Origin of the sequence: Gemmiger formicilis (assembly GCF_900167555.1) — a bacterium.
Taxonomy (GTDB): Bacteria; Bacillota; Clostridia; order Oscillospirales; family Ruminococcaceae; genus Gemmiger; species Gemmiger formicilis.
In genome coordinates this window covers 115343-173013 of the sequence record NZ_FUYF01000005.1, presented here as the reverse complement: position 1 = coordinate 173013, position 57671 = coordinate 115343, and the positions used below count along the sequence as shown (strand labels likewise).

Annotated in this window: 46 protein-coding genes and 1 other annotated feature (2 of these 47 running past the window's edge); of the genes, 32 read left to right on the top strand and 14 right to left on the bottom strand. The window is 59.1% G+C overall.

Annotation, left to right across the window (positions count from 1 at the left end; all coding sequences use genetic code 11):
• The 10 genes from ymfI to rpoD form a co-directional block, all read left to right on the top strand.
• On the top strand, positions 1-93 hold the end of the coding sequence (gene ymfI, locus B5D32_RS06490; RefSeq protein WP_078784269.1) for an elongation factor P 5-aminopentanone reductase. 648 nt of this gene lie to the left of the window's left edge; 93 of the gene's 741 nt are visible here — the last part of the coding sequence; the start codon falls outside the window, past its left edge; its stop codon occupies positions 91-93.
• Positions 93-677: a pentapeptide repeat-containing protein gene (locus B5D32_RS06485; RefSeq protein ID WP_078784268.1), complete on the top strand. Its 585-nt coding sequence runs from the start codon at positions 93-95 to the stop codon at positions 675-677. Before ymfI ends, B5D32_RS06485 begins: the two co-directional genes overlap by 1 nt.
• Positions 678-822: 145 nt before the next feature.
• Positions 823-1707: a GH25 family lysozyme gene (locus B5D32_RS06480; protein WP_078784267.1), complete on the top strand. Its 885-nt coding sequence runs from the start codon at positions 823-825 to the stop codon at positions 1705-1707.
• 186 nt (positions 1708-1893) lie between these two features.
• Positions 1894-3873, top strand: coding sequence for a DNA gyrase/topoisomerase IV subunit B (locus B5D32_RS06475; RefSeq protein ID WP_078784266.1), 1980 nt, complete (start codon positions 1894-1896; stop codon positions 3871-3873).
• Between the two features lie 158 nt (positions 3874-4031).
• Positions 4032-6275 (top strand): DNA gyrase subunit A, encoded by a 2244-nt coding sequence (locus B5D32_RS06470; protein ID WP_078784265.1) that lies wholly within the window; start codon positions 4032-4034, stop codon positions 6273-6275.
• A gap of 278 nt (positions 6276-6553) precedes the next feature.
• Positions 6554-6760 (top strand): 50S ribosomal protein L31, encoded by a 207-nt coding sequence (gene rpmE, locus B5D32_RS06465; RefSeq protein WP_078784264.1) that lies wholly within the window; start codon positions 6554-6556, stop codon positions 6758-6760.
• A gap of 68 nt (positions 6761-6828) precedes the next feature.
• Positions 6829-7446 (top strand): IMPACT family protein, encoded by a 618-nt coding sequence (locus B5D32_RS06460; protein ID WP_078784263.1) that lies wholly within the window; start codon positions 6829-6831, stop codon positions 7444-7446.
• A 95-nt stretch (positions 7447-7541) separates the two neighbouring features.
• Positions 7542-8543 (top strand): deoxyguanosinetriphosphate triphosphohydrolase, encoded by a 1002-nt coding sequence (locus B5D32_RS06455; protein ID WP_078784262.1) that lies wholly within the window; start codon positions 7542-7544, stop codon positions 8541-8543.
• A gap of 224 nt (positions 8544-8767) precedes the next feature.
• A complete protein-coding gene (gene dnaG / locus B5D32_RS06450) occupies positions 8768-10552 on the top strand; it encodes a DNA primase (RefSeq protein WP_078784261.1) in 1785 nt (594 codons plus the stop codon).
• Positions 10553-10606: 54 nt separating this feature from the next.
• A complete protein-coding gene (gene rpoD, locus B5D32_RS06445; RefSeq protein WP_078784260.1) occupies positions 10607-11704 on the top strand; it encodes an RNA polymerase sigma factor RpoD in 1098 nt (365 codons plus the stop codon).
• A gap of 158 nt (positions 11705-11862) precedes the next feature.
• On the opposite strand, the gene B5D32_RS06440 is transcribed toward rpoD, so the two are convergent.
• Complete coding sequence (locus B5D32_RS06440) at positions 11863-12588, bottom strand: MerR family transcriptional regulator (RefSeq protein WP_078784259.1); 726 nt, start codon at positions 12586-12588, stop codon at positions 11863-11865.
• 159 nt (positions 12589-12747) lie between these two features.
• Here B5D32_RS06440 and B5D32_RS06435 point away from each other — a divergent pair, with 159 nt between their 5' ends.
• Entirely contained in the window at positions 12748-14130 is a 1383-nt protein-coding gene (locus tag B5D32_RS06435) for a sodium-dependent transporter (protein WP_078784258.1), read from the top strand.
• Positions 14131-14360: 230 nt separating this feature from the next.
• Here B5D32_RS06435 and B5D32_RS06430 read toward each other — a convergent pair whose 3' ends face one another.
• Positions 14361-14999 (bottom strand): YczE/YyaS/YitT family protein, encoded by a 639-nt coding sequence (locus tag B5D32_RS06430; RefSeq protein WP_078784257.1) that lies wholly within the window; start codon positions 14997-14999, stop codon positions 14361-14363.
• Positions 15000-15452: 453 nt separating this feature from the next.
• Here B5D32_RS06430 and rpoB point away from each other — a divergent pair, with 453 nt between their 5' ends.
• From rpoB to pepF, 4 genes are all read left to right on the top strand, one after another.
• Entirely contained in the window at positions 15453-19277 is a 3825-nt protein-coding gene (rpoB, locus tag B5D32_RS06425) for a DNA-directed RNA polymerase subunit beta (protein ID WP_078784256.1), read from the top strand.
• Between the two features lie 45 nt (positions 19278-19322).
• Positions 19323-22925: a DNA-directed RNA polymerase subunit beta' gene (rpoC, locus tag B5D32_RS06420; protein ID WP_078784255.1), complete on the top strand. Its 3603-nt coding sequence runs from the start codon at positions 19323-19325 to the stop codon at positions 22923-22925.
• A 131-nt stretch (positions 22926-23056) separates the two neighbouring features.
• Complete coding sequence (locus tag B5D32_RS06415; RefSeq protein ID WP_078784254.1) at positions 23057-23407, top strand: arsenate reductase family protein; 351 nt, start codon at positions 23057-23059, stop codon at positions 23405-23407.
• Between the two features lie 122 nt (positions 23408-23529).
• Positions 23530-25332 (top strand): oligoendopeptidase F, encoded by a 1803-nt coding sequence (pepF, locus tag B5D32_RS06410; RefSeq protein WP_078784253.1) that lies wholly within the window; start codon positions 23530-23532, stop codon positions 25330-25332.
• Between the two features lie 224 nt (positions 25333-25556).
• Here the strand turns inward: pepF and B5D32_RS06405 are convergent, their stop codons facing one another.
• Positions 25557-26003: a hypothetical protein gene (locus B5D32_RS06405; RefSeq protein ID WP_078784252.1), complete on the bottom strand. Its 447-nt coding sequence runs from the start codon at positions 26001-26003 to the stop codon at positions 25557-25559.
• A 483-nt stretch (positions 26004-26486) separates the two neighbouring features.
• Here B5D32_RS06405 and rpsL point away from each other — a divergent pair, with 483 nt between their 5' ends.
• The 8 genes from rpsL (at position 26487) to B5D32_RS06365 (ending at position 34811) form a co-directional block, all read left to right on the top strand.
• Complete coding sequence (gene rpsL / locus B5D32_RS06400; RefSeq protein ID WP_078784251.1) at positions 26487-26912, top strand: 30S ribosomal protein S12; 426 nt, start codon at positions 26487-26489, stop codon at positions 26910-26912.
• Positions 26913-27021: 109 nt separating this feature from the next.
• Positions 27022-27492 carry a 30S ribosomal protein S7 gene (rpsG, locus tag B5D32_RS06395; RefSeq protein ID WP_078784250.1) on the top strand — a complete coding sequence of 157 codons (471 nt, stop codon included), beginning with the start codon at positions 27022-27024 and terminating at the stop codon, positions 27490-27492.
• Positions 27493-27516: 24 nt separating this feature from the next.
• On the top strand, positions 27517-29643 hold the full coding sequence (gene fusA / locus B5D32_RS06390) for an elongation factor G (RefSeq protein WP_078784249.1): 2127 nt from the start codon (positions 27517-27519) through the stop codon (positions 29641-29643).
• A 108-nt stretch (positions 29644-29751) separates the two neighbouring features.
• Positions 29752-30957 (top strand): elongation factor Tu, encoded by a 1206-nt coding sequence (gene tuf / locus B5D32_RS06385; RefSeq protein ID WP_078784248.1) that lies wholly within the window; start codon positions 29752-29754, stop codon positions 30955-30957.
• A 703-nt stretch (positions 30958-31660) separates the two neighbouring features.
• Entirely contained in the window at positions 31661-32320 is a 660-nt protein-coding gene (locus B5D32_RS06380; RefSeq protein ID WP_078784247.1) for an amino acid ABC transporter permease, read from the top strand.
• Positions 32301-32975, top strand: a complete 675-nt coding sequence (locus B5D32_RS06375; protein WP_078784246.1) for an amino acid ABC transporter permease — start codon at positions 32301-32303, stop codon at positions 32973-32975. Before B5D32_RS06380 ends, B5D32_RS06375 begins: the two co-directional genes overlap by 20 nt.
• Positions 32976-32981: 6 nt before the next feature.
• Positions 32982-33731, top strand: a complete 750-nt coding sequence (locus tag B5D32_RS06370; protein WP_078784245.1) for an amino acid ABC transporter ATP-binding protein — start codon at positions 32982-32984, stop codon at positions 33729-33731.
• A gap of 201 nt (positions 33732-33932) precedes the next feature.
• The gene (locus B5D32_RS06365; protein ID WP_078784244.1) at positions 33933-34811 is read left to right on the top strand and encodes a transporter substrate-binding domain-containing protein; all 879 of its coding nucleotides are present in this window, start codon (positions 33933-33935) and stop codon (positions 34809-34811) included.
• A 64-nt stretch (positions 34812-34875) separates the two neighbouring features.
• Here the strand turns inward: B5D32_RS06365 and B5D32_RS06360 are convergent, their stop codons facing one another.
• The 4 genes from B5D32_RS06360 to B5D32_RS06345 are packed head-to-tail and all read right to left on the bottom strand — an operon-like array spanning position 34876 to position 39398.
• Positions 34876-35850, bottom strand: a complete 975-nt coding sequence (locus tag B5D32_RS06360) for a pectinesterase family protein (RefSeq protein ID WP_078784243.1) — start codon at positions 35848-35850, stop codon at positions 34876-34878.
• The gene (locus tag B5D32_RS06355) at positions 35847-36677 is read right to left on the bottom strand and encodes a sugar phosphate isomerase/epimerase family protein (protein WP_078784242.1); all 831 of its coding nucleotides are present in this window, start codon (positions 36675-36677) and stop codon (positions 35847-35849) included. The genes B5D32_RS06360 and B5D32_RS06355 overlap by 4 nt, the downstream gene beginning before the upstream one ends.
• A 12-nt stretch (positions 36678-36689) precedes the next feature.
• A complete protein-coding gene (locus tag B5D32_RS06350; protein WP_078784241.1) occupies positions 36690-37841 on the bottom strand; it encodes a glycoside hydrolase family 88/105 protein in 1152 nt (383 codons plus the stop codon).
• A gap of 3 nt (positions 37842-37844) precedes the next feature.
• Positions 37845-39398 (bottom strand): glycoside hydrolase family 28 protein, encoded by a 1554-nt coding sequence (locus tag B5D32_RS06345; RefSeq protein WP_078784240.1) that lies wholly within the window; start codon positions 39396-39398, stop codon positions 37845-37847.
• Between the two features lie 130 nt (positions 39399-39528).
• On the opposite strand from B5D32_RS06345, the gene B5D32_RS06340 reads away from it, so the two are divergent.
• On the top strand, positions 39529-40392 hold the full coding sequence (locus B5D32_RS06340) for an AraC family transcriptional regulator (protein ID WP_078784239.1): 864 nt from the start codon (positions 39529-39531) through the stop codon (positions 40390-40392).
• A 317-nt stretch (positions 40393-40709) separates the two neighbouring features.
• Here the strand turns inward: B5D32_RS06340 and B5D32_RS06335 are convergent, their stop codons facing one another.
• From B5D32_RS06335 to B5D32_RS06315, 5 genes are all read right to left on the bottom strand, one after another.
• Entirely contained in the window at positions 40710-41570 is an 861-nt protein-coding gene (locus tag B5D32_RS06335; RefSeq protein ID WP_078784238.1) for a carbohydrate ABC transporter permease, read from the bottom strand.
• Positions 41571-41583: 13 nt separating this feature from the next.
• On the bottom strand, positions 41584-42495 hold the full coding sequence (locus B5D32_RS06330; protein WP_078784237.1) for a carbohydrate ABC transporter permease: 912 nt from the start codon (positions 42493-42495) through the stop codon (positions 41584-41586).
• A 121-nt stretch (positions 42496-42616) separates the two neighbouring features.
• On the bottom strand, positions 42617-44011 hold the full coding sequence (locus tag B5D32_RS06325; RefSeq protein WP_078784236.1) for an ABC transporter substrate-binding protein: 1395 nt from the start codon (positions 44009-44011) through the stop codon (positions 42617-42619).
• 488 nt (positions 44012-44499) lie between these two features.
• Positions 44500-45108: a thymidine kinase gene (locus B5D32_RS06320; protein ID WP_078784235.1), complete on the bottom strand. Its 609-nt coding sequence runs from the start codon at positions 45106-45108 to the stop codon at positions 44500-44502.
• Positions 45109-45246: 138 nt separating this feature from the next.
• Positions 45247-45888 carry a redox-sensing transcriptional repressor Rex gene (locus B5D32_RS06315; protein ID WP_078784234.1) on the bottom strand — a complete coding sequence of 214 codons (642 nt, stop codon included), beginning with the start codon at positions 45886-45888 and terminating at the stop codon, positions 45247-45249.
• A 246-nt stretch (positions 45889-46134) separates the two neighbouring features.
• Between B5D32_RS06315 and B5D32_RS06310 the strand changes: the two genes are divergently transcribed.
• From B5D32_RS06310 to B5D32_RS06295, 4 genes are all read left to right on the top strand, one after another.
• Positions 46135-46854 (top strand): ClpP family protease, encoded by a 720-nt coding sequence (locus B5D32_RS06310; RefSeq protein ID WP_227594053.1) that lies wholly within the window; start codon positions 46135-46137, stop codon positions 46852-46854.
• A gap of 316 nt (positions 46855-47170) precedes the next feature.
• Positions 47171-47491: a PadR family transcriptional regulator gene (locus B5D32_RS06305; protein WP_078784233.1), complete on the top strand. Its 321-nt coding sequence runs from the start codon at positions 47171-47173 to the stop codon at positions 47489-47491.
• Positions 47488-48693 carry an HAAS signaling domain-containing protein gene (locus B5D32_RS06300; RefSeq protein ID WP_078784232.1) on the top strand — a complete coding sequence of 402 codons (1206 nt, stop codon included), beginning with the start codon at positions 47488-47490 and terminating at the stop codon, positions 48691-48693. The genes B5D32_RS06305 and B5D32_RS06300 overlap by 4 nt, the downstream gene beginning before the upstream one ends.
• A gap of 210 nt (positions 48694-48903) precedes the next feature.
• Positions 48904-50409, top strand: coding sequence for an IMP dehydrogenase (locus B5D32_RS06295; RefSeq protein ID WP_078784231.1), 1506 nt, complete (start codon positions 48904-48906; stop codon positions 50407-50409).
• A 49-nt stretch (positions 50410-50458) separates the two neighbouring features.
• Here B5D32_RS06295 and B5D32_RS06290 read toward each other — a convergent pair whose 3' ends face one another.
• Positions 50459-51598 (bottom strand): hypothetical protein, encoded by a 1140-nt coding sequence (locus tag B5D32_RS06290; RefSeq protein ID WP_078784230.1) that lies wholly within the window; start codon positions 51596-51598, stop codon positions 50459-50461.
• Between the two features lie 201 nt (positions 51599-51799).
• Positions 51800-52048, top strand: a binding site (T-box leader).
• A gap of 82 nt (positions 52049-52130) precedes the next feature.
• On the opposite strand from B5D32_RS06290, the gene B5D32_RS06285 reads away from it, so the two are divergent.
• From B5D32_RS06285 to leuB, 4 genes are all read left to right on the top strand, one after another.
• Entirely contained in the window at positions 52131-53798 is a 1668-nt protein-coding gene (locus B5D32_RS06285) for a 2-isopropylmalate synthase (protein ID WP_078784229.1), read from the top strand.
• 269 nt (positions 53799-54067) lie between these two features.
• Positions 54068-55327: a 3-isopropylmalate dehydratase large subunit gene (leuC, locus tag B5D32_RS06280; RefSeq protein ID WP_078784228.1), complete on the top strand. Its 1260-nt coding sequence runs from the start codon at positions 54068-54070 to the stop codon at positions 55325-55327.
• A gap of 3 nt (positions 55328-55330) precedes the next feature.
• Positions 55331-55810: a 3-isopropylmalate dehydratase small subunit gene (leuD, locus tag B5D32_RS06275; protein ID WP_078784227.1), complete on the top strand. Its 480-nt coding sequence runs from the start codon at positions 55331-55333 to the stop codon at positions 55808-55810.
• A 149-nt stretch (positions 55811-55959) separates the two neighbouring features.
• Positions 55960-57030, top strand: coding sequence for a 3-isopropylmalate dehydrogenase (gene leuB, locus B5D32_RS06270; RefSeq protein ID WP_078784226.1), 1071 nt, complete (start codon positions 55960-55962; stop codon positions 57028-57030).
• Between the two features lie 246 nt (positions 57031-57276).
• On the opposite strand, the gene B5D32_RS06265 is transcribed toward leuB, so the two are convergent.
• Positions 57277-57671, bottom strand: partial view of a hypothetical protein gene (locus B5D32_RS06265; RefSeq protein WP_078784225.1) — the 3' portion only. Its footprint extends 301 nt past the window's final position; 395 of the gene's 696 nt are visible here — the last part of the coding sequence; its start codon lies off the right edge, out of view — the gene reads right to left on this strand; it ends in the stop codon at positions 57277-57279.

Here is a 57671-nt window from a genome sequence, read left to right as displayed (position 1 = left end):
GAGATCGCCCGCACGATGGTCTTTCTCGCCGACGAGGCCAGCGGCTACATCACGGGACAGGTGCTCGGCGTAAACGGAGGACTGGTGATCTGATGCGCGCCGAATACCGCGAGGGCGAACGCTTTGAGCGCCTGACCTTCACCGGGGAAACGTTTTACGACTGCGACTTTTCGGACTGCGTTTTTGCCGACTGCACGTTTGAGGACTGCAAGCTCGACCACAGCGTCCTGACCGAATGTCAGTTCCTGCGCTGCACGGTCACAAATTTAAAAACAACTATGTCACGCGCAAAATTCACAGATTTTGAAAACTGTACGCTGAACAACATCGACTGGATGTCCCTGCAGGGCGACGGCGCATTTGCCGACCCCATCGAGAGCCTGCGGGACTGCCGCCTGAAATACAACACCTTCACCGAAATGAACCTGACAAAGTTCAAATTTGCGGGCAGTGTCATCCAGCGCTCGATGTTCGCCAAGTGCAATCTCGTCAGCGCGGATTTTGAGAAATGCGACCTGCTGGACACCGAGTTTTTCCAGTGCGATATGCGCAAGGCAAACTTCAAAGAGGCCAGCGGGTATAAAGTCGACATCTTCGGCTGCAAGCTGCAGGACGCAAAATTCTCCCTGCCGGAGGCAGTGTCGCTGCTGGGAGATTTGAGGATCAAATTGCTGTGAAAAATATACAGATTGAAAAGCTGTCCGATTCGTATACAATTCGGCGCCTGGTGTAAAGGCCGCCTGGCTGCCGCCCTTGCAGCGGAAACAGATATTACACACCCCGCCCCCTCTTTGCATATTATACCGCAAAGGGGGGCTTTTTATGGCGTTTTTCCAAAATGGCATTGACGTGTCGCGCTACCAGGGCAATATCAACTGGGGCAGGGTGGCGGCGGCGGGCAAGCAGTTTGCCATTATCCGCGTCGGTTCCGCCAACAGCGGCGGCCTGTACGTGGACCCGTACTTTTTGCAGAACATCAACGGGGCCAAGGCCGCGGGGCTGCGGGTAGGGGCCTACTACTATACCTACGCCCGCACCCGCGCCGCCGTTGCCAACGAGCTGACGACGTTCCTGAACGTCATGGACGGCCTGCAATTGGAGTACCCGGTCTTTGTGGACGTCGAGGACTCGAGCCTTACCAGCCTGGGCCGTGCCGCACTGACAAGTCTGGTGCAGTACGCCATGGACATTCTCTACCAGCGCAAATGGTACGCCGGGTGGTACAGCTACACAAACTATATCAACAGCTACCTGAATGCCGCCGCGCTGAGCCGGTACCCGCTGTGGGTCGCGGATTACCGCTCGGCGCTGGGGTACAACGGCAGCTATGCCATGTGGCAGTACACAGGCAGCGGCAGCGCCAGCGGAATCTCCGGCGCGTGCGACCTGGACCGCAGCTACAAGGATTTCCTGCCCGAGATCAGAGCCGGAGGCTACAATAACTATGGGGTCTCCGGCCCTTCTATGGAGACGGTCAGCGGCAAGCGTCTGGTCGTGTTCAACGCCCGGTGCGAGTATTTTCATACCGCCAACTTCAACGATGTGGTCGGCTACCTGCCGCTGGGCAATTACTGCGTGGTAAAGCAGAGCACACAGAAATATAACGGCTATGACTGGGTCATCTTCCGCTATCAGGGCACCGAATATTGGACCGCCGTCATAGGAGACCGCAACCGGGTGGAGGAATGCAACTGTGACTGCAATTAAAAACAACTTGACAACAACCGGATGTTGTATTAAACTGAGCTTATAGGGGCGGAGGCGGGCATCGACCTCTGCAGAAAGAAAATCTGACCAAATCAAATTTGACAAACCGCTGTGCCTTGTGGTTTAATAAATCTACATGTGCAAAAACTACCACTGTTTTACTATAAATTCGGAGGGACCCGCCGCATGGCAAAAAAACAACAGGAATACGGCAATGACAGCATCCGCCAGCTGAAGGGCGCGGACCGTGTGCGAAAACGCCCGGCGGTCATCTTCGGCTCTGACGGTGTCGAGGGCTGCGCTCATTCCATCTTTGAAATTATTTCCAACTCCATCGATGAGGCACGCGACGGCCACGGCAACCGCATCAATGTCACGCTGTTCCCGGACCACGTCGTCGAGGTCGAAGATTTTGGCCGCGGCATCCCCGTCGACTACAACAAGGCCGAGGAGCGCTGGAACTGGGACCTGGTCTTTTGCGAGCTGTACGCCGGCGGCAAATACGCCGAGGGCAGCGGCAACTATGATTTCAGCCTGGGCCTGAACGGTCTGGGCCTGTGCGCCACCCAGTATGCCAGTGAGTGGATGACCGCCGACATCTACCGCGACGGCTTCCACTATCACCTCGACTTCAAAAAGGGCGGGAACGTCGGCGGCCTGCAGAAGGAGCCGTTCAAGGGCAAGCGCACCGGCTCGGTCATCCGCTGGAAGCCCGACACCGAGGTTTTCACCGACATCGCCGTCCCGGCGGAATCCTTCAAGGATATGCTCCGCCGTCAGGCCGTCGTCAACGACGGCGTTACGCTGGTCTTTACCGACAAGTCCGGCAGTGACGCCGAAAAATTCGAGTACCTGTACGAGCATGGCATCACCGACTACGCCAACGAGCTGGTAGGGGACAAGGCCCTGACGCCCGTGCATTTCTGCTCCGGTGCCGCCGCGGGCCGTGACCGCGCCGACCAGCCCGACTATCAGGTCAAGATGAACGTCGCGTTCGCGTTCTCCAACACCGTGCAGTGTCTGGAATATTACCACAACTCCAGCTGGCTCGAGCACGGCGGCAGCCCGGACCGCGCCGTGCGCACGGCCTTCGTCAGCCAGATCAACGCCTGGCTGAAAAACAAGGGTCTGTACAAAAAGAACGAGAGTGCGATTACCTTTGCCGACGTGCAGGACTGCCTTGTGCTTGTCTCGTCCAGCTTCTCCACCCGCACGAGCTACGAGAACCAGACGAAAAAGGCCATCACGAACAAGTTCGTGGCCCAGGCCATGACCGAGTTCCTGAAGCATCAGCTTGAGGTCTACTTCATCGAGCACCCCGACGAGGCCGAAAAGGCCTGCAAGCAGGTGCTCATCAATAAGCAGAGCCGCGAGCACGCCGAAAAAGCGCGCATCACCATCAAAAAGACGATGACCCAGCAGATGGATCTGGCCAACCGCGTGCAGAAGTTCGTGGACTGCCGCACGAAGGATGCCTCCCGCCGCGAGCTGTACATCGTGGAGGGCGATTCCGCTATGGGCGCGGTCAAGCAGAGCCGCGACTCGGAGTTTCAGGCCATCATGCCCATCCGCGGTAAGATCCTGAACTGCCTGAAAGCCGACTACGCCCGCATTTTCAAATCCGAAATCATCACCGACCTGATCCGCGTCATGGGCTGCGGCGTCGAGCTGGGCGGCAGCCACAACAAAGACCTGGCCAGCTTCAATCTGGACAACCTGCGCTTTAATAAAGTCGTCATCTGCACCGATGCCGATGTGGACGGCTACCAGATCCGCACGCTGGTTTTGACGATGCTCTACCGTCTGACGCCGACCCTCATCAACAAGGGCTATGTCTATATCGCCGAGTCGCCGCTGTACGAGATCAACACGAAGAACAAGACCTATTTTGCGTACACCGAGCCGGAGAAGGCCGACATCCTGCGCCGTATCGACGGCGAGAAATACACGATCCAGCGCTCGAAAGGCCTGGGCGAGAACGACCCCGAGATGATGTGGCTGACGACGATGAGCCCCGACAGCCGCCGCCTGATCAAGGTGCTGCCCACCGACGCCGAGCGCACCTCCGCCGTGTTTGACCTGCTCCTGGGCGATAACCTCCAGGGCCGCAAGGAGCACATCGCCGAGCACGGCGCGGAGTATCTGGACGATCTGGACGTGAGCTGATACGCGCCCGGCGGGAGAACACCCCTACGATTGCCGCGCGTGTAGGGGCGGGGCATGCCCCGCCCGCAACCTTCCCGTAAACGCTTTGCTCCCGGTAAGTGAAGGGTCGGACATGTCCGGCCCCTACCGGGCGGCTGTGAAATATAGGATAAATCATAATGGCAAAACGTAAAGAAAAAAAACTGACCCCTGCGCGCCCGCAGCTGGGCGATAACGTCGAAATTTTATCGGCGGGCGAGGTGCTGGAATCTGCCATCACCGATACGCTGGAAACCAACTATATGCCCTACGCGATGAGCGTCATCGTCTCCCGTGCCCTGCCGGAGATCGACGGCTTCAAGCCCGCCCACCGCAAGCTGCTCTACACAATGTACGAGATGGGTCTGCTCAAGGGCAACCGCACCAAGAGCGCCAACATCGTCGGCAGCACGATGCACCTGAACCCCCACGGCGACGCCGCGATTTACGACACGATGGTCCGCATGGGCCGCTCCAACGAGAGCCTCCTTGTGCCCTTCGTGGACTCCAAGGGTAACTTCGGCAAGGCGTACAGCCGCGATATGGCCTACGCCGCCGCCCGTTACACCGAGGCTAAGCTCGAGCCGGTCTGCGACGAGCTGTTCCGCGACATCGACAAGGACACCGTCGATTTTGTGCCCAACTACGACGGCACGACGACGGAGCCGACGCTGCTGCCCGTCACTTTCCCGACGATTCTGGCCAACAACACGCTGGGCATCGCCGTCGGCATGGCGTCCAACATCTGCTCCTTCAACCTCGAGGAACTCTGCAATGCGACGATTGCCCTGATGAAGGACCCGCAGGCCGATTTGCGGGAGATCATTCCGGCCCCTGATTTCGTCGGCGGCGGCACGATTCTGTACGACGCCGCCGAGATGCAGAACGTGCTGGAAAATGGCCGCGGCAGCGTCCGCGTCCGCGCTAAGTGGAGCTACGACAAGGAAAACAACTGCATCGACGTCACGCAGATCCCGCCCACGACGACGGTAGAAGCCATCATGGACAAGATCACCGAGTTGGTCAAGCTGGGCAAAATTCGCGAAATCTCCGATATGCGCGACGAGACCGACCTGAACGGCTTAAAGCTGACGATTGATTTGAAGCGCGGCCAGGACCCCGACAAGCTGATGGCGCGCCTGTACAAGGCCACGCCGCTGGAGGACAGTTTCGCCTGCAACTTTAACGTGCTGATCGCGGGCCAGCCCAAGGTGCTGGGCGTGCGCAGCATCCTGAACGAGTGGATCGCCTTCCGCGCCGAGTGCGTGCGCCGCCGCACCTACTACGATTTGCAGGGCAAGCAAAAGCGCCTGCACCTGCTCAAGGGCCTGAAGGCAATTCTGCTCGACATTGACAAGGCCATCGAAATCGTGCGCAACACCGCGGAGGAGACTGAGGTCGTGCCGAACCTGATGATCGGCTTCGGCATTGACGAGGTGCAGGCTGAGTACGTGGCCGAGATCAAGCTGCGCCACCTGAACCGCGAGTATATTTTAAAGCGCACCGAGGAAATTGAAGAACTCGAAAACGCGATTGCGGACCTGGAGGATATTCTCAAGCGCCCGGCACGCATCAACAAGATCATCATGAAGGAGCTGGCCGACGTCGCCAAAAAGTACGGCAAGCCCCGCCGCTGCGAGATCATGTACGAGGTGCCCGCCGTTGAGGGCGAGGAGCCGGAGCAGCAGATTCCCGACTACCCCGTGCACCTGTTCTTTACGCGGGACGGCTACTTCAAGAAGATCACGCCCCAGAGCCTGCGCATGAGCGGCGAGCAGAAGCTCAAGGACGGCGATGAGGTATTGTTCACCTGCGAGAGCACGAACAGCGTCGAGCTGCTGTTCTTTACGAACCATCGTCAGGTCTACAAGTCCCACGCCTATGATTTCAACGACAGCAAGGCGAGCGTCCTCGGCGATTACGTCGCCAGCGCCCTCGGCATGGAGGAGGGCGAGGTCCCGCTGTATATGGTCGTGACCCCCGATTACAAGGGCTGGATGCTCTTCTTCTACGACAACGGCAAGTGCGCCAAGGTGCCGCTGTCCAGCTACGAGACAAAGCAGAACCGCCGCAAGCTGCTGAAAGCCTACAGCGACAAGGCTGAGCTGGCCTTCATGCGCCACCTGCCCGAGGAGACCGAGCTGGCAATTTTCACCACCAACAACCGTCTGCTGCTCGTCGGCAGCGCACTCATACCCGAAAAGACGACTCGCGACACCGCCGGTGTCAGCGTTGTGGCGCTGAAAAAGAATGCCAAAATCGCCCGCGTCACGCTGGCCGAGGGCCTTGAGCTGAACGACGCCCCGCGCTACCGCGTGCGCACCCTGCCCGCCGCCGGTGCGATTTTGAAGGACGACGACAGAGCGGAGCAGCTGACGCTGTAAGGTGATACCGCACGAAGCTCCGTAGGGGCGCATTCTATATGCGCCCGCAAGGAGTCTGCCGTCTGACGGGCGGATATAGAATCCGCCCCTACGGTGTCAAGCGAAAAAAGTGCTTGACAATCTTGATACTTTGTGCTAAAATATTTCAGCAATCGTTCAGATGGCTGCTCCGCCCGGACAGGATGCCGGGTGCTGGTAGCCGCAATTCGGAGATTGTGATGAGCACATATATTGAGTATGGCTCCTTTTATCATGATCGAGAAAGAGGTGAAATAACCATGAAGCAGGGCATCCATCCGAACTATGTGGACTGCACCATCACTTGTGCCTGCGGCAACGTGATCCACACCCGTGACACCAAGCCGGAGATCCACGTCGAAGTCTGCAGCAAGTGCCATCCCTTCTACACCGGCAAGCAGAAGCTGGTCGATACCGGTGGCCGCGTCGAGCGCTTCAAGCGCCGCTTCGCCAAGTCTGGCAAGTAATTCCGTTTTTTGTACCCCGGATGGTTTTCATCCGGGGTATTTTTTGCTATACATCGAGGTTTCCCACCATGGCCGACTACAAAACCATCCGCGGCACAGCCACCTTTGAATATGAGGAAAAGCGCAGCCGCTTTATCGCAACGGCCTCCTTTGCTGACACGGAGGAAAAGGCCCTGGCCGTGCTGAACGCTGTGCGCGCTGCCAACCGCACGGCGCGGCACAACGTCTACGCCTATGTGCTGCAAAATGGCCGCACGCGGTATTCCGACGACGGCGAACCCGCCAAGACCGCCGGTACGCCCGTGCTGGAGACCATCGGCCATGCGGGTGTGGCAGACGTGATCGTCGTGGTAACGCGGTATTTCGGCGGCATTCTGCTGGGTACCGGCGGGCTGGTGCGCGCCTACACGGCGGCAGCCTCGGGCGCTCTGCAAAGTGCAGAGCTCGTCAGCATGCGGCTGGTCGTCGACTGCAAGGTCCGTGTGAGCTACGCCCAGTTCGAGCAGGCCCAGCGCATCATTGCGGCGGCGGAAACGCGGCTTGACGAGCCGATTTTTGACGATGCCGTGACGCTCTGCTGGCGTATGCCGGCAGGGCGGGAGGAAACGCTCCGCACGGCTCTCAACGAGCTGACCCGCGGCGGGGCTGAGGTGGAAATTTCTGCCCCGCAGTATGCGGCGTTTTAAATTTCTGTAAAAAATCAAAATTTTTCCAACAAAAAAAGAGTGTTTCCCGCACTTTTGTCGTATTTATAAGCAGAGAGCAGAAAAGGGGGCACACTATGACGATCCGTGAAGAGACCGAGGCTATCGAACGGCAGACCCTGAGCCGCTACGCGACTTTAAGCGAAAACAGCCTGGGCCGCCGTGTGCCGCTGGAGCCGGACCCTATCCGGCCCTGCTTCCAGCGGGACCGGGACCGCATTCTGCACTGCAAGGCGTTCCGCCGCTTAAAGCAGAAAACGCAGGTCTTTCTGTCCCCGGAGGGCGACCACTACCGCACTCGCCTGACTCATACGCTGGAGGTCTCTCAGATCGCACGCACAATTTCCCGCGCACTGCGCCTGAATGAGGACCTGACCGAGGCCATCGCGCTCGGCCACGATTTGGGCCATACGCCGTTCGGCCACGCGGGGGAGAGAGCGCTCAACCGGCTCTGTCCGGGCGGGTTCTCCCACTACCGCCAGAGCCTGCGCGTGGTGGATTACTTAGAGCGCGACGGCCAGGGCCTTGACCTGACTTGGGAGGTGCGCAACGGCATTGTGACCCACACGTCCGGCGCGTGGGCCCGCACGCCCGAGGGCTGCGTTGTGCGCCGTGCCGACCACATTGCGTTTCTGAACCACGACATTGAGGACGCCATCACCGCCGGTGTGCTCGACGCGCGCCAGCTGCCGCCCGAGGCCGTCGCCGTGCTGGGACATACCAAATCCGAGCGTATCACGACGATGATCACCGACCTGGTCGCACACAGCGGCAACGGGAAAATCAATTTTTCCCCCGAGGTCGAGGCCGCCTACGCTGTGCTGAAGGACTTCATGTACGCGACAGTCTACGTCGACAAGGAGGCCAAGCGCGAGGAAAAGAAGGTGGACAAGCTCATCAGCGAGCTGTACGCCCGCCTGTGCGACGAACCGGCCCTGATGCCGAACTTTTACATGCAGATCGCCTACAATGAGGGTGTGGACCGTGCCGTGACCGACTACATCAGCGGCATGAGCGACGAGTTCGCCACGCGCCTTTTTGAGGAACTGTTCGTTCCGCAGAAGTGGAAGGTTTTGTGAGCAAATAATAAATAAGAAATAATAAATAATAAAGATTGTGGAGCGCGTCGCTGTGCGCCGCTCAAAAAACGTAGGGGCGCATTCTATATGCGCCCGCGGAGGTCTGCGCAGCCGCGAACGGGCACGGGCGGATATGGAATCCGCCCCTACGCTTTTGTTTTCGACCAAAGGGAGAAAACGCCACCACATTTATTATTTTGAGAAACGGAGGTGCAGCCTATCCCATGATACCCCAGGAATATATACAGGAAGTCGTGCGGCGCAACGACATTGAAGAAGTCATCGGCCAGTATGTCCAGCTGCGCCGCCGCGGACGCACGGCCACGGGCCTGTGTCCGTTCCACAATGAAAAAACGCCGTCCTTCGTCGTTTACCCGGATACCCAGAGCTTTTACTGCTTCGGCTGCGGTGCGGCGGGCGATGTCATCAACTTTGTGCGCAAGTACAACAATCTCGGCTATGTCGAGGCTGTCAAGCAGCTGGCGGGCCGCGCCGGTATGCCGCTGCCCGAGGAGGATGACCGCGAGTCCCGTGCGCGCCAGCGCCTGTTGGAGATCAACCGCTGCGCCGCGCGCTACTTCTACGAGAACCTCAACGCCAAAACGCCGGAGGCCGCCATGGCCCGCCGCTACTGGAAGGAAAAGCGCGGCCTGTCCGACGCTGCCATCCGCCGGTTCGGCCTTGGCTACGCGCCGGAGGACTTCGGCGGCCTGCTGCACTACCTCAAGCGGCGCGGCTTCAGTGAGGAGGAGCTGGAAACCTCCGGCCTCGTCAAGCGCAGCGCCAAGGGCAACCTCTATGACATCTTCCGCCACCGCGTCATGGTGCCCATCATTGATGTGCGCGGGGCCATCATTGCCTTCGGCGGGCGCGTGCTGGACGACTCCAAGCCCAAGTACATCAACAGCCCCGAGACGATGGTCTACCACAAATCCCGCACGCTTTTTGCACTGAATATCGCCAAAAAGTCAAAAAACAGGCGCTACATCCTCTGTGAGGGCTACATGGACGTCATCTCGATGCATGAGGCCGGGTTTGACACGGCGGTCTGTGCCTGCGGCACGGCCCTGACACCCGAGCAGGCCAAGCTGCTGAGCGAGTACGCCGACGAGGTCGTTTTGAGTTACGACTCCGACGAGGCGGGCCAGAAGGCCACCGAGCGCAGCCTTGGCATTCTGGGCAGCACGACGCTCAAAGTTAGCGTGCTGAGCTACCAGGGCGCGAAGGACCCGGACGAGTTCATCAAAAAATATGGCCGCGAGCGGTTCGAGATGCTCTTGAACGGCACGGCCAACCCGACAGAATTCCAGTTAAAAAAGAGCAAGGCCAAGTATGACCTGCGTAGCGACGACGGGCGGCTGAGCTATATCCGGGAGGCCATCGAGATTCTGACCGAGCGCGGCGTCAGCCCGACGGCGCGGGACGTCTACGCCGGGCGGTTGGCCGACGAGACCGGCGTCTCAAAACAGGCCATCCTTTCCCAACTCAACGGGGCGCTTCAGGCCGCCGCGCGCCGCAGCTACCGCAAGGAGCAGCGCGACCTTTCCAAGGAGGGCATCGCGTCGGACATCCGCGTGCCCTACACCAGCAGCGGGGAATCCGCCCTCGGCGCGGCCAACGCGGCGCGCCAGCTGGCCGTGGCCATGCTGCAGGACCCCGAGCAGGTGCCCTACGTCCGTGCGCGGCTGGATATGTCCACCGTGCTGGTGCCCGAGATGCAGCGCGCGCTGGAGGCAATTTTCCGCTGTGTGGACGAGCACTTGCCGCTGAACCAGACGTCATTACAGCAAATGCTGGATGAGGCCGCGTTCCGGCAACTGGCCCACGGGCAGGCGTACAACCACGACATCCGTCTGCAAAGGCAGGATATTGATATGTATCTGGACCGCTTGCAGACCGCCAAGCCGATCAGTGAGCAGGTCAAGGATATGAGCGACGGCCAGCTGGAAAGCTACTTTGCAAACCTCGGCAAAAAGAAGGGCGCCCGCCCCGCCGAGACAGACGAATAACGACATTCCGACATACTTTGTCAAACAATAGAAAACCAAAAGGAGAACGTACTTATGGCAGAAAAGAAAGATCCGATCCGCAGCCTGATCGACACGGGCCGCCGCGCCGGCAAGCTGACCAGCAGTGAGATCAGCGACGCAATGGAGGAGAATGGCAACGTTCTTGACGTAGAAGCGATGGAAAAGCTCTACGAAGAGCTGGAAAGCAACGGCATCGAGATCGTCGACGACACGCCCGTTGACGTCAGCAGCGCCCTGCCTAGCTCCGAGGAGGGCGCGGACGACTACGAGGACGGCCTGACTGCCGACGGCATCACGATTGACGACCCGGTCAAGGTCTACCTGAAGGAAATTGGCCGCGTGCCGCTGCTGTCCCCCGAGGAGGAAACCGAGCTGGCACTGAAAATTCAGGCCGGCGGCCCCGATGGCGAGAAGGCCAAGCAGCGCCTGAGCGAGGCCAACCTGCGTCTGGTCGTCTCCATCGCCAAGCGCTATGTGGGCCGCGGCATGCAGTTTTTGGATCTGATCCAGGAAGGCAACCTGGGCCTGATCAAGGCTGTCGAAAAGTTTGACCATACCAAGGGCTTCAAGTTCTCCACCTACGCAACGTGGTGGATCCGTCAGGCCATCACCCGCGCCATCGCCGACCAGGCCCGCACCATCCGCATCCCCGTGCACATGGTCGAGACGATCAACAAGGTCAAGAAGGTGTCCAGCCAGCTGCTGCATGAGTACGGCCACGACCCCAGCGCCGAGGAGATCGCCGAGCGCCTTGACATGCCCGTGGATAAGGTCCGCGAGATCATGCGCGTCGCACAGGAACCCGTCAGTCTGGAGACGCCCATCGGTGAGGAGGAGGATAGCCATCTGGGCGACTTCATCCCCGACGATGACGCCCCCGTGCCCGCCGAGGCCGCCAGCCAGACCCTGCTGAAGGAGCAGCTGGCCGACGTGCTCAAGACCCTGACCCCGCGTGAGGAAAAGGTCCTGCGCCTGCGCTTCGGCCTGGAGGATGGCCGCCCCCGCACACTGGAGGAGGTCGGCAAGGAGTTCAACGTCACCCGTGAACGCATCCGCCAGATCGAAGCCAAGGCCCTGCGCAAGCTCCGCCACCCCAGCCGCAGCAAGAAACTGCGGGATTTCCTGGATTGATTTGATACGTAAATAAAAGTACCCCGCCCCGCTTGTGAAAATAAGCAGGGCGGGGCTTTGGTTTGTGTGGGTGTTATGGCCGCTCTGTAGGGGCGACTGCAATGTTCCACGGGCAAGCAATGCTCACCCCCTACAAAGCGTCCAACAAAATTTATGCCTTATTCCTTGCAATACGCCGCAATCGCCTTTGCGGCGAACTCGGCAGTGCCGGGGCCGCCTGCGGCGTTGATGTTGGCGGTGAACTCTCCGCCTGCGCCGTACATTTGGCCGAGCTGGGCGAAAATCGCCTTTGTGCAGGTGTAGTAGTGCTCGGTGATGAAAGCTTGCAGCTTGGCGGCCTGCGCCTGCACGGCGGGGTCGTCGATGGGCAGGTTTTGCAGTGCGCCGAACCCGGCGGTCAACGCCATCAGCTGATTGTTTATATCGCTGCTCTCCTGCACCGTGCGTTCGGCGGCGTTCTGCTCAAACTCGCGGTAGGCGGGGGTATCGCCCCAAGATTCCTTGGCGCGGCGGGTGTACTCGTCAATGCGGGATGTATCAAATTCTTTGAATTGCATAGTGTGTCCTCCTGCGGCTTGCAAAGTCCGCGCCAGCCGTATCAAATCTTCCAAGTGCTGCTTTTTCAGCGTGAGAAGCTCAATTTGCTGGCGCAGAGCCTTGCGGCGGTCAAAATTCGGGTTGTCCAAAATGGTGCGGATGTCCCGCAAGGGAAACTCCAGCTCCCGAAACAGCAAAATCTGCTGCAAACGTTCCAGCGCTGCATCGTCATACAGCCTGTAGCCGCTCTCGGTGCGCATGGCGGGTAGCAGACCCAGCTTGTCATAGTATTGCAGCGTGCGTATGCTTATGCCTGTCAGTCGGCTGACTTCTTTTACGGTCATCATGATAAAACCCTCGTTTCCTTTGCGGTACTGCCATCATACACCCTAACGTTGCGTCAGAGTCAAGCGTTTCTTGAAAAAAAGTATAATTGAAAACTTTCCGCGTCTGTGCTACACTTGCCCTTGTGCGAAATATAAAAACACGGAGGAAACAGGAGAATCATGGAACAAAAACAAAACAGAAGTTCGTTTTCCGGCAAGCTCGGCTTTGTGCTGTCGGCTGCCGGTGCGTCGGTGGGGCTGGGCAATATCTGGCGGTTCCCGTATCTGGCGGCTAAGTACGGCGGCGGTATTTTTCTGCTGATCTATATTGTGCTGGCGCTGACGTTCGGCTACACGATGATCATGGCCGAGACTGCCCTGGGCCGCATGACCCACAAAAGCCCGGTCAGCGCCTACGGTGCGTTTGCAAAGCCGGGACGCAAAAACGGGTTTCTCGGCTTTGGCGGCTGGATCAACGCCGTTATCCCGGTGCTGATCGTGCCGTACTACTCGGTCATCGGCGGCTGGGTCATCAAATATCTGTTTGAATATCTGCGCGGCAACGCCCAGGGGCTTGCGGAGGACGGCTATTTCAGCGCGTTCATTGCAGATGGCGCGTCCGCCGAGGTCTGCTTCCTGCTGTTTGCGTTCTTTACGCTGGGCATCATCTTTGCGGGCGTGCGCAACGGCGTGGAGCGCGTCTCCAGGCTCATGATGCCGGTGCTGGTCGTGCTGTCGGTCATCATTGCGGTCTACTCGGTTACGCGGCCCGGCGCACTGGCGGGTGTTGCCTATTTCCTGGTGCCCAACCCGGCCAACTTCTCGTGGATGACCGTCGTCACGGCCATGGGGCAGATGTTCTACTCGCTGTCCATCGCTATGGGCATTCTTGTCACGTTCGGCTCCTACATGAAGAAAGATGTCTCGATTGAGGAATCCACCGAGCACGTTGAGATTTTCGACACGCTCATCGCCGTCATGGCGGGCCTGATGATCATTCCGGCGGTGTTTGCTTTCTCCGGCGGTGACCCCGACACGCTGCAGGCCGGTCCCGCGCTGATGTTCATTACGATCCCGAAAGTCTTTGCCAGCATGGGGCTGGGCACGGTGGTGGGTGTGCTGTTCTTTGTGCTTGTGCTGTTTGCAGCGGTCACCAGCTCGATTGCCCTGACCGAGAGCGCCGTCTCAACGTTTGAGGATGAGTTGGGCTGGGGCCGCAAAAAGGCCACGGTGCTCGTCGGCGTCATCATGGTGGCGCTGGGCACGCTGTCCAGCCTGGGCTACGGCCCGCTGGCGGGGGTCACGGTCATCGGGATGCAGTTCCTCGACTTCTTCGACTTCCTGACGAACTCGGTCATGATGCCGATTGCGGCCATTGCGACCTGTCTGCTCGTCTCCCGCGTCATCGGCGTGGACAAGATCGAGCAGGAGGTTGAGCTGGACGGCCAGCCCTTCCGCCGCAAGAGGATTTTCCGTTTCATGATCCGCTGGCTCTGCCCGGTCTTTGCCGCCGTCATTCTGGCAAGCTCGGTGGCCAATGCGTTTGGAATCATTAAAATGTGACAGAAAAGGACCGTTTCCGGGTGTGGAGACGGTCCTTTTTTGTTTTATTAGAGATGCAGGGCAAGGCTCCGTGGGCGGATATAGAATCCGCCCCTACGGCCTCCGAGGCCGCAGGCACCCGCAGCCTGTCGAAAAAGTGCATCGTAGGGGCGAGCACTGCTCGCCCGCAGAAGCGTTGCGGCAGCCGGAACGCTGCCGGGCCGTCGGGGGCACCCCGCCCTACGATGCTTCTATTTCTTCTCCGGCTTGTACCGCAGCACCTTCTCCGAAAAATGCCTTGTAAAGAACTGCACGAACGGTCCTAACCCGAAGGCGCAGATCAGGGTGCCCAGCCCGATCAGTCCGCCCAACAGGAAGGCAAGCACCGCACACAGCGCATCGGTGAACACGCGGCAGCCGAAGTAGGGGACAGGCAGCCGGTCTGCCAGCATCAGCGAGAGCGCGTCATACGGCGCGACGCCTAAATCCGCCGTCTGGTACAGCGAGCACCCCAGCGCGATGACCAACACCGCCACAGCGACCCAAAGCAGCTGCACCGGCAGCGTGTCTGCAGAGCCAAAGACGGCGGTCATCGCGTCGCCGGTAAACGTGACGATGAACCCGATGCAGAAGCTGTTGATGATGGTGCCAAGCCCGATGTACCGCCGCCCCCAAAGCAGCTGCGGCACGAAAAGGCAGAGATTCATCAGCACATTCTCGATGCTGAACGGCAGGCCGACCAGCTCCGCCAACCGCAGGTTCAGCGCACTGATGGAGTCGTTGCCCAAGCGCGAGAACTTGAACACCGCAATGCCGATGCCGATGATGACGACGCCCGCAATCATGCCAAGGATGCGCCGCAGGGTGATTTTCTGGCCGAGAAGATTCATGTGCAAAACGCCTTTCCAATTTTAATAAGAATTCTGTATAGTACTATCCCGTAAAACCACCCCGCCTGTCAAGAGACAACCTGTTTAAAATATCATACCCAACCTTGTGGAAACTGCCAAAAACCGCACCCTGTAACCGCTGTACCGAATTTGTCAAGCGGAGGAAAACGGTGCAAAATCAGCAAATTGCCGAAATTTTGTTACACCCGTCCGGGCGTTCGATGAAACGGAAAAACTTCATAAAAAAGCCGAAAAACCCTTGACAGCAAGCCATTTACCCTGTATACTAAAACAGTATCACAAAAATGGAATAGAGCGCCCTAAAGGAATTTTGCAAAATCTGTAAAATCAAAAAGTTTGTGAAAAACGACGAATATGCCGCAGTTTCACAGCCGCCTTTCGGGTCGCTTTCGCCAACTTTGTCAATCTATGGAATAGGAGTGGTCGCGTTTTATGGTAAAGGTCAAGCCCGTACAAAACGGCAGAACGACCCGCATGAGCTTTTCCCACATCAACGAAGTGATTGGTATGCCCAATCTGATCGAGATCCAGAAAAACTCTTACAACTGGTTCCTGGAGGAGGGCCTGCATGAGGTCTTCCACGACATTGCCGCGATCGAGGACTACACCGGCAACCTCGTGCTGGAGTTCGTCGATTACCGGCTGGACAAGAACCCCAAGTATTCTATTAAAGAATGCAAAGAGCGGGATGCCACGTATGCGGCACCCCTGTACGTCACGGCCCGTCTGTTCAACAAGCAGACCGGCGAGGTGAAGGAGCAGGAGATCTTCATGGGCGACTTCCCGCTCATGACCGACGCCGGTACCTTCATCTCCAACGGTGCCGAGCGTGCCATCGTCTCCCAGTTGGTCCGTTCTCCCGGCGTTTTCTACGGCTCCAGCAAGGACCGTACCGGCAAGGACCTGTTCACCGCCACCATGAACCCCAACCGCGGCGCCTGGCTGGAGTATGAGACGGACTCCTCTGACGTTTACTACGTCCGTATCGATAAGAACCGCAAGCTGCCCGTTACCACGCTGCTGCGTGCCCTGGGCCTGTCCACCGATGAGCAGATCAAGCAGTTCTTCGGCGATTCCGAGCCGAAGATCAACGCCTCTCTCGAGAAGGATATCACCCACAACACCGAGGAGGGCCTGCTCGAGGTCTACCGCAAGCTGCGCCCCGGTGAGCCCCCGACGGTGGAAAACTCCCGCGCGCACCTGAACAACCTGTTCTTTGACCCGCGCCGTTACGACCTGGCTCGTTTTGGCCGCTATAAGATGAACAACAAGCTCAGCCTGACCCGCCGCATTGCCGGTTATAAGGCTGCCGAGGACATCATCGCCCCGCTGACCGGCGAGCTGCTGGCCGCCAAGGGCGAGAAGATCAACATGGCCAAGGCCGAGGAGATCGATAACGCCGGTGTTACCCGCGTTACCATCCTCGTTGAGAAGAAGGGCGAGGAGCCCCGCCCGTTCATTGTCATCTCCAACGGCTGCGTCAACGCCCAGAACTTCTTCAGCTTCGACGTCGAGGCCGAGGCCGGTGTCAATGAGCGTGCCAACTTTGCCGAGATCCGCAAGATCCTCGACACCACCTCCGATGTGGAGGAGCAGAAGGAGCTGCTGCGCCAGAACCACGATGTTCTGATCAGCCGCACCGTCACCGTCGATGACATCTTTGCCTCCGTCAACTACCTGCTGGGCCTTGACCACGGCATCGGCACCACCGATGAGATCGACCATCTGGGCAACCGCCGCGTCCGCAGCGTCGGTGAGCTGCTGCAGAACCAGTTCCGCATCGGCTTCTCCCGCATGGAGCGCGTCATCCGTGAGCGCATGACCCTGCAGAATCAGGAAAACGGCGAGATCACCCCGCAGAGCCTCGTCAACATCCGCCCCGTCGTCGCCGCCATCAAGGAGTTCATCGGTTCCAGCCCGCTGTCCCAGTTCATGGACCAGAACAACCCGCTGGCCGAGTTGACCCACAAGCGCCGTCTGTCCGCTCTGGGCCCCGGCGGTCTGTCCCGTGACCGCGCAGGCTTCGAGGTCCGCGACGTTCACTACACCCACTATGGCCGTCTGTGCCCCATCGAGACGCCTGAAGGCCCGAACATCGGTCTGATCTCCTATCTGGCCACCTACGCCAAGATCAACAAGTACGGCTTTGTTGAGGCCCCGTACCGCAAGGTCGACAAGGCCACCGGCACTGTCACCGATGAGGTCGTCTATATGACCGCCGACGAGGAGGACGAGTATATCGTCGCTCAGGCCAACGAGCCGCTGGACGAGAACAACCACTTCGTCCGTCCCCGCGTCTCCGGCCGCCACCGCAACGACATCCAGGAGTTCGACGCTTCTCAGGTCGACTACATGGACGTTTCTCCGCGTATGATGGTTTCCGTCGCTACGGCCTGCATCCCGTTCCTCGAGAACGACGACTGCAACCGTGCACTGATGGGCTCCAACATGCAGCGTCAGGCCGTGCCTCTGATGGTCACCCAGCAGCCGCTGGTCGCCACCGGCATGGAGTACAAGGCCGCCACCGACTCCGGTGTCTGCGTCCTGGCCGCCCATGACGGCACCGTTGAGTATGTCGACGCCGACAAGATCATTGTCCGCTGCGCCGACGGCTCCGCCGACACCTATGAACTCATCAAGTTCATGCGCTCCAACCAGGGCAACTGCAACAACCAGCGCCCCATCGTCAATGTGGGCGAGACCGTCAAGGCCGGCGACGTGCTGGCCGACGGCCCCGCGACTCGCAACGGCGAGATCAGCCTGGGCAAGAACGCCCTGATCGGCTTCATGACCTGGGAGGGCTACAACTACGAGGACGCCGTCCTGCTGAACGAGAAGCTCGTCCGCGAGGATGTCTACACCTCCATCCACATTGAAGAATATGAGACCGAGGCCCGCGACACGAAGCTCGGACCCGAGGAGATCACCCGCGACATCCCGAACGTCGGCGATGACGCGCTGAAGGACCTCGATGACCGCGGCATCATCCGCATCGGTGCCGAGGTCAAGACCGGTGACATCCTCGTCGGCAAGGTCACCCCGAAGGGCGAGACCGAGCTGACCGCCGAGGAGCGCCTGCTGCGCGCCATCTTCGGCGAGAAGGCCCGCGAGGTCCGCGACACCTCCCTGCGTGTGCCCCACGGTGCCTACGGCATCGTTGTCGATGTCAAGGTCTTTACCCCCGAGAACAGCGACGAGCTGCAGCCCGGCGTGCGTATGTGCGTGCGCTGCTACATCGCCCAGAAGCGTAAGATCAGCGTCGGCGATAAGATGGCAGGCCGTCACGGCAACAAGGGTGTTGTTTCCCGCATTCTGCCGCAGGAGGATATGCCTTTCCTGCCCGACGGCACCCCGCTGGACATCGTGCTGAACCCCCTGGGCGTTCCCTCCCGTATGAACATCGGTCAGGTCCTGGAGGTCAACCTGGGCTACGTTGCCAAGGCACTGGGCTGGAAGGTCCAGACCCCCGTCTTTGACGGTGCGCACGAGTCCGACCTGCGCGACTGCTTCGCCGAGGCCCGCGAGAAGTGGCACGGCGAAAACGCGCCCGAGTACCCGACCCACCTGGACCGCCTGATGGGCGAGAAAGGCCATGTCATCGACTTCTCCAAGATCGATCTGACCGACGACGGCAAGACCACCCTGTATGATGGCCGTACCGGTGAACAGTTCCCCAGCAAGGTCACGGTAGGCTATATGTACTACCTGAAGCTGCATCACCTGGTCGACGATAAGATCCATGCCCGTTCCACCGGCCCCTACTCCATGGTCACCCAGCAGCCTCTGGGCGGCAAGGCGCAGTTCGGCGGCCAGCGCTTCGGCGAGATGGAAGTCTGGGCGCTGGAAGCTTACGGCGCCGCTTACACCCTGCAGGAGATCCTGACCATCAAGTCCGACGACGTCGTGGGCCGTGTCAAGACCTACGAGGCCATCGTCAAGGGCGAGCCGATCCCGCGCCCCGGTATCCCCGAGAGCTTCCGCGTTATGCTCAAAGAGCTGCAGAGCCTTGGTCTGGATATTGTTGTGCAGGATAAGGAAGGCAACGCCGTCGATATGCGTCAGGAGTTTGACGACGATGACAGCAGCTTTGAGAACAATGACTACGACCTGGGCGATAACGTCATGGTCGAGAGTGAGCTGCAGGACGATTACAGCGTCAAGGACGCCGACGAAGGCTTTGACGATGATCTGGATGAGGATGCCGGCCCCACGGCTGACGACCTCGCCGCCATCGAGTCTGATTCCTTCGACGATTGATCGAATTGCATCGTGTGTCATATTGAATTTGAGAGGGTTCGCTGAATGGAAAATAAAGAATTCGATTCGATTAAGATCGGCCTTGCCTCCCCGGACCAGATCCGTGCCTGGAGCTACGGCGAGGTCACCAAGCCCGAAACCATCAATTACCGCACCCTGAAGCCGGAGCGCGACGGCCTGTACTGCGAGCGCATTTTTGGACCTACCAAGGACTGGGAATGCCACTGCGGCAAGTATAAGCGCATCCGCTACAAGGGTAAGATCTGCGACAAGTGCGGCGTCGAGGTCACCCGCGCCAAGGTCCGCCGTGAGCGCATGGGCCACATCGAGTTGGCCGCGCCTGTCTCGCACATCTGGTATTTCAAGGGCATTCCCAGCCGCATCGGCCTGATGCTGGACATCAGCCCCCGTCAGCTGGACAAGGTCCTGTATTTCGCCAACTACATTGTCACCGACCCCGGCTTCACGCCGCTGGAGAAAAAGCAGCTGCTGACCGAGCGCGAGTACAAGGAGATGCGCGAAAAGTACGAGGATACGTTTGAAGCCGGTATGGGTGCCGAAGCCATCCAGAAGCTGCTGGCCGAGATCGACCTCGACAAGCTGAGCAAGGAGCTGCGTGAGGAGCTCGAGCATGCCAACGGCCAGAAGCGCGTCCGCCTGCTGAAGCGCCTTGAGTGCGTTGAGAGCTTCCTCGAGAGCAACCAGCGCCCCGAGTGGATGATCATGACGGTCATCCCCGTCATTCCGCCGGATCTGCGCCCCCTGCTGCAGCTGGACGGCGGCCGCTTTGCGACCTCCGACCTGAACGATCTGTACCGCCGCGTCATCAACCGCAACAACCGCCTGAAGCGTCTGCTGGAGCTCGGTGCGCCCGACATCATCGTCCGCAACGAGAAGCGTATGCTGCAGGAGGCCGTTGACGCCCTGATCGACAATGGCCGCCGCGGCCGCCCGGTCACCGGCGCGAACAACCGCGCACTGAAGTCCCTGTCCGATATGCTGAAGGGCAAGCAGGGCCGCTTCCGCCAGAACCTGCTGGGCAAGCGTGTTGACTACTCCGGCCGTTCCGTTATCGTCGTCGGCCCCGAGCTGAAGATGTATCAGTGCGGCCTGCCCAAGGAGATGGCCCTCGAGCTGTTCAAGCCCTTCGTCATGAAGGATCTGGTCGAGAAGGAGAAGGCCAACAACATCAAGTCTGCCCGCAAGATGGTCGAGCGCGCCCGCCCCGAGGTCTGGGATTCCCTCGAGACCGTCATCAAGGGCCACCCCGTCCTGCTGAACCGTGCACCTACGCTGCACCGTCTGGGCATTCAGGCCTTTGAGCCTGTCCTGGTCGAGGGCCGTGCCATCAAGCTGCACCCCCTGGTCTGCACCCCCTTCAACGCTGACTTCGACGGCGACCAGATGGCTGTTCACCTGCCGCTGTCCACCGAGGCCCAGCGCGAGGCCAAGATGCTGATGCTGGCCTCCGGCAACCTGCTGAAGCCCTCTGACGGTGAGCCCGTCACCGTGCCCACGCAGGATATGATCCTGGGCAGCTACTATCTGACCCTCGTCAACCCCGACGATAAGGGCCACGGCAAGATCTTCCGCGACGAGGACGAGGCCATGATGGCCTATTCCGAGGGCCTCATCACGCTGCAGGCACCCATCAAGGTGCGCCGCACGATGGTCTTTGACGGCGTTGCGGAGACCGGCCTGGTCGATACCACGATGGGCCAGATCATCTTCAACACCCCCATCCCGCAGGATCTGGGCTACGTGGACCGCACCAATCCCGCCACCAAGTTCGACTACGAGATGAACCCCCGCACCCTCAAGATCGCATCCGGCGGCAAGAGCGACAAGCTGACGAAGAAGGGCCTGCCCGACATCATCAGCCGCTGCCTGACGAAGCACGGCACCAAGACCTGCGCCATGATGCTGGATCAGATCAAGGCTCAGGGCTACAAGTACTCCACCCTGTCTGCCATCACCGTCGCTGTTCCCGATGCTATTATGCCTGACGAGAAGCCGGAAATTCTGGCTGCCGCCGATAAGAAGATCGAGAAGGTCATGAAGAACTTCAACCGCGGCCTGATCTCCGATGAGGAGCGCTACCGCAAGACGGTTGAGATCTGGCAGGCCGCCACGGAGGAGGTCTCCGAGGCTCTGAGCGAAAACCTGAAGAAGAACCACCAGCGCAACCCCATCTATATGATGTCCGATTCCGGTGCCCGTGGTTCTATGGACCAGATCAAGCAGCTGGCCGGTATGCGCGGCCTGCTGGCCAATACTGCCGGTAAGACGCTGGAGATGCCTATCCGCGCCAACTACCGTGAGGGCCTGAATATCCTGGAATACTTCATCTCCTCCCGAGGCGCTCGTAAGGGTCTGGCCGATACCGCTCTGCGTACCGCTGACTCCGGCTACCTGACCCGCCGTCTGGTCGATGTCTCTCAGGAAGTCATCATCCGCGAGGAGGACTGCCACGCTACCGAGGGCATCTGGGTCCGCGAGATCAGCGAGGGCAACTCTGTTGTCGAGAGCTTCAAGGAGCGTCTGAACGGCCGCTACTCCCTGCATGATGTGCACGATCCCGCCACGGGTGAGCTGCTCGTCAGCAAGGAAAAGATGATGGATATGTTCGACGCCGAGAAGATCGTCAACGCCGGTATTACCGAGCTGGAGATCCGCTCCGTCATGACCTGCCGTGCACATGTCGGCGTCTGCGCCCACTGCTACGGTTCCAACATGTCCAACGGTGAATGTGTCAAGGTCGGTGAGTCTGTCGGTATCATTGCCGCAGAGTCCATCGGTGAGCCCGGTACCCAGCTGACCATGCGTACCTTCCATACCGGCGGTATCGCATCTGCCGAAGACATCACCCAGGGTCTTCCCCGCGTTGAGGAACTGTTTGAGAGCCGTCGCCCGAAGGCAATGGCCATCATGTCCGAGATCGCCGGTACGGTCCACATCGACGATACCAAAAAGAGCCGCCATGCCGAGATCACCGGCACGGACGAGAACGGCGCTCCGGTTACCAAGAGCTACCTGATCCCGTTCGGCCAGCGCCTCAAGGTCATGGAAGGCGACGAGGTCGCCAAGGGCGCACTGCTGACCGAGGGTCATGCTTACCCGCAGGACATCCTCGCCATCCAGGGCCCCATCGCCACCCAGAACTACCTGATCAGCGAGGTCCAGAAGGTCTACCGTCTGCAGGGCGTTGACATCAACGATAAGCATATCGAGGTCATCGTCCGCCAGATGATGCGTAAGGTCCGCATTGAGGATTCCGGCTCCAGCGACTTTATCATGGGCAGCATCGTGAACCGCCGCGATGTCATGATCAAGAACGAGGAGATCCAGGCCCGCATTGATGCCGGTGAGACTGATCTGAAGCTCGTTCAGGCCAGCCAGGTCCTGCTTGGCATCACCAAGTCCAGTCTGGCTACCGACTCCTTCCTGTCCGCTGCGTCCTTCCAGGAGACCACTCGTGTCCTGACCGAGGCCGCTATCAAGGGCAAGGTCGACCCGCTGGCCGGCCTGAAGGAAAACGTCATCATCGGTAAGCTCATCCCCGCCGGTACTGGTCTGCCGGAGGTCGAGGAGGAGCTCGTCCAGGCCGAGATCGCCCGCGACGCCGCCGAGGCAGCCTACGACCACTAAATAAACCGCAAAGGATTCCCGCCGCCACGGCGGGAATCCTTTTTTGCATACCGTCCGCGATTGACACACACTTGCAAAACAGTTATAATAAACTCACCGACAGCAAAACGATACAAAAGGGAAGTGACACCATGCTGTTTCTGCAATACCCGCCGTGCTCCACCTGCCAAAAGGCCAAAAAGTGGCTCGACGACCACGGCATCGAGTACACCGCCCGCCACATTAAAGAGGACAACCCCACCGCCGACGAGCTGCGCGAATGGGTCGCCCGCAGCGGCCTGCCCCTCAAGCGGTTCTTCAACACGAGCGGCCTAGTCTACAAAAATCTGGGCCTGAAGGACAAGCTGCCGACCATGACCGAGGACGAGCAGATCGCCCTGCTGGCGTCGGACGGTATGCTCGTCAAGCGCCCGCTGCTGGTGGGCGACGATTTTGTCCTGCCCGGCTTTAAGCCGGCCGAGTGGGAAAACGCTCTTTTGTAACCTGTAGGGACGGATTCCATATCCGCTCGTGGAAGCTTCCGCTGCCGCGAACTGGCACGGGAGGCCGATATCCGCCCCTGCATCCTCAGCATAGCAAAATTTTTTATAATAAGGAGAAAACTATGCCCGAAATTCTAAAAGAACGCAGTGAACTGGACCCGCAATTTCAGTGGGACCTGACCCCGATGTTCGAGAGCGACGCCGCGTGGGAAACCGCGCTGGACAGCCTCGACGCGGACATTGAAAGCCTGGCAGCCTTCGCCGGTAAGCTGACCGATGCCGTTACGATTGGCGCATACCTCGACGCTTCCACCGAGGTGGGCCGCAAGGTCGAGCGCCTCTACTGCTACGCCTCCCAGCGCCATGACGAGGACACCCGCGACGACAAGGCCCAGAGCATGTACGCCCGCATCGGCAGCAAGTACGTCAAGATGGCCGCCGCGCTGTCCTTTGCCCAGCCGGAGATCCTGTCCCTGCCCGAGGAGACGCTGACCGCCATCGTCAACGATCCCGCCGTCGCGGACTACAAATTCAACCTCGAGGATCTGCTGCGCGGCAAGCCCCACACCCTGACCAAGGCTGAGGAAAAGCTGCTGGCCAGCTTCGGCGAGGTCATGTCTGCGCCGTCCGAGATCTACCACAATCTGGAGGACGCCGATCTGCTGTTTGATGCCGTCAAGGACGGCAGCGGCGAGACCGTCGAGGTCACCGGCTCCAACTTTGTGCCGCTGGAGATGAGCACGGACCGCACCCTGCGAGAAAACGCCTTCCACAGCTACTACAAGAGCTACCGCGAGCACATCAACACCTTCGCCGCGTCCTACGCCGGTGCCATCAAGGCTGCCACCGCCGAGGCCGCCGCCCGCAATTACCCGTCCTCCCGCGCGATGGCCATGGCGGGGGAGAATGTGCCCGCCGAGGTCTACGACAACCTCGTCGCCACGGTCCGCAAACATATTCCCGCCATGCACCGCTATGTCCGTCTGCGCAAAAAGATGCTGGGCGTTGACGCGCTGCACTTCTATGACGTCTACGCTCCGCTGGTCGGCGATCTGAAAAAATCCTACAGCTACGAGACCGCACAGGAGATGGTCCTGAAGGCCGTTGCGCCCTTGGGCGAGGACTACCAGGCAACCGTCCGCAAGGCCTATGCCGAGCGCTGGATCGACGTTTACCCCAACCGCGGCAAGCGCGGCGGCGCGTACTCCGGCGGCTGCTATGACTCCAACCCCTATATCCTGCTGAATTTCAGCGGCACGCTGGACAGTGTCTCGACGCTGGCACATGAGATGGGCCACACGATCCACAGCTGGCGCTCCCGCCAGCATCAGCCGCCGCAGTACGCGGACTACACGCTGTTTGTCGCCGAGGTCGCGTCCACCGTCAACGAGAATTTGCTCATCGAGCAGCTGCTTGCCAACGAGAACGACCCCCAGACCCGCCTCTATCTGCTGAACCAGTATCTGGAAAACTTCAAGGGCACGGTCTACCGCCAGACGATGTTTGCCGAGTTCGAGCGCGAGGCCCACGCCATGGTCGAGCGCGGTGAAGCCCTGAACGCCGCCGCCCTGAACGCCCTGTACAAACGCCTTGTCACCGACTATTTCGGCAACGATATGGTCATCGACGACGAGATCCAGTATGAGTGGGCGCGCATCCCGCACTTCTACCGTCCGTTCTACGTTTACAAGTATGCCACCGGCTACTCCACCGCTGTCGCCCTGTCCGAGGGCATCCTGAAAGAGGGCGAGCCCGCCGTCAAGCGCTACAAGGAGTTCCTCTCCATGGGCGGCAGTGCTTACCCGCTGGACGAGCTGCGCCACGCCGGTGTTGACCTGGCCACCCCGGCCCCCGTGGACGCCGCCCTCGAGAAGTTCGAGCGCATCCTCGACGATGCCGAGGCCACGCTGGCAAAGCTGCAGTAAACCCCATTTGCCCGTTGCCCCTCTTGGCCCCCTCTGCGAGGGGGCTCCGCCCGCAGGCGGTGGGGGAGAGAACTTTGTGGTCGCACGAAATAGTTAGGGCCGCCGCAAGGCTCTCTCCCACCGGCCCTGCGGGGCCACCTCCCTCGCAGATGGAGGCAAGAAAATAGCAACAAAAAAGCGGAGCGCCTTTCCCGGCGCTCCGCTCCTATTATAATAAGGTAGAATTACTTGCCCAGCACGGCCTTGATGTATGCGGCCTCACGTGCGGCGATCTGATCCTGATACGCCTTCACGGCCTTCGCATAGGCGGCCTCGCGTGCATCAGCCTTGGCCTGCGTGGCCTTGCCTGCGGCAATTACCGCGGCGACGCGCGCGTCAGCCTGGGACTGGGCAGCCTTGCCCGCGGCGATGACGGCCAGACAGTCTGCATCGGCCTTCGCCTGGGCAGCCTTGGCGGCCTTCAGAATTGCGGCGCTGTCGGCGTCTGCCTTGGCCTTTGCATTCTTGGAATAAGCATCCACCGCTGCAGTGTAGGCGGCTTCCTTCGCGGCGATCTGAGCCTGGTAGGCCTTGACGGCGGCGATATAATCGCTGTTGGCATCTGCAAAAACAGGTACAGCGAAGGCGGATACCATGCACAGGGAAATCAGGATAGCAAGCAGTTTCTTCATTGTCAGGACCTCCTCAAAAATGTAGCGTCAGAACTTGCATGGCCGGAACTGTTCCGGTTTTGTCTGTATCTTCATTATAGCAAAGCGGGGGACACAATGCAACAGAAATCGACTCGTCAAGTCCATGAATCTGACGGCTTGTTTTTGTGCAAAATGTATATTTGTCTCTGGTAAATAGACAAAACGCGCACGGACGGCAGCCGGCCGCGCGGCGGCGGGGGGAGACGGTCCGCTTCATTCTATGCGCGGACTTACCAAAATGCAACGCTGCCGCCCAAACCGGCGCAAGATTTGCACATTTTGCTTCAGAAATGAAAAATTCTCCGTATTGCACGATTTTTTCAAGATTTTTTTGGCAATACTCTTGACATTCCGGCCGGGATGCTGTAATATAATCATTGCGTGAGATGCGGGGTATAGTGCGGCCATCTGGCCGGACGACCTGCAAAAAGCGCGTGAATAAGTGAAGAAAGGAGAAAAGAAATGCCTACTTTTAACCAGCTCGTGCGCAAAGGCCGTGAGGTTCTGGTCAAAAAGAGCACCGCGCCTGCCCTTCTGAAGAGCTACAACTCCCAGAAAAAGGAGTACACCAACCTCAACAGCCCGCAGAAGCGTGGTGTCTGCACTGCCGTGCGTACCATGACCCCCAAGAAGCCTAACTCTGCTCTGCGTAAAGTTGCCCGTGTCCGCCTGACGAATGGTATCGAGGTCACCTCTTACATTCCCGGTATCGGCCATAACCTGCAGGAGCACAGCGTTGTTCTGATCCGCGGCGGTCGTGTCAAGGATCTGCCCGGTGTCCGTTACCACATCATCCGTGGTACTCTGGATACCCAGGGTGTTGCGAACCGTAATCAGGCCCGCAGCAAATACGGTGCTAAGCGCCCCAAGGCCGGTGCCAAGAAGTAAGGAAACATCTTTTCGCCATAAAATAGGCCAACGCCTTTTTTGTGGCACAACGGGAGTTTCTTAACTTTCGAGTACCGATGATATCATTTATGTGAAGGAGGGAAGAAAGATGCCCAGAAGAGGTAATGTCGCGAAACGCGAAGTTCTGGCCGATCCTATTTACAATTCCAAGGTTGTCACCCGCCTGGTCAACTACATCATGCTGGATGGCAAGAAAGGTGTTGCGCAGGAGATCGTTTACGATGCATTCGACATCGTGAAGGAAAAGACCGGCAACGACCCGCTCGAGATGTTCGAGAAGGCAATGGAGAACATCATGCCTAACCTCGAGTGCAAGACCCGCCGTGTCGGCGGCGCTAACTATCAGGTTCCTCTGGAAGTTAGCCCTGCCCGCCGCGAGACCCTCGGCCTGCGCTGGCTGACCGCTTACAGCCGCGCCCGTGGCGAGAAGACCATGTCTGCTCGTCTGGCTGCTGAGATCATCGACGCCACCAACGGTGTCGGCGGCTCTGTCAAGAAGCGCGAGGATACGCACAAGATGGCCGAGGCCAACAAGGCTTTTGCCCACTATCGTTATTGATTCGCTGTCGAGGAGGTATAAGCCATGGCTACGCCGAGAGATGTATCTCTGCAAATGACCCGTAACATCGGTATCATGGCCCACATCGACGCAGGTAAGACCACCACCACCGAGCGCATCCTGTACTACACCGGTATCAACCATAAGATCGGTGAGGTTCATGACGGCGCTGCTACGATGGACTGGATGGAACAGGAGCAGGAGCGTGGTATCACCATCACTTCCGCTGCTACCACCTGCTATTGGAGCCATACCGAGACCCAGCACGATCCGGCTCTCTTCAAGAAGAACCGCCATCGTATCAACATCATCGACACCCCGGGTCACGTTGACTTCACTGTTGAGGTTCAGCGTTCTCTGCGTGTTCTGGACGGTTCCGTTACCGTTCTGGCCGCTAAGGGCGGTGTTGAGCCGCAGTCTGAGACCGTTTGGCGTCAGGCTGACGAGTACAAGGTTCCCCGCATGGTGTACGTCAACAAGATGGACACCATGGGTGCCGATTTCTACCGCTGCGTTCAGATGCTCCATGATCGTCTGCACGCCAACGGTGTGCCCATCCAGCTGCCCGTCGGTCAGGAGGATACCTTCAAGGGTATTATCGACCTGATCGATATGCAGGCTGACATCTACTATGATGACATGGGCAATGACGTCCGCGTTGAGCCTATCCCCGAGGATATGCAGGAGAAGGCTCAGGAGTACCATGACAAGCTGATCGAGGCTGTTGCCGAGACCGACGAAGAGCTCATGATGAAGTACCTGGAAGGCGAAGAGCTGACCAAGGAAGAAATCAAGGCTGCTCTGCGTAAGGCTACCATCTCTAACGAGATCGTTCCCGTTGTCTGCGGCTCCTCCTACAAGAACCGCGGCGTTCAGAAGCTGCTGGATGCCATTGTTGACTACATGCCGGCTCCTACCGACGTTGCAGCCATCAAGGGCACCAACCCCGAGACCGGCGAGGAGGAGGATCGTATCTCCTCCGACGACCAGCCGTTCGCAGCTCTGGCCTTCAAGATCATGACTGACCCGTATGTCGGTAAGCTCTGCTTCTTCCGTGTGTACTCCGGTACGCTGGACGCAGGCACCACCGTCTACAACTCTGTCAAGGATAACAACGAGCGTATCGGCCGTATCCTGCAGATGCACGCCAACAACCGTAAGGACATCGACACCGTTTACGCGGGCGATATTGCGGCTGCTGTCGGTCTGAAGAATACCACCACCGGTGACACGCTGTGCGACGAGAAGCACCCCATCATTCTGGAGTCCATGAACTTCCCGGAGCCCGTTATCCGCGTTGCCATCGAGCCCAAGACCAAGGCCGGCTCTGAGAAGATGGGCATTGCGCTGGCAAAGCTCGCTGAAGAAGACCCGACCTTCCGCACCTGGACCGATGAGGAGACCGGCCAGACGATCATCGCCGGCATGGGCGAGCTCCATCTGGAGATCATCGTTGACCGTCTGCTCCGTGAGTTTAAGGTCGAGGCCAACGTTGGCGCTCCCCAGGTTGCTTACCGCGAGACCATTCGCAAGGAAGCCAACCAGGAGACCAAGTACGCCCGCCAGTCCGGCGGTAAGGGCCAGTATGGTCACGTTAAGATCAAGCTGGAGCCCAACCCCGGCAAGGGTTATGAGTTCGTCAACGGTGTCGTTGGCGGCGCTATCCCGAAGGAATATATCCCCGCTGTTGACAATGGTATCCAGGGCGCGATGAAGTCCGGTGTTCTCGCCGGCTATCCCGTCGTTGATGTCAAGGTCACCTTGTGGGATGGTTCTTATCATGAGGTCGACTCCTCTGAAATGGCGTTCTCCATCGCTGGTTCTATGGCATTCAAGGATGCCATGAAGAAGTGCGATCCCGTCATCATGGAGCCCATCATGAAGGTCAATGTTATCGTGCCCGATGAGTACATGGGCAACGTTATCGGCGACCTGAACAGCCGCCGCGGCCAGATCACCAACCAGGAGTCCCAGGACGGTACCGCCCGCGTGACTGCTATGGTTCCTCTGTCCGAGATGTTCGGCTACGCCACCGACCTGCGTTCCAAGACCCAGGGCCGTGGCCAGTACTCCATGGAGCCTGATGAGTATCAGCAGGTTCCCAAGAGCGTTGCCGACAAGATCATGGCCGAGCGCGCTCACAAAGTCTGATTTTATAAGTCATACTTCATAAAATAGACTTGCAATTTCTCTTTAAATTTTGTATGATAGTCTTACGCAAGACTACCAATATGTTTTAATTAAAGGAGGACACTTCCAATGGCTGAAAAGGAAAAATTTGACCGCTCTTTGGAGCACGTCAACATTGGCACCATCGGTCACGTTGACCACGGCAAGACCACTCTGACCGCTGCCATCACCAAGACTCTGGCTCTGAAGGGCGACGCCGACTTCATGGATTACTCCAGCATCGACAAGGCTCCCGAGGAGAAGGCTCGTGGTATCACGATCAACACCGCTCACGTTGAGTACCACACCGAGAAGCGTCACTACGCCCACGTTGACTGCCCGGGCCATGCTGACTACATCAAGAACATGATCACCGGTGCTGCTCAGATGGACGGCGCTATCCTGGTCGTCGCTGCTACCGATGGTCCCATGCCCCAGACCCGTGAGCACATCCTGCTCGCCCGTCAGGTCGGCGTGCCCAAGATCGTTGTCTTCATGAACAAGTGCGACATGGTCGACGACGAGGAGCTGCTGGATCTGGTCGAGATGGAGATCCGTGAGCTGCTGAGCGAGTACGACTTCGATGGCGACAACACCCCCATCATCCGTGGTTCTGCTCTGAAGGCTCTGGAGTCCACCAGCACCGATCCCAACGCCCCCGAGTACAAGTGCATTTGGGAGCTGATGGACGCTGTTGACAGCTACATCCCCACTCCTGATCGTGCTGCTGACAAGCCCTTCCTGATGCCCGTTGAGGACGTCATGACCATTTCTGGCCGTGGCACCGTCGCCACCGGTCGTGTCGAGCGTGGTACTGCCCACGTCGGCGACCAGATGGAGATCGTCGGTATCAAGGAAGAGAAGATGACCACCACCATCACCGGCCTCGAGATGTTCCGCAAGAGCCTGGAGTTCGCTCAGGCTGGCGATAACATCGGCGCCCTGCTGCGTGGCGTTGACCGTGACCAGATCGAGCGTGGCCAGTGCCTGTGCCAGCCCGGCTCTGTTCATCCCCACACCACCTTCGACGGCCACGTTTACGTCCTGAAGAAGGAAGAGGGCGGCCGTCATACCCCGTTCTTCAACAACTATCGTCCTCAGTTCTACTTCCGCACCACCGACGTTACCGGCATCATCACCCTGCCCGAGGGCACCGAGATGTGCATGCCCGGCGACAACGTCGATATGCATGTTGAGCTGATCACCCCCGTTGCCATGGAAGAGGGCCTGCGTTTTGCTATCCGCGAGGGCGGCCACACCGTTGGTTCCGGCGTTGTTTCCAAGATCGAGAAGTAATTTCTTGCTCTGAAAAGCAATACAAAGGGCGCTGTCCGCAAGGGCAGCGCCCTTTTTTGGTGCGCCCCCACGTCATAAAACACATTGCGCCGCGTTTGTGCACTCTACACAAACGCGGCGCAATTATTTTGCAGAAAAAGCCAAATAAAAAGCCAAAAACCTATTGACATTCTAGGTATATAGGTATATTATACTGGCATCGGGTTTGAACAATGCAAACCAAAAACAGGAAAGGGGAATACCGCTATGTCCGCTATGTGTTGTTGTCGTATGCGCTGTCACCGGGCATGGTCTGTGGGGCCTACCAGAACCCCCATGTGTTGAACCTGACCTTTGTCCGGGAACCCTCGCAGAGAAGGCCCGGATTTTTTTGTGCCTAAGGCAACACCGCATAATTCCCGCCTTACGGCTTAAGCACCGCTCCGGCGGCTGCGGCACGGCATCTGCGTTGCCAAAATGCTCGATAATGTCGGGTTGCGGTACCCGCATCGTGCTTCGGGGCAAAAGCCCCTCGCACTCTGCGACCGCTGCCCCTGCTTCGGTTCGCTGCATCCGCCACTGGCGGCGCTCACCTTTGCAGCACAAAGTATTATCTGCGCTTTTGGCTTAGCAGCTGCCGCACCTCGCTCGCCGTATCGGCACTTAGAATTATGCGGTATTGCCCTAAATTTGTTCGTGACCCGATAGGGAAGGGGAGACTTTTGTGGATTGGAATGTGGTCGCACAGTACCTGCCGCTGTTTGAAAAAGCGGCGTGGCTGACCCTGCGTCTGGGGCTGGCAGGTATCGCGCTGGCTATTGTCATCGGGCTGGTCTGCGCACTGGTCCAGTATTATAAGGTGTCTGTGCTGCGCCGCGTCGTCGGCTTTTACATCCAGCTCAGCCGCAACACGCCGCTCCTGGTCCAGTTGTTTTTCATCTATTATGGTTTGCCGAAGATCGGCATCAGGACTGACGCTGCGGTCTGCGGCATTGCAGGTCTGGCGTTTCTGGGCGGCAGCTACATGGTAGAGGCGTTCCGCAGCGGGCTGGAATCCATCGAGCCGATCCAGACCGAGAGCGCCTACAGCCTTGGCATGGACCGGATGCAGACGATGCGCTACGTCATCCTGCCGCAGGCTATGTCCACCAGCGTCCCGGCGTTCGTTGCCAATGTCATTTTCCTTTTAAAGGAAACCAGCGTGTTCAGCGCTATCAGCCTGATGGACCTGATGTTCACGGCGAAGGACCTCATCGGCCTGTACTACAAAACCACCGAGAGCCTGTTCCTTCTTGTGGTCTTTTACCTGCTGATCCTGCTCCCGGTTTCGCTGCTGGGGTCTCTGCTGGAAAGGAGGCTGCGCTATGCCGGATTTGGGGCTTAACGTACTGCTCAAGGGCAAAAACATGGCCCGCCTGCTGGGCGGCCTGTGGGTGGCCCTGCGCATCAGCCTGCTTTCCGTCGCCATCAGCATCCCGCTGGGCATCCTGCTGGGCGTGCTGATGAGCGGCAAAAACCCCGTTGTAAAAGCCATCCTGCGGGTTTATCTCGAAATCATCCGCATTATGCCGCAGATGGTGCTGCTGTTCCTTGTGTTTTTCGGCACGACCCGCGCGTGGGGCTGGGACCTCTCGGGCGAGACGGCATCCGTCGTCGTGTTTGTGCTGTGGGGCACGGCAGAGATGAGCGACCTTGTGAGAGGCGCGCTGATCTCCATCCCGAAGCACCAGTATGAGAGCAGCGAGGCGCTGGGCCTGACGAAGGCGCAGACCTATTGGTACATCATCATTCCGCAGACGGTGCGCCGCCTGATCCCGTTGAGCATCAACCTGATCACTCGTATGATCAAGACCACCAGCCTTGTGCTGATGATCGGTGTCGTCGAGGTGCTGAAGGTCGCGCAGCAGATCATTGAGGCCAACCGCATGGCCAGCCCGAACGCTGCATTCGGCATCTATCTGGTCGTGTTCCTGCTGTATTTCCTCACCTGCTGGCCCATCAGCCTGCTGGCATCGTACTTAGAGAAAAAATGGAGGTAAGGAACCATGGCAGAACCGATTTTGACCGTAGAGCATCTGGTCAAGGGCTATGGGGAAAATACCGTGCTGGATGACGTCAGCTTTTCCGTCCGTCCCGGCGAGGTCGTCGTGGTGGTAGGCCCCAGCGGCTGCGGCAAGAGCACGCTGCTGCGCTGCATCAACGCGCTGGAGCCCACCCAGAGCGGGCGCGTCCGTCTGGGCAATGAGACTGTTGCCTACGGCGGCAAGGGGCTGACGAGTCTGCGCCAGCGCATCGGCATGGTATTCCAGAGCTATGAGCTGTTCCCGCATCTGACCGTGCTGGACAACGTTATGCTGGCTCCGCTCAAGGTGGCCAAGCGTCCCAAAGACGAGGTACAGAAGGAAGCCGAGGCCCTGCTGGACCGCGTGAACCTGCTGAACAAGGCCAGGAGCTACCCGCGGGAGCTGTCCGGCGGCCAGAAGCAGCGCGTTGCCATCGTCCGCGCACTGGCGATGCACCCTGAAATTTTGTTGTTCGATGAAGTGACTGCAGCCCTTGACCCCGAAATGGTCCGCGAGGTGCTGGACGTTATGCTCGATTTGGCGAAGCAGGGCCGCACGATGATCATTGTCACCCACGAGATGCAGTTTGCCCGCGCGATTGCGGATCGTGTCATTTTCCTGGACGGCGGCAAAATCGTCGAGGAGAGCACGCCGGAGGCGTTCTTCGACCACCCCAAGACAGAGCGCGCGCAGAAGTTCCTGCGCACCTTCACCTTTGACAGTGTGAAGTGATCCCCCGTAAATGGCACAAAGATAGTAGGGGCGAGCACTGCTCGCCCGTGCAGCTATACGCAGCCAAGCATTGTCCGGTTGGCCTCTTAATGCAGGCAATCGGGCAGCGGGCGGGCAATGCCCGCCCCTACAACATAGATTCTCTTTTGTGGAAAGAAATACATAGAGGAAAACGAAAGACGAAAAAAGGAGGATATCACCATGAAAAAAGCAACCAAATTGACCGCCGCGGCCCTGGCCGCAACCCTGAGCCTGTCTCTGGCCGCCTGCGGCAGCAGCGCCTCCACGGGCACTGCCTCGACCTCGGCATCCGCCGACGGTGTTGTTTACCGCACGCTGGACGAGATCAAGGCGGACGGCACGATCAATATCGGCGTTTTCTCTGACAAGAACCCGTTCGGCTACGTCGATGAAAACGGCGAGTATCAGGGCTATGACATCTACTTTGCCAACCGCCTGGCCGAGGATCTGGGCGTCAAGGTGAACTACGTCTCCACCGAGGCCGCCAACCGCATCGAGTACCTGCAGACCGGCAAGGTCGATGTCATTCTGGCCAACTTCACGGTCACGCCGGAGCGTGCCGAGGAGGTCGATTTTGCGCTGCCCTACATGAACGTTGCACTGGGCGTCGTTTCCCCGGACTCCAACGTCATCACGTCGCTGGACAGCTGGAACGCCGATGACCAGATGATCGTCATCTCCGGCACTACTGCAGAGACCTACCTGACCCAGAACTATCCTGACATCCCGCTGCAGAAGTATGACTCCTACGCCACGGCCAAGAGCGCGATGGAGAACGGCGGTGTGGCCTGGGCCAACGACAACACCGAGGTCATTGCGTTTGCCAGCCAGAACCACGGCTACACTGTCGGCATCCCGTCCCTGGGCAGCCAGGACACGATTGCCCCCGCCGTCAGCAAGGGCAATGAGACGCTGCTGAATGCCATCAACGACGAGATCAAGGCTCTGGGCAAGGAAAATTTCTTCCACGCCGACTATGAGGCCACTCTCGTTGACACCTACGGCACTGACTATGAGGACAGCCTCGTGGTCGAGGGCGGCGAGACGAGCGCACAGTAAAAGGGGAAGGCCTAGGAAAGCAAAAGGCGGCAGACCACAAACGGTCTGCCGCTTTTTCTATGCCTTATTCCACGCCAAATTCCGCTTTTACCCGCGCGTACATCTCCCGCTGGGCGTTCGCTTCGTTGTCGTCATCCACGCTGCCAAAGGCGCGCTTGGCGGCGCTGCCGGGGCCGGTGGAACCGTGCTCACCAAAGCGGGCGGTCTTTTCGTTCTCGGGGTCACGCCAGTTGTCCCAGCCGTCGGCGCAGACCTCGTCGCTCAACGCGCAGTCCAGCCAGTAGCAGGCCGCGTCCGCGCGCCAGGGGCGGCCCAGATAGACGCTGCCGGGCGCACAGCTGCCCTGCACGGTGCAGTTCACAAACAGGTAGCCGGGCTTGCCTGCGGGCGTGCTGGGAGCCGTGATATAACAGGTGCCGCTGATGTGGTGCCACGGCTCAAGGCGGCAGGTGTCGAACACAGCGTTTGCACCGCCAAAGATAAAGTCGATGTTGCCGCGGATCGTGCAGTTTTTGTAGTACTGCACGGTGTCCAGTCGGGGCGTGCTCTCCCGCGGGCCGCGGAAGCCGTTCTTCTCGCGCTCCTGCAGGGGCAGGGGAGCGGTGAACAGCGTGTCCTGGTTGCCGTAGAGGTTTACATTCTCCATCAGCACGCGGCTTGCGTCGGCGTAGACGGCCAGTGCCTGACCGGCCTTTGCGCCGTCCCCGGCGTTGTTCTGCACGGTCAGGTTGCGCACAACGGCCCTGCCGCCGCCCAGAAACAGCGTTGCGCTGCGGAAGGTGCCGGTCTTGACCTCGCCCGGCCACGGGTCACGCCCGCCCACAGACGCCGTGATAACTGTCGCGTTGCGGTACTCGCCCTCGATGACATAGTCCGCCAGCACAATGAAGGGCCGTTCCTCGTAGATGCCGTGCCTGATGTAGAACCGCACCGGCTCGTCCGGCGTGGCCGCACAGGCAGCAACGGCCTCGGTCAGCGTGCGGTAGTCGCCCGCGCCGCTCTCGTCAACGACCAATGTTTTGCGTTCCGTTTCTGTCATGCAAAAAATCCTCTCATAAATGCAATATCGTTGCCAGCGCGGGCTGGCACAGCCTCCTCACGCAGCACGGGCAGAGCGTCCTGCGGCAGCTGCCGCAGCATGGCGAATGCACCCGCGTAGTCGGTCAGGCTGTCCTCCAGGCTCGTGTGGAGCAGCCCGCCGTCCGGCGCAAAGGCCTGCCCCTTGAAGTGGACGGCCACGATCTGGTCGCCCAGCAGCTCGCCCACGTCGTTCCAGATGCGGTCCTGCGCGCCGACGTTCCCGGCATCCACCAGATTGCTCATGTCAAAGATGACCTTCAGGTTCGGGCTGCGCATCGTGTCCAAAATATGCCGCGTCGCGGCGGCGGAGTTCATACTGTGGTAGGTCACAGGCTCTACGGCGACGGTCACGCCCAGGGCCTCGGCGGCGGGCAGAATGTCCGCCAGACTGCGGCAGAGCAGCTCCTGCGCTTCCTCGCGGGTCGTACCGGCAGGCTGCTTTTCCATGCTGGTCGTCTCGGTGCCGATGCACCCGGCACCCAGCGCCTTGCAGACGGCCAGCTGGCTCTTGAAGTCCGACGCATTCTTCAAACGGCTCTCGTCGTTGATGGCCAGCTCCACGTAGGTTCCCAGCACGGCCACCTGAATGCTGTGCGCCTTTTCGGCGGCGACGGTCTCGGCAACCAGCGCGTCGGTCACGTCCGCATAGCTCCTGACGGACGGCACACACTTTTTATAGGCCAGCTGCACAGCGGCAAAGCCGTCGGCGGCAACGCGCCCGAACAGCTCGTCCGGGCTGCCCTTGCCGTAGTCGTGCAGGCGGGCACCGACGATAAATTTCGGCATAGTGTGCCCTCCTTACTGCTTTTGTGCGGCCAGAATTTCCGTGTAGGCCAGCAGCAGCGGGCCTACGCCCTTGGCGTCGTTCTCGACGATGGGCTCACTGAAATAGTACGCCAGACTGCCATCGCGGCGGGTCGCGCCGCCGAGACCGGCCACCAGACAGATGCCGCCAAGCTGCAAAGCGCCGTCCGCGCCCACGCCCAGATGGCGGTCACAGGTGCCGTAGAACGCCTTCTCACCGTAGGCCGTGTAGCGCTTGGGCAGGTAGCCCAGACGCACGCCCTTGAGCACGGCGTAGGCGAACAGTGCGCTGCCGGAGGTCTCAAGGTAGTTGCCTTCGACCCCGGCCTTGTCTACGACCTGCCAGAACATGCCGCTCTCGGCATCCTGGAAGGCGATCATCGCGTCCACCGCGTCCTTCAGCATTGCCATGATGGCGCGGTACTCGTAGTAAAGCTGGTTGTCCATCCGCTCCAACGTGTCTACCATGGCCACCAGGAACCAGCCCATGGCGCGCAGCCAGAAGTTGGCGCTGCAGCCGGTCTCGGGGTTCGCCCAGTACATCTCGCGGCTCTCGTCGTAGCCGTGGTAGTACAGGCCGGTCTTGGCGTCCTTCATGTGCTTCTGGATGTTCATGAACTGCTTGTAGCTGTCAATGCAGCCGTGCATCCCGTTGCAGCGTGTCTCATACTCCATGTAGAAGGGCTGGGCCATGTAAGTGCCGTCCAGCCAGACCTGGTTGGGATAGATCTTCTTGTGCCAGAAGTTGCCCTCCTTCGTGCGGGGCTGGGTCTCCAGCTGGCCGCGGATCGTCTCAATGGCGTCGCGGTAGCGCTGGTCGCCGGTCAGGTCGTACAGCGTAAACAGGTTTTTGCCCTGGTTGACGTTGTCCAGATTGTACTCGGCGGGGTCGTAGGTCTCAATGACGCCGTTGTCCTTGACAAAGTAGTCCAGAAACTTCTTGGAGAAGTCCAAAAACTTCTCGTCGCCGGTAGTCTTGTACAGGCTCAGGCAGGCAGTGATCATGCAGCCGTCGATGTAATTCCACTTGTTGGGCTTGCCGCTGCGGACCTTCTCGATGTTCCAGAGCGGTGCCTCGGCGGTGGAGCCTGCGATCAGGTAGTCCACGTAATGGCCCAGCGTGGTCAGAATCTCTTCATGGGTCATGGCTCAGTCCTCCTCAAAGCTATCTACGTTTGTCAGTTGCAGGCGCTCACCCTCGTAGCCGGTAATCGCAACGTTGTGCAGCTCAATTTTATGCACGTTCTCGGCATGGACGCCCACCTTGCAGGAGGCATCCGCGCCGCACATCATGGCGGCCTGACCGGCTTTAGCGTCCGGTGCAAAGCTGATTTTTACGTTGTGCATCTTGACACCCTCGATCGGGTGCTCGGGCAGGCCGCTGAACCAACAGCCTGCGTACTGGGCGTCGGTGGCCGTGATGTTTTCCATCTCCAGCGTGCCCAGTGTCGGGGTCATCTCGTCGACAGGCAGGGCCTCGTGGGTCTGCACATAGTCGCTGCGGCCATCGGGGTCGCAGAAATAGAACATGTTGATGACAAACGGCGCCAGCACGCCATCCATAACGACGTCACGGAATACCAGCCCGTCGATGATGGCGTACTTGCCGCGCCCGCGGCGGGTCTTGACACGCAGACCCCGGTCCGTATGGTCCATCAGGCACTGGGTCACGGTGACGTTCTTGACGCCGCCGCTCATCTCGCTGCCGATGACAAGGCCGCCGTGGCCGCGGCTCAGGCAGCAGTTGCGGATGATAACGTTCTCACAGGGAACATGCAGCTTCATGCCTAAGAACAGCTTACCGGATTTCAGCGCGATGCAGTCGTCACCGACGTGTACATGGTTGCCGATGATGTTGACATTCTTGCAGCTCTCGGGGTCGATGCCGTCGGTGTTGGGGCTTGTGGAACTGTTGCGGATGCGGATGTTCAGGATGTCCACATTCTCGGAGTAGGTCGGGTGGATGGTCCAGGAATAGCTGTTGCAGACCAGAACGCCGTGCAGCACGACGTTTTTGGCACCGCTGGTGAAGAACAGGCGCGGACGCCAGGCAATATTATTTTTCTTCGGGTTCTGGTACCAGTCGCCGTTCTGGGCGTTGGCGTCAATCGTGCCCTCGCCGGTGATCGTCACGTTCTCGGCGTTGATGACGTTGATAAGACCCGCAAAGCTGTCCAGCGGGTTGCCCTCCCACAGACCGAGGTAGTGCTCGTCCTTCTCGTTATGGCAGGGGAGAACACCGGGCAGAATGGGGTAGTCAGTGCGGTTGGTGCCGCCCAGCAGCGTGCAGCCCTTTTCGAGATACAGCGTCGTGCTGCTCTGCAAAAACAGGCTTTGGGTGCGGTAGGTGCCGGCGGGCACGTAGACCGTGCCGCCCGCGGGGCAGGTGGACAGCGCCGCCTGCAACTTGGCTGTGTTGTCGGTCACGCCGTCGGCGACGAGGCCGTAGCGGGAGGCATCCACGAAGAAGCTCTCCTCCGCGGTGGTAAAGTCCAGCGTATCGGTCACGCCGTCAAGGGTGACGGCCAGCGTGTAGCTGCGGCCCGGATCCAGCGAATAGAGTGAGAACACATTCGTATCGCCCCCACAGACTGTGGCGCCGTCCAATGAGACTGTATAAGGAGCCGGGGCGCGGTAGCAGCCGGAGTTGACCAGCTCAAACACTGCGCTGCGCGCCATAGAACGTACAAGCGTGATTTTCATGTGTGAACCCCCAAGTGTTCAAAAATAGTATAAAAATAGTTTGAAAAACAGCAAAAAATGTGCTATTCTAAAAAAGACAACAATAACCAATCGCCGGGTGCCCCGCACCACGGCAGTGAGGAGCAGCGTTATGGTTTCGGAATATGTCTACTCGCCCCACGTTGACTTTTTTATTGACCGCGTGGACCGTGACTCCGGGTATGAGATGGCCAGCTTCCATATCCATCATAAATACGAGATCTATTATGAGATAGAGGGCAGCCGCCGCTATTTTATTGAGGATGCCGCCTATATCGTCAACGCGGGATGTGTGGTGCTGATCGGTGAAAACCAGATCCACAAGACTGCCTCGCTCGGCGACACAGCCTCGAGCCGTATCGTGATGAATTTCAGCCGCGAGTACCTCGACAAAATTATGGACATCTTCCCGGAGGTGGACTTCTTCTCCTTCTTGAGTGAGGAGCATAACCACCTGCTGTCAAATATCACAGTCAAGCAGCAGAACCACATCCAGGGCCTGCTGCAGCAGCTGCTGGCCCTGCAGGAGGAAACCTCCCCGGAATCCGATGCACTGCGCAAGATGCTGCTGGCCACGCTTTTGCTGGAGCTCAAGGATCTCTGCCGCCAGCAGCAGGAGCAGGGCGGCGAGAATGGCCGCGTCAGCAACCACATTGTGGATCAGATCCAGGCCTATATCGCCGAGCACTACGCCGAGAAGCTGACCCTGACCGGCATCGCCAGTCAGTTCTATATCAGCCCGTATTATCTGAGCCGCCTTTTCAAGAAGTCCATCAACCTCTCGCTCATCGAGTATATCAACGGCGTGCGCATCAAGGCCGCGCAGAACCTCATTGAGAAGTCGAACGAGAGCATCTCGGACATTGCGGAAAAGACCGGCTTTATGACGACGGCGCATTTCCGCCGCGTCTTTAAAGATGCCACGGGCCTTTCGCCCCAGCAGTACCGGCAGTATTATAAGAGAGTGAATAAGTAAGAACAGGGAAGCGCTCCGCAAGGGGCGCTTTTTCATTAGGCTTCCCCATCGGGGGAAGCTGTCCGCGCAGCGGACTGATGAGGGCAAACCTTGCAGCCGCAGCCCGTATACGGGTAATAGCGGTACAGTCTCGCCTCATCCGGCCTCGGGCGGAGCCTCGGCCACCTTCCCCTCCGGGGAAGGCTCTCTATCATACAACCCCTCCGCCCGCCAGGGCAGGGGAGTCCGGTTTTCAAAATAAAGGCTGCCCCGTACCCCATTCCTGTGGTACGGGGCAGCCGTGTGCTACAATAGATTTTGGACTGCCAAAGCGGCGTTTAGCCCTTCACGGCGCCGGCGGAGATGCCGTCGATGAAGGCATCCTGTGCGCAGAAGAAAACGACCAACTGCGGGATGATGGAGATCAGGGACAGTGCCAGGATACGGTTCCAGTTGAAACCGCTGTCAGCATCCATGGACAGCTTGACGAAGATGGACATCGGGTACTTGCTGGGGGTCTGGACGTAAAGCAGGGGACCCATGTAGTCGTTGCAGCTCCACATGAACTGGAACAGACCGCAGGCCACCAGAGAGGGGCTCAGCATCGGGGCGATGATCTTGTACAGGATCTTGACCGGGCCGCAGCCGTCGATGGCGGCAGCCTCGTCCAGATCGTGGGGGATGCTGCGCATGAACTGGACCAGCTGGTAGACGAAGTAAGTCTCCGTCGCAAACAGGGTGGGCACCCACAGGGGCAGGTAGAAGGGGCTGTTGATCCAGCCGAAGGAGTTGTACATCAGGTACTGGGGAACGTTCAGAACGACCTGCGGCAGGAACAGGGTGGAGATCATGATGCCGAACAGCATATCGCGGCCTTTGAACTTAAAGCGGCTGAAGCCGTAAGCGGCAATGACCGAGCTGATAACGGTGAAGATGACCTTGGGGATAACGAAGCTGTAGGTGTTGATGAAGGCGCGCCAGATGCTGATGTCGCCGCCGTAGTTCTGGGTGACGGCGTCAATGTAGCCCTGCAGCGTGGGGTTCGCGGTCAGGAAGCCGATGCCGGCGAAGATCTCGGCGTTGGACTTGAAGGTGGCACCCACCATCCAGACCAGCGGGTAGATCATGATGACGCCGACAAGGATCAGCACAAAGTACTGGAAGAAACGGCCGATTTTATGGGCGGTAGAAAGTTTCATTTTTCATTCCTCCTTAATCAGCGTAGTAGACCCAGTGCTTCTGGCTGGTGAAGGCAATCACAGTCAGCAGGGCAACGGCAATGAACATGACCCAAGCCAGCGCACACGCCATGCCCATCTCGTTGGACTTGAAGGCGTAGTTGTAGACCAGCAGGGAGACAAGCGTCGTAGCATTGCGCGGGCCGCCCTGAGTGATGATGTAGGGGCCGTTGAATTCCTGGAACGCCTGTGCGATCTGGGTGACGAGGTTGTAGAAGATAACGGGGGTGATCATCGGCACGGTGATCGAGAAGAACTGCTTGGTCTTGGAGGCACCGTCAATGGTGGCGGCCTCGTACAGGTCGGCAGGCACACCCTTCAGGGCAGCCAGGAACAGGACCATGGCAGAACCGAACTGCCACACACGCAGCAGGCAGATGACGAACAGCGCCCAGGTCTTGTCAGCCAGCCAGTCGGGACCGGCAATGCCGAAGAAGCCGAGGATCGTGTTGACGACGCCGGTATCCTTGAACAGGGCACGCCACAGAACGGCGATGGCCACAGAGCCGCCCAGGATGGACGGGATGTAGTAGACGGTACGGAACAGGTTGACGAACTTGATCTTGAAGTTCAGAATGTAGGCGATGAACAACGCAAAGACCAGCTTGAGGGGCACCGTGATGAAAGCATACTTTACGGTGGTCAGCAGGACGGAGACCGTCTTGCGGCTGGTGAAAATCTCAACGTAGTTCATAACGCCGTACTGGCTGATGCCCTTGAAGAAGTTCAGGTCAGTAAAGCTGTACACCAGAGAGCTGGCGAACGGATAAGCCTTGAAAATCAGGAAACCGAGGATCCAGGGAATCAGGAAGAAAAGACCGGTGTTTTCGTCGCACCAGCGCTTGAACGGGGTGCGCTGAACCGTTTTGGGGGCTGCAGAGCTCATCCAAAAACCTCCTATCGACAAATTGCTGTATTGCGTTTTAACATAAATAGCCGGCCCCGCCATGCGTGATAACGGGGCTGGAGCCGGCTAAACTTTACTTTTTAAAGGATTTCGATTGCTCTTAGGCGTTGGCGCTCAGCACACCGGAAACGCCGTCCAGCAGGATCTCGGCAGCCTCCTCAGCGTCGTAGTCGCCGTAGCTGAAGCCGTCGAACACATCAGTGTAAACGCCGTCGGTGGTGTCCTTCAGCTTGCTGGACTCGTAGTACGGGTCCAGCGGCATGTCAACGAAGGCCAGGACCTTGGTGTTGGCCTCGAGGACCAGAGGCTTCACAGCGTCAGCAGCCTGAGCGGCAGCCAGACCGGCGGTGGAGGCGGGGATGCCGCACTCGGAACCCATGATGGCAGCGCCCTCGCCGTTCCACAGGAAGTCGATCAGGGCAGCAGCCTCAACGGGATGCTGGCAGGACTTGGTGATGGCCATGCCCATGGAGACCTTGGAGAAGCCGCCGTTGGCCTTGTCGCCGAACTTGATCTCCTCACCGACGGTGAAGCCGGAGTTGTCAGCCAGAGCAGACTGGTACTTGGAGGGGGCAGAATCCCACTCGAAGATGCCGGCGTACTTGCCGTCGATCCATTCCTGAGACTTATCGATGGAGTCGAAGCCTGCAGCGATCATGGTCGGACGGGTGGGGATAACGTGGTTGTCCTCGAGGGACTTGATGAAGTTCAGGCCGTCAACGACCTCTTCCTCGGTGTACTGGCACTCGTTGTTCTCGACCCAAGCCTTGCCGTACTTGGACTCAAGGTAGAAGGTCATCAGGATCATGCGGTCATACTGACCGATGGCCAGAGGATAGTAATCATCGCCCAGCTTCTCCTGGAAGGCCTTGCCGGCGGCAATCAGATCATCATAAGAGGTGGGAACCGCCTCGATGCCAGCCTGCTTGAAGGTGTTCATGTTCCAGTAGAAGATACGGCCGGTCATCGAGATGGGCACTGCCTGCAGGCTGTCGGCAACGATGCAGGCGTTCTTGGCGGTATCGCTCCACTGGCTCAGGTCGATGACGTCGCTGTACTCGCGCAGATCGACGAACTTCTCGCCCGTGGGGCTGTACTGATACAGCCAGTTCCAGTTGACCTGCATGACGTCAGAACCCTGATCGGCAGCCAGCGCGGTGGACTGCTTCTCCTCCCAGCCGGACCATGCGCCGTAGGTGGGGGAAACGGTGATGTTGGGGTACTTCTCGTGGAAAGCTTCCAGAGCCTTCTGGTAAGCCTCATGGCGGGAGTCGCCGCCCCACCAGCTGATGGTCAGCTCAATGGGATCGGTGGTGTTGATCTCGTGGGCCTCGCTGGGAGCGGCTTCGGAAGCAGCAGTAGACTCGGCAGTGGTGCTGTCCGCAGTGCTTGCGGCCTCGCTGGAAGGAGCGGCGCTGCTGGCTGCCGTGCCGCAGCCAGCCAGCAGAGTGGCGGCCATGGCGGCGGCAACACCGAGAGAGATTGCCTTTTTCATGTTTTTGTCCTCCTAAAATTGCTGTGCGATTTATTCTTGCAGACCGTTGTGTGCGGGATACCGTACCACACCATCTGCTGTTCGCTTGCCTATATGATAACAAATCGTTCACAGAAAATAAACAGCTTTTTTGGTTCGTTACGGCAGGGAAACGTACAATTCTTGCCATGTTGGCTGTAACCAATTTGACATCACCGTCAAAACTTACGAATACTGTAAATGGCGTTTGTGCATATTGCTAGGTACACCCCTGCGCCGCCCGCGGACACCGCAGCAAACGCAACTATCTTTACCTTGCAAAATACACTGGAATACGCCGGAAACCGCAAAATATGCAGTATCGTTGCAAAAAACATGCGTTTTTGCAAATATTATTGCATCTGAATCTGTGCGGCGCAAGATAAGTGCGCTATTTGCAGAAAAATGATGCGAATCACACAAAAAAATCCCACCGGGCAGCACCCGGCGGGAAAATCAGCGCAAAATATTTACTTTTTGGGATGCCGAGCCAGAAATGCGCGGTACTCGCGGTACCAGCACTGGGGGCAGAGGCTCTGGTATTCCACATCGTCCACCGTGTCGATGGCGACCTGCGCACCTTCAAAGACAAACTCGCCGTTGACCTTGCGCCCGTTGCAGATGGCCTTGCGTCCGCAGGCACAAATCGTTTTGAGTTCCTCGATCGTGTGCGCAATTTCCAGAAGCCGCGTCGAGCCGGGAAAGCCGCGCATCATGAAATCAGCCCGCAGACCGTAGCAGATAACGGGAATACCCAGGTCCACCGTGACCAGAAACAGCTGGTCGGCCTGCTCGGGCGTGAAGAACTGGCTCTCGTCGCAGAGCACACAGGCAATTTTGCCATGGGCGGCCTCGTTGGCCTTGACCAGTTCAACAACGTCCATCTCGGGGGTGACCAGCTGATCGACCTTGCAGCTGATGCCCAGGCGGGAGATGATGGAGTCCTGCCCCTTGGTGTCAATGGCAGGCTTCAGGATCAGCACGCGCATGCCGCGCTCTTTATAATTGTAGGCGACCTGCATGAGCGCGGTAGTCTTGCCGCTGTTCATTGCGCCGTATCGGAAATATAGCTTTGCCATGATGACTCCTTATCGGTTTATTGATAACCGTAGGGGCCGGGCATGCCCGGCCCTCAACCTTCCCGCAATCGCGCGTCAACCAGTAGGCTGAGGGCCGCACATGTGCGGCCCCTACAAGGCGGTCTTTTTATAGAGATATCACTTTTCCTGATTTCTCAGCCTGTACCCAAGGCTCATCAGGCTGTCGCCAAGGTGGACGTTCTCCACTGTGACGTCGGGATACTCCACGGACAGATCGTAGTGGCTGAAATTCCAGAAGCCCTTGATGCCCTGGTTCACCAGTTCCCCGGCCAGATCCATGGCGCTCTGGCGCGGCACGCAGAGCACGGCCACCTCGGGGTGATGCTCCGCACAGAATTTGTCCAGGTCACTCAGCGGCAGAATAGGCACGCCGCACATTTCTTTCCCGATCAGGTCGGGGTTGACGTCAAAGACGCCCAGCAGCTTGTAGCCGTTGGCGTCGCGGCTGATGAAGCTGGACACCGCAGAACCCAGACGGCCGGCACCGACCAAAATGGTAGGCAGCTTTTCGCCGTCGCCAAACAGCAGATTGCCGATCTCGGCGCGCAGCACATCGACCTTGTAGCCGATGCCCTGCTGGCCGAACCCGCCAAAGCAGTTGAAATCCTGCCGCACCTGGCTGGCGGTGGTGCCCATCATGTGGGCCAGCTCGCTGGACGAAATCTTGTCCTTGCCGTCGGCAGAAAGATTGGTCAGATAACGATAATATTTCGGCAGCCGCTTAATGACCGGAAGCGACACCTTGTTCTGAACAGCCATGCTCGATTACCTCACATCTGCAATACTCATTTATAACTATTATAAAATGCGCCGCACCAATTGTCAATTTTTTGTCTAAGTTTTTGGCTGATTTTCCAAATATTAGACGACTGTACAAAAATAACCTGAAACTTTTTGACAACATCGACAAACACCATTGACCCGTCACCCGAAACCGCGCATATTTTGCAATGCCGCTGCGCAGACTTAGTCTGTGCAGCTACTTTTGTTATAAGGAGAGCAGGAATGGAAGCGAACGCAAAAAAGCCCAAAGCCAAGGCCCGGCCCAAGCTAAACCCCACCGAAAACGCCGCGCTGAAGCGTCTGGAGCACGATTTGATCACCGACGATGGCATTGTGCCTGCGACGAAGGGCCGCCACGCCATCCACTGCCTGACGGTCATCGGCACGATCGAGGGGCACACCCTTTCGCCAGATGCGCAAAAAACAACAAAATATGAGCACGTCATCCCGCAACTGGTGGACATTGAGGAGGACCCCGAGATCGAGGGGCTGCTGGTCATCTTGAACACTGTCGGCGGTGACGTGGAGGCCGGGCTGGCGCTGGCAGAGCTGATCGCGGGAGTCAGCAAGCCGAGCGCCACGCTGGTGCTGGGCGGCGGGCACTCCATCGGCATCCCGCTGGCCGTCGCGGCGCGGCACAGCTTTATTGTGCCCACCGCGACAATGACGGTCCATCCGGTGCGCCACTCCGGCATGGTGCTGGGCGTGCCGCAGACGCTGCGCTATTTTGAGCAGATGCAGGAACGCATTGTCAGCTTTGTGACGGAGCACTCCAAAATAACGGCCCGGCGGTTCACCCAGCTCATGCACAATACGGGGGAACTGGTCATGGACATGGGCACGGTCCTGGATGGCCGGCAGGCCGTGGAGGAGGGACTCATAGACGAGCTGGGCGGCCTGAGAGACGCGCTGGGGTATTTATATAAGGAAATAGAGAAGTGAAGGCGGACGGGCAAATCTTGTTTGTCTACCGACTCTGCGGTAACCGCGCGATTCCGGGCGTGCAGCCCTGTAGGGGCCGGGCATGCCCGGCCCGCGGCCTTCCCGTAAACGCGGCTATACCTTATAGCGCCAGGGCCGGACATGTCCGGCCCCTACTATGCGGCGGCGCGGAAGCGTATGTACTGCCACACGAGACCGGGGGTGAACCATGTCCGCCCCTACATAATTTTGCTGCGGCAGCCTATTGCAATCTACAATATTATATGCTATATAATATATAACCCTATACACCATACACCCGGAAAGGGGGCACCCTATGGCCATCAACACCACGGCGGGGCTGCTGGATGCCATTGTGCTGGCTGTCGTCGGGCGGGAGAAAACGGGCACCTACGGCTATAAGATCACGCAGGAGGTCCGCACGGTGCTGGACCTGTCGGAATCCACGCTGTACCCGGTGCTGCGCCGCCTGCAAAAGGACGGCTGCCTGACCGTCCATGACGAAGCCTTCAATGGCCGCAACCGCCGCTACTATCAAATCACGCCCGCAGGCCGCGCACGGCTGGCAGAGTTTACCGCCGAGTGGGAAGCCTACACCACAAAGATCAACAAGCTCTTTAAGGGGGAGCAGCAATGAAAAAATACGAGTACTTATCCGAGCTGGAAAAGCGGCTGTCTGCCCTGCCTGCTGATGCGCGCCGCGACGCACTGAATTATTATGAGGAATACTTCGACGCCGCAGGCCCCGACAACGAGGACGCCACCGCCGCCGAGCTGGGCGACCCTGCCGAGGCCGCCCGCAAGATTCTGGAAGGGGAGGGGCTGACGCCGGACGCCGACCCTGCCGCACCCGAGAGCGCACGCGGCGGTGCTGTGCCGCCCGCCGCCCCGGAGCCGCCCGCCGCCGACCCACAGCCCGCCCGGCCCCAAAAGCACGGTCCCGGGGCAAAAACCATGTGGCTGATTTTCGCCGTTGTCATTGTTGCGGCGCTGCTCATTCAGCTGGGCGTCCTTGTGCTGGGTTTTGCAAAGCCCGGCGGCGGCACGGCGTCGATGGTTGTTGCGCCGACGGAGGAAGAAACTGCTGCATCCGGTCTTGTCCGCAACGAGGACTTTTACAACGGGACCGCTGCCACCGAGGACGCGGACAGCGGCAGGCCATTGGAGAAGATGGTTTTCACCACCGGTCTGGCCGACGCCAAAAATATAACCTTCGACATCGACTACGGCGCGGTCACAGTCGTTGTGGACAGTGGTGCGGCGGAGCCGACCCTTTCCTGCACGAACCTGCGTCAGGACTGGTTCACCTTTACCAACACGGGCGACAACACAAGCCCGGTGCGTGTCAGCTACAAGGTGCCCGCCAACTACAACCTCGGCAAAGAGCTGGGACCCAGGCCTGAGTTTGTCCTGTCCGTGCCGGATGCGAATACCTTCCATTTTAAAAGGCTCTCCATCACTGTCGCTATGGGCGATGCAGAATTTGACAACAGCAATACCATCGCCGCCGACAGCATCGACTTAGACCTGGCGATGGGCAACTTTACCGGTAGCACCGTGCAGGCAGAGCAGTTTACGGCGAATATCTCAATGGGCGATTTTGATTTGGGGCTGCTGGCGGGCGTTGAAACCGCTAAAGTCGAAGCTGCCATGGGCGATATTGACCTGACGGTGGACGGCAGGCCCGACGATTACGCGCTTGACCTGCAAACGTCCATGGGGAATGTGATGTTCAACGGCAGGACGATGAGCAGCACCTACACCCAAACAGCCGCTGCGCCCCGCAGCGTGACCCTTACCGCGCCGATGGGCGATGTAGTGCTGACGACGACGCAGTAATCCAGTATTGTAGGGGCCGATGCCCGCATCGGCCCGCCCAGCCGCCCCAAAGTCATACTACACACCCAATCCATTGTTCAAAATCCACAACTTTCGTTTTGACAGTGCAAGAAAGATTTCCGCAGAAAACTTTGTATTTTGTCCGCGGTTGTGGTACAATCTTTTTAATAAGCAAATAACATCGAAACAGGAAAGTCAGGAGCGTGTATTATGGCATATTATTTTTCCGAGCCGTCCCGTACCTTTGGTGAATATCTGCTGGTCCCCGGCTACTCCTCCTCGGAGTGCGTCCCTACGGCTGTCAGCCTGAAAACCCCGCTGGTCAAGTACCGCAAGGGCGAGGAAGCCTGCCCGCTGGAAATGAACATCCCGATGGTCTCCGCCATCATGCAGTCCGTCTCCGGTGAGAAGCTGGCGATTGCCCTGGCCAAGCAGGGCGGCGTCTCCTTCATCTACGGCTCCCAGACCATTGAGCAGGAGGCCGATATGGTCCGCCGCGTCAAGGCCTACAAGAAGGGCTTTGTCACCTCCGACTCCAATCTGCCCCCGGAGGCTACCTTGGGCGATGTGCTCGACCTCAAGACCCGCACCGGTCACTCCACCGTCGCTATCACCGACGACGGCACCGCCCACGGCAAGCTGCTGGGCATCGTGGCCAGCCGCGACTACCGCCTGTCCCGCATGACGATGGACCTCAAGGTCACCGAGTTCATGACCCCGCTGGACAAGCTGGTCACGGCCCCCGCCACCACCAGCCTGCATGACTGCAACGACATCATCTGGGACAACAAGATCAACTCCCTGCCGCTCGTCGATGAGGAAGGCCACCTGCAGTATATGGTTTTCCGCAAGGACTATGACTCCCACAAGGAGAACGTCAACGAACTGCTCGACGAGAACAAGAGCTACATTGTCGGCGCGGGCATCAACACCCGCGACTTCGCCGAGCGCGTGCCCGCGCTGGTAGAGGCCGGTGTGGATGTGCTCTGCATCGACTCCTCCGAGGGCTTCAGCGAGTGGCAGTCCCGCACCATTGCCTGGATCCGTGAGAACTACGGCGACAAGGTGAAGGTCGGTGCAGGCAACGTCGTTGACCGTGAGGGCTTCCTGTTCCTGGCCAAGGCCGGCGCAGACTTCATCAAGATCGGCATCGGCGGCGGCTCCATCTGCATCACCCGCGAGACTAAGGGCATCGGACGCGGTCAGGCTACGGCGGTCATTGAGGTCGCCAAGGCCCGCGACGAGTACTACAAGGAGACCGGCGTCTACATCCCCATCTGCTCCGACGGCGGCATCGTGCAGGATTACCACATCACGCTGGCGCTGGCCATGGGTGCGGACTTCGTTATGCTGGGCCGCTACTTCGCCCGCTTCGACGAGTCCCCGACGAACAAGCTGCGCGTCGGCGGCAACTACGTCAAGGAGTACTGGGGCGAGGGCTCCAACCGCGCCCGCAACTGGCAGCGCTACGACCTGGGCGGCGCCCAGAAGCTGAGCTTCGAGGAGGGCGTCGATTCCTACGTGCCCTACGCCGGCCCCTTGGCCGACGGCGTGCAGACGACGCTGTACAAGGTGCGCTCTACCATGTGCAACTGCGGTGCGCTCTCCATCCCCGAGCTGCAGGAAAAAGCCCGCCTGACCGTCGTTTCCTCCACCTCCATTGTCGAGGGCGGCAGCCATGACGTCATCCTGAAGAACGGCCCGCAGAACCGCTAAACCATAATAAAAATTGCCGCCGACCGGACAAAACCGGTCGGCGGCTTTTTTACGATTCGGATTGTGCTTTGCCGGTCTCTGCGTTAAAAAACACCACCGGCAGCATCAGCAAAAACGGGTTGGCGGAGAGCAAAAACGGCTTATTCTCCATAAAGAGATACAGCGTCAGCGCTACCAGGCAGATGACCTCGGTGGAGCGATGCTTTTTTGCCAGCCGCCACAGCAGCAGCAGAAAGACCGCTGCAACCAGGATCGCGCCCAGCAGCCCCTTGTTCATAGGCACGGCCAAAAAGGTGTTGTCGATGGCGTGGTGCTCGTCACCATCGGTGGGCAGGCCGCCCCATAAAGAAAGCGGCGCGCTCCAGAATACGTTGTGCCAGATCTCAAAACGCCCCGACAACGCAATGCTCAACAGCAGCAGCGCCATCCGCTCATAGGGCCACTCGGGGTTGTAGACATACCCGGCGTAGAGGCTGAACACTGCCAGCGCGACGGGCAGCGCGAAGGCAAGCCCGTAAAATATCCTGCTGTCGAACAACTTCGGCAGAAATTTTTGGACAAAGAACAGCACAAACAGCACCGCCATGCCGCCGAATGCCCCCCGGCTGCCGGGAACCTTGTAGGTGAAGATCGCCAGCGCGGCCAGCCCCGCCCAGTCAAAGGCACGCAGCCGGTCATGCCGCAGCCACGCCCAGGCAAAAAACACGCCGACAAGCCGCGCGCCAAAGCCGTTGTAGTGGCCGTAGCCGAAATCCCAGTTGCGGCAGTAGAATTTGTAGGGCATCTGCGGCGTGGCAAAGTGTAGCGCTTGCACCAGCACCAGCCCGGCCACCGCCGTGACGAGATAGACGCGCAGGGCGGTCTCCCAATCCACATCCTTGGCCCCCAGCCCGACAAGTGCGGCCAAAAAGAACCACAAATCGCCGCCATACCACGACGAAAACGCCGTGTAGACCAGCACAACGGCAATCAGCACCTTCTGCCAGCGGGCCTCGTACCCGGTCAGCAGGATAATTTTCCCGGCCAGAAGCAGCACGGCGCACCCGGTCAGCCCCAGCCGCATGATGCGGCTGAAACCCGGCAGCGTATCCTGTACGTTGGAGCTGAAAACCTCGCTCAGCACCAGCAACAGCGCCAGCCCCGTGCAGTAGACGCGCGACGCCAGCGGCTTGTATTTATGGTAAAGCATAGATGAATCCTTTCAAATCAAGTGAAAACATTATAGCATACATAATAAAAAAAGAAAAGTAGGGGCGCATTCTATATGCGCCCGCGGGGCGTCGAGGACGCCGCCCCCTACAAACATTGTTGCTCCAACCAAAACACATCCTTGAAAAAACAGCAAAAATCTCTTGACATTCCCCCAAAAATCCGCTAAAATAAAACCATTCCAAATGCAGTGAAGGGGAGAAAGCAGCACTCATCCCGTTACAGAGAGCCGCCGGACGGTGCAAGGCGGTATGGCAGGCGCTGTATACTGGCCCCGGAGCAGCCGCGCTGACAGGTAGGCGCGGACGGAACCTGACCGTTATCATGCAGGCGCGATTCGCCCGGTGGCTGATCGTACAGAGCGGCTGTTTTACAGCAATGAGAGTGGTACCGCGGGTACAGCAACGTTGATCTTGCTCCCGTCTCTCAAAGGTCTTTCGCCTTTGGGGGACGGTTTTATGTATGCCTCCTTCAAAGCGCGAACCGAACGCTTTGAAGGAGGCAGTTTTATTATGATGGACGCAACCAAGTACAGTGTAGGGTATTATCCGCCGCCGGTAGAGCCCGGCCATGTCTATGAGTGGCCCCAGAAGGACCATATCGAGCAGGCTCCGGCCTGGTGCAGCGTGGACCTGCGCGACGGCAACCAGAGCCTCATCGTGCCGATGAGCCTGGAGGAAAAGCTCGAATTTTACGATATGCTGGTCAAAATCGGCTTCAAGGAGATCGAGGTCGGCTTCCCCGCTGCCAGCGAGACCGAGTATGAGTTCCTGCGCACCCTGATCGACGGCAACCGCATCCCGCAGGACGTGACCGTGCAGGTCCTGACCCAGTGCCGCGACCACATCATCCGCAAGACATTTGAGGCCGTCAAGGGTGCGCCCCGTGCCATCATCCACTTCTACAACTCCACCAGCGTCGCCCAGCGTGAGCAGGTATTCAAAAAGTCGAAGGAGGAGATCAAAAAGATCGCCGTCGATGGTGCCAAGCTCGTCAAGCAGCTGAGCGAGGAGTACGAGGGCAACTTCCTGTTCGAGTACAGCCCCGAGAGCTTCACCGGCACCGAGCCGGAATACGCTGTCGAGGTCTGCAACGCCGTCCTCGACGTCATGCAGCCCACGCCGGACCGCCCCATGATCATCAACCTGCCGGTCACGGTGGAGATGAGCATGCCGCACATCTACGCCAACCAGATCGAGTGGTGCTCCAAACACCTGAAATATCGTGACAGCGTTATTTTGTCTACCCATCCGCACAATGACCGCGGCTGCGGCGTTGCCGACGCCGAGCTGGCCGTCCTGGCCGGTGCCCAGCGCATCGAGTGCTGCCTGTTCGGCAACGGCGAGCGCACCGGCAATGTCGATGCCATTACGCTGGCCATGAACATGTACAGCCACGGTGTAGACCCGCATCTCGATTTCAGCAATATGCCCGCCATCTGCGAGGTCTATGAGCGCGTGACCCGGATGCACGTCTATGAGCGCACGCCCTATGCGGGCGCACTGGTGTTCGCGGCGTTCAGCGGCAGCCATCAGGACGCCATCGCCAAGGGCATGACCTGGCGCAAAGAAAAGCAGCTCCACCAGTGGACCTGCCCGTACATCCCCATTGACCCGCATGACATTGGCCGTACCTACGATGCCGACGTCATCCGCATCAACTCCCAGAGCGGCAAGGGCGGCATCGGCTTCCTGCTGCAGCAGAACTACGGCTACAATCCGCCGCCGAAGATGCGCGAGGACCTCGGCTACCGCGTCAAGGACGTCAGCGACCACGAGCACCGCGAACTGAGCGTGAAAGAGGTGCTGGGCGTCTTTGAGAACAGCTACCTCAACCACACCCAGCCGCTCAATGTGCCGGACGCGCACTTCATCCAGAATTCGGACGGCAGCATTACGGCAAATGTCGTCGTCACCGGCGGCGGCAGCACGGTCAAGTGCACGGCCACCGGCAATGGCCGCCTGGATGCCGTTGCCACGGCCATCGAGCAGCAGACCGGGATGCACTTTACGCTCGTACACTACAGTGAGCACGCCCTGGATTCCGACACGAACTCCCGCGCCTGCTCCTACGTCGGCCTGAAATGGGCCTCCGGCGAGGAGACCTGGGGCTGCGGTACCCACACCGATATTATCGTGGCGGGCATTAAGGCTTTAGTCAGCGCTATTAACAATAAGTGAGCAGACAGGCAAATAAAAAATAAGAAATAATAAATAATAAATTTTGTGGACCGCGTCGCTGCGCTCCGCTCAAACAAAGACTCCCGTAGGGGCGCATTCTATATGCGCCCGCTCAACTGCGGACACTGCCACGGGCGGATATGGAATCCGCCCCTACGAAATTTGTTTTTGCCCATAAGGGCAAAAACTCCACCATATTTATTATTTCTTATTTATTCTTTATTATTTAAACAACCGCCCTTATCCCAACAAAACGGAGGTACACGACCATGGGCATGACCATGACCCAGAAAATTTTAGCGGCCCACTGCGGGGAAGCAGCCGTTACGGCGGGCCAGCTCATCAACGCCAGGCTCGACATCGTGCTCGGCAACGATATTACGACCCCGGTGGCCATCAATGAGTTCAACAAGGCGGGCTTTGATTCCGTCTTTGACAAGACCCGCGTCAACATCGTGCTCGACCACTTTGTCCCCAACAAGGACATCAAGAGCGCGACCCAGTCCAAGCAGTGCCGCGAGTTCGCAGACAAGTACGACATCCTCAACTTCTACGATGTTGGCCAGATGGGCGTTGAGCACGCGCTCCTGCCCGAAAAGGGCATCGTGACCGCGGGCGACTGCATCATCGGCGCGGACAGCCACACCTGCACTTACGGCGCAGTGGGCGCATTCTCCACCGGCGTCGGCTCCACGGATATGGCCGCCGGTATGGCAAAGGGCATGGCCTGGTTCAAGGTCCCCGCCGCCATCAAGGTCGAACTCAAGGGTCAGCTGCACAAGCCTGTCACAGGCAAGGACGTCATTCTGCATCTGATCGGTGAGATCGGCGTTTCCGGCGCACTGTACAAGAGCCTGGAATTCGTCGGTGACGGTGTGAAGTCCCTGACGATGGAGGACCGCCTCTGCATCTGCAATATGGCCATCGAGGCCGGTGCCAAGAACGGCATCTTCCCGGTGGATGAAATCACCGAGGCATATTTGAAGGGCCGCAGCCAGCGCCCGTGGGTCAAGTACGAGGCCGACCCCGACGCCGAGTATGAGCGCAGCATCGTCATCGACCTTGACGCGCTCGAGCCGACGGTCAGCTACCCGCACCTGCCGGAGAACACCCACCTTGCGAAAGAGGGCAAAGACATCAAGATCGACCAGATCGTCATCGGCTCCTGCACGAACGGACGCATTGAGGACATGGAGGCCGCCTACGAGATTCTGAAGGGCAGACACATTGCTAAGGGCGTGCGCGGCATCATCATCCCCGCCACGATGGCCGTCTACAAGGAGTGCATCCTGCGCGGCTACACCGAGGCGTTCATCGACGCGGGCTGCATCGTCTCGACGCCCACCTGCGGCCCCTGCCTGGGCGGCTACATGGGCATTCTGGCGGCGGGGGAGCGCTGCGTCTCCACCACCAACCGCAACTTCGTGGGCCGCATGGGCCATGTGGATTCCGAGGTCTACCTCGCCAGCCCCGCCACCGCGGCGGCCAGCGCACTGACCGGCTACATCACTGACCCGAGGGAGGTTTGAGCTATGAACGCAAAAGGTCCTGTTTTCAAATACGGCGACAACATTGACACCGACGTCATCATCCCGGCCCGCTACCTGAACACCCAGAGCGAGGCCGAGCTTGCCAGCCACTGCATGGAGGACATCGACAAGACGTTTGTCACCCGCGTCAAGGCCGGTGACATCATGGTCGGCGGCGAGAACTTCGGCTGCGGCTCCTCCCGTGAGCACGCGCCCGTCGCCATCAAGGCATCCGGCATCAGCTGCGTCATCGCCAAGAGCTTTGCCCGCATCTTCTACCGCAATGCCATTAACATCGGTCTGCCGATTCTGGAGTGCCCCGCCGCCAGTGAGGCAATTGCTGAGGGCGACACGGTCAGCATCGACTTCGACACCGGCGTCATCACCGACGAGACGACGGGCCAGACCTTCCAGGCCGCCCCGTTCCCGCCGTTCATCCAGAACATCATCGCCAAGGGCGGCCTGATGAACAGCTTGAAATGACCCCTTGGCCCCCTCTGCGAGGGGGCTCCGCCCGCAGGCGGTGGGGGAGAGAACTTCCCGCAAGCAGCAGCTAACGGTAAGGCTCTCTCCCTCAGTCGCCGCGGCGACAGCTCCCTCGCAGAGGGAGCCAAGAGAGAGAGGAGACACCCATGAACAAAAACATCACTCTGATCTACGGCGACTGCTCCAGCCCCGAGATCGTGACCCAGGCGGTGCGCGTCCTGGATAAGATCGCGGCCAGGCATGGCCACACCTTCACCTACACCCGCGCCTACATGGGCGGCGAGGCCATCGACAGGTTTGGCGACCCGCTCCCCGCGTCGGAGCTGGAAAAGTGCAAAAGCTCTGACAGCGTCCTGCTCGGTGCCATCGGCGGCCCCAAGTGGGAGGGCCTGCCCGGCGACCAGCGCCCCGAGAAGGGGCTGCTGCGCCTGCGCGCGGGCATGGGCCTCTACGCCAACAACCGCCCGGCCAAGATCTGGCCGCAGCTGGCGGACGCCTCCCCGCTGAAAAAGTCCATCGTGGACCAAGGCATTGACTTCATCGTTGTGCGTGAGCTGATCGGCGGCGTCTACTTCGGCGAGCATAAGACCATCGAGCAGAACGGCGAGAAGGTCGCCATCGACACGATGCCCTACTCCGAGCATGAGATCGAGCGCATTGGCCGCATCGGCTTTGAGACGGCGATGAAGCGCCGCAAAAAACTGACCTGTGTGGATAAGGCCAACGTGCTGGACACCAGCCGCCTGTGGCGCGCCGTCATGCACCGTCTGCAGGCCGAGTACCCCGAGGTCGAGTACAGCGAGATGTTCGTGGACAACTGCGCCATGCAGATCTGCAAGAACCCTGCGCAGTTTGACGTCATTGTGACGGAAAATATGTTCGGCGACATTCTCTCCGACGAGGCCAGTGAGATCACCGGCAGCATCGGCATGGTGCCGTCCTCCTCGCTGGGCGAGGGCACCTGCGGCCTGTATGAGCCGATCCACGGCTCTGCGCCCGATATTGCCGGGCAGGACGTCGTCAACCCGATTGCCTGCATCCTCTCCGCGGCTATGATGCTGCGCTACAGCTTCGATATGCTCGCCGAGGCCGACGAGATCGAGGCGGCTGTCAACGCTGTTCTCGACGAGGGCTACCGCACCGCTGACATGATGGCTCCCGGCTGCACCAGGGTAGGCTGCACCGAGATGGGCAACAAGATTTTGGAGCATATTTAAAAGGCTTCCCCCGCGGGGCTGCGCCCGCAGGCGCGTGTCGAAGCGCAACCGCCGTAGGCGGCACTTGGCGCGTAGACTGAAGCTGTCACCGTAGGTGACTGATGAGGGGCGACCTTCCCGCAGCAACCCGTTTATGGGCAATTGCGGAAAGCTCGCCCCTCATCCGACCTCACTGCGTTTGGCCACCTTCCCCCGCAGGGGAAGGCAAAGCGTCCCCCGATGGTTCCGCACCATCGGGGGACGCTTTTAGTTCTCCATCACATCCCGCCAGGGCCGTTTTTCGGCAAGCTCGTTGCGGCGATGGTTGCGCCAGATAAGCAGCGCTGCCAGTGCCGCGCCGAACAGGATGACTGCCGCAAGGTTGGGCAGGCCCACCGTGGGCAGCAGCGGCGTGATCCATTTGTCGACGAACCAAAACACCACGAACCACAAAAGCATCATGGCGGCTGTAATGGCGCCGTACCGCACACCTTTTTCGGTGGAGGCCGCCCACTCGGCGGGGACAATGCGCTGCAGCAGCCACGCACTGGGCATCATAATGGCAATGCAGAGCACAAGCCAGACCGCGTCGTAATAGCAGTCCCACGCCCGCCCCATCACCGTATAGGTCGCGGTGGAAACCAACGCAAAGGTGCACAGCC

Bases quoted from the DNA above. Each gene is read 5' to 3' on its own strand.
- B5D32_RS06485 (WP_078784268.1), top strand. From the start codon at position 93: ATGCGCGCCGAATACCGCGAGGGCGAACGCTTTGAGCGCCTGACCTTC.
- B5D32_RS06480 (WP_078784267.1), top strand. From the start codon at position 823: ATGGCGTTTTTCCAAAATGGCATTGACGTGTCGCGCTACCAGGGCAAT.
- B5D32_RS06475 (WP_078784266.1), top strand. From the start codon at position 1,894: ATGGCAAAAAAACAACAGGAATACGGCAATGACAGCATCCGCCAGCTG.
- B5D32_RS06470 (WP_078784265.1), top strand. From the start codon at position 4,032: ATGGCAAAACGTAAAGAAAAAAAACTGACCCCTGCGCGCCCGCAGCTG.
- rpmE (WP_078784264.1), top strand. From the start codon at position 6,554: ATGAAGCAGGGCATCCATCCGAACTATGTGGACTGCACCATCACTTGT.
- B5D32_RS06460 (WP_078784263.1), top strand. From the start codon at position 6,829: ATGGCCGACTACAAAACCATCCGCGGCACAGCCACCTTTGAATATGAG.
- B5D32_RS06455 (WP_078784262.1), top strand. From the start codon at position 7,542: ATGACGATCCGTGAAGAGACCGAGGCTATCGAACGGCAGACCCTGAGC.
- dnaG (WP_078784261.1), top strand. From the start codon at position 8,768: ATGATACCCCAGGAATATATACAGGAAGTCGTGCGGCGCAACGACATT.
- rpoD (WP_078784260.1), top strand. From the start codon at position 10,607: ATGGCAGAAAAGAAAGATCCGATCCGCAGCCTGATCGACACGGGCCGC.
- B5D32_RS06440 (WP_078784259.1), bottom strand. From the start codon at position 12,588: ATGATGACCGTAAAAGAAGTCAGCCGACTGACAGGCATAAGCATACGC.
- B5D32_RS06435 (WP_078784258.1), top strand. From the start codon at position 12,748: ATGGAACAAAAACAAAACAGAAGTTCGTTTTCCGGCAAGCTCGGCTTT.
- B5D32_RS06430 (WP_078784257.1), bottom strand. From the start codon at position 14,999: ATGAATCTTCTCGGCCAGAAAATCACCCTGCGGCGCATCCTTGGCATG.
- rpoB (WP_078784256.1), top strand. From the start codon at position 15,453: ATGGTAAAGGTCAAGCCCGTACAAAACGGCAGAACGACCCGCATGAGC.
- rpoC (WP_078784255.1), top strand. From the start codon at position 19,323: ATGGAAAATAAAGAATTCGATTCGATTAAGATCGGCCTTGCCTCCCCG.
- B5D32_RS06415 (WP_078784254.1), top strand. From the start codon at position 23,057: ATGCTGTTTCTGCAATACCCGCCGTGCTCCACCTGCCAAAAGGCCAAA.
- pepF (WP_078784253.1), top strand. From the start codon at position 23,530: ATGCCCGAAATTCTAAAAGAACGCAGTGAACTGGACCCGCAATTTCAG.
- B5D32_RS06405 (WP_078784252.1), bottom strand. From the start codon at position 26,003: ATGAAGAAACTGCTTGCTATCCTGATTTCCCTGTGCATGGTATCCGCC.
- rpsL (WP_078784251.1), top strand. From the start codon at position 26,487: ATGCCTACTTTTAACCAGCTCGTGCGCAAAGGCCGTGAGGTTCTGGTC.
- rpsG (WP_078784250.1), top strand. From the start codon at position 27,022: ATGCCCAGAAGAGGTAATGTCGCGAAACGCGAAGTTCTGGCCGATCCT.
- fusA (WP_078784249.1), top strand. From the start codon at position 27,517: ATGGCTACGCCGAGAGATGTATCTCTGCAAATGACCCGTAACATCGGT.
- tuf (WP_078784248.1), top strand. From the start codon at position 29,752: ATGGCTGAAAAGGAAAAATTTGACCGCTCTTTGGAGCACGTCAACATT.
- B5D32_RS06375 (WP_078784246.1), top strand. From the start codon at position 32,301: ATGCCGGATTTGGGGCTTAACGTACTGCTCAAGGGCAAAAACATGGCC.
- B5D32_RS06370 (WP_078784245.1), top strand. From the start codon at position 32,982: ATGGCAGAACCGATTTTGACCGTAGAGCATCTGGTCAAGGGCTATGGG.
- B5D32_RS06365 (WP_078784244.1), top strand. From the start codon at position 33,933: ATGAAAAAAGCAACCAAATTGACCGCCGCGGCCCTGGCCGCAACCCTG.
- B5D32_RS06360 (WP_078784243.1), bottom strand. From the start codon at position 35,850: ATGACAGAAACGGAACGCAAAACATTGGTCGTTGACGAGAGCGGCGCG.
- B5D32_RS06355 (WP_078784242.1), bottom strand. From the start codon at position 36,677: ATGCCGAAATTTATCGTCGGTGCCCGCCTGCACGACTACGGCAAGGGC.
- B5D32_RS06350 (WP_078784241.1), bottom strand. From the start codon at position 37,841: ATGACCCATGAAGAGATTCTGACCACGCTGGGCCATTACGTGGACTAC.
- B5D32_RS06345 (WP_078784240.1), bottom strand. From the start codon at position 39,398: ATGAAAATCACGCTTGTACGTTCTATGGCGCGCAGCGCAGTGTTTGAG.
- B5D32_RS06340 (WP_078784239.1), top strand. From the start codon at position 39,529: ATGGTTTCGGAATATGTCTACTCGCCCCACGTTGACTTTTTTATTGAC.
- B5D32_RS06335 (WP_078784238.1), bottom strand. From the start codon at position 41,570: ATGAAACTTTCTACCGCCCATAAAATCGGCCGTTTCTTCCAGTACTTT.
- B5D32_RS06330 (WP_078784237.1), bottom strand. From the start codon at position 42,495: ATGAGCTCTGCAGCCCCCAAAACGGTTCAGCGCACCCCGTTCAAGCGC.
- B5D32_RS06325 (WP_078784236.1), bottom strand. From the start codon at position 44,011: ATGAAAAAGGCAATCTCTCTCGGTGTTGCCGCCGCCATGGCCGCCACT.
- B5D32_RS06320 (WP_078784235.1), bottom strand. From the start codon at position 45,108: ATGGCAAAGCTATATTTCCGATACGGCGCAATGAACAGCGGCAAGACT.
- B5D32_RS06315 (WP_078784234.1), bottom strand. From the start codon at position 45,888: ATGGCTGTTCAGAACAAGGTGTCGCTTCCGGTCATTAAGCGGCTGCCG.
- B5D32_RS06310 (WP_227594053.1), top strand. From the start codon at position 46,135: ATGGAAGCGAACGCAAAAAAGCCCAAAGCCAAGGCCCGGCCCAAGCTA.
- B5D32_RS06305 (WP_078784233.1), top strand. From the start codon at position 47,171: ATGGCCATCAACACCACGGCGGGGCTGCTGGATGCCATTGTGCTGGCT.
- B5D32_RS06300 (WP_078784232.1), top strand. From the start codon at position 47,488: ATGAAAAAATACGAGTACTTATCCGAGCTGGAAAAGCGGCTGTCTGCC.
- B5D32_RS06295 (WP_078784231.1), top strand. From the start codon at position 48,904: ATGGCATATTATTTTTCCGAGCCGTCCCGTACCTTTGGTGAATATCTG.
- B5D32_RS06290 (WP_078784230.1), bottom strand. From the start codon at position 51,598: ATGCTTTACCATAAATACAAGCCGCTGGCGTCGCGCGTCTACTGCACG.
- B5D32_RS06285 (WP_078784229.1), top strand. From the start codon at position 52,131: ATGATGGACGCAACCAAGTACAGTGTAGGGTATTATCCGCCGCCGGTA.
- leuC (WP_078784228.1), top strand. From the start codon at position 54,068: ATGGGCATGACCATGACCCAGAAAATTTTAGCGGCCCACTGCGGGGAA.
- leuD (WP_078784227.1), top strand. From the start codon at position 55,331: ATGAACGCAAAAGGTCCTGTTTTCAAATACGGCGACAACATTGACACC.
- leuB (WP_078784226.1), top strand. From the start codon at position 55,960: ATGAACAAAAACATCACTCTGATCTACGGCGACTGCTCCAGCCCCGAG.